This window comes from Motiliproteus coralliicola, from assembly GCF_003345655.1.
Classification (GTDB): Bacteria; Pseudomonadota; Gammaproteobacteria; order Pseudomonadales; family Balneatricaceae; genus Motiliproteus; species Motiliproteus coralliicola.
Genome location: NZ_QQOH01000001.1, coordinates 1,498,088 through 1,543,451 on the forward strand (window position 1 = coordinate 1,498,088; position 45,364 = coordinate 1,543,451).

Below are 45,364 nucleotides of genomic sequence, written 5' to 3' on the forward strand. Positions count from 1 at the left end.
TATATGCCGGATGTCATTGCCCATAAGGGTGCCAGCCTCAACAAAACCATGTCGCACCAGTGGCTGACCACCGAAGGGGTGTTCGGCGTGGCACTGGGAGTCTCGACCAGTTTCGTGTTCCTGTTCGTGCTGTTTGGTGCCCTGCTCGATAAGGCCGGCGCCGGCAACTACTTCATCAAGGTCGCCTTTTCACTGCTGGGTCATATGCGAGGCGGCCCGGCCAAAGCGGCGGTGGTCTCCTCTGGTCTGTCCGGGCTGATCTCCGGTTCATCGATCGCCAACGTGGTGACCACCGGCACCTTCACCATCCCGCTGATGAAACGGGTCGGTTTCCCCGGGACCAAGGCCGGCGCGGTCGAGGTTGCCGCCTCCACCAACGGGCAATTAACACCGCCCATCATGGGCGCGGCCGCGTTCCTGATGGTTGAATATGTGGGCATCTCCTACGTCGAGGTGATCACCCACGCGATCTTGCCGGCGCTGATTTCCTATATCGCGCTGATCTATATCGTTCATCTGGAAGCCCTCAAAGCCAATATGCAGGGGCTGCCCCGACGGACCAACCCAACCCTGGCGCAGAGCCTGTTGTCGTTTCTGACCACCTTCCTGGGCATCTGCATTATCGCCGCCGTAGTCTATTACGGCGTCGGCTGGACCAAGGATCTGTTCGGCGGTACCGCCACCCTGGTGTTGGGGCTGTTGATCTGCCTGGTGTATGTGTTGCTGGTGCGCTATTCGGCCCAATACCCGGAACTGCAGATGGATGACCCCAACGCCGAGGTCGTGGAGCTTCCCGAGGTCGGTCCGACAGTCAAATCCGGTCTCTACTACCTGCTGCCGATCTTCGTGCTGGTCTGGTGTTTGATGGTCGAGCGCTTCTCGCCGGGGCTGTCGGCCTTCTGGGCCACCCTGTTCATGATCGTGATCGTCATCACCCACCGCCCTCTGCTGGCGCTGTTCCGCCATCAGGGTGACCTCAAATGTGCGGTCTACCGCGGTTTGATGGAGCTATTCGACGGGCTGGCCAGCGGTGCCCGCAACATGATCGGTATCGGCGTAGCCACCGCTGCCGCCGGGATCGTGGTCGGCACCGTGACACTGACCGGTATCGGTTTGGTGATGACCGAGTTTGTCGAATTTATCTCCGGTGGTTCGGTGTTGCTGATGCTGTTCTTCACCGCCCTGATCAGCCTGATTCTCGGCATGGGGCTGCCCACCACCGCCAACTACATCGTCGTCTCGACCCTGATGGCGCCGGTGATCGTCAACCTGGGCGCCGCCCACGGTCTGATCGTTCCGCTGATCGCAGTACACCTGTTCGTGTTCTACTTCGGTATCCTGGCCGATGACACGCCGCCGGTAGGCTTGGCTGCCTTTGCGGCCGCCGCCATCGCCCGCTCCGATCCAATTCGCACCGGTATCCAGGGCTTCACTTACGATATCCGGACCGCGGTGCTGCCGTTCATGTTCATCTTCAACACCCAGTTGCTGTTGATCGGCATTGATTCAGTACTGTCGCTACTGTTGACCATTTTCAGCGCCATCATCGCCATGCTGGTCTTTGCCGCGGCGACCCAAGGCTTCTGGCTGGTAAAAACCCGCTGGTGGGAGACGATCGGACTGCTGCTGGTGGCGTTTTCGCTGTTCCGGCCCGGCTTCTGGTGGGACGAAGTCTACCCGCCGCTGGTGGAAGCCCCGGCCGCTGAGATCAATCAACGCGCCGAACAGATCGCTCCGGACGGTAACCTACGGATGCGGGTCAGCGGTATCAACCTGGATGGCGATGAAGTCTCCAAGATCGTGCTGTTGCCGCTGGGTGAGAGTGGCGATGGTGAAACCCGCTTGACCAACGCAGGACTGATGCTGCGACAGGATGATGACCGCACGGTGGTCGACATGGTCGCTTTCGGTAGCCCGGCCCAGGAGCTTGGTATTGATTTTGACTGGGAGATCCAGCAGCTGCTGATCGATGCCGAACGGCCACCCAAAGAGCTGGTCTTTATCCCGGCACTGGTACTGCTGGGTGCCCTGTGGATCGGCCAACGACGGCGGCGGGAGCAGCAGTCGCAAGCAGCCACAGCAACCTGAACAGGTGCCCGTCGCGATGACTAGGAGAGCCCGGCATGTCCAAAGATATCCTGATACCGATTGATGCCCAGAAGCCAGAACTGGCGGACAAGGCCCTGAAGATCGCCATCTCACAGGCCCGCGAGAGCGGCGGTGAGCTGCATGTCATGACCGTCGTACCCGGATTCAATATGCCGATGGTGGCGGCCTACTTTCCCGCCGATGCGATGGAAAACGCCCTCAACGCGGTGGAGAAAAAACTGCACCAGTATATCGACAGCCATGTTCCCCAAGATCTGCCCAGCTGTCTGCATGTCAAAAACGGTAACCCCTACAAACAGATCGTTAAGATGGCCAAACAGATCAATGCCTCGATGATCGTCATTCCCAGCCGCAAGCACAGTTCGGTCGACGAAGCGCTGATCGGTTCGGTTGCCGGCAAGGTGGTCGAGCGGGCCAGCTGCTCGGTACTGGTGATCCGCGACTAAGGGGCAACAATTCCATTTCTGTCACCTTGGTCCTGGCACCCCGGACATAAGCCGCCCCCGGCTCCAACAGGGGGACGGCTTGCTGTTAACAACCGCTGTCGCATCCTGCGACAGCGGTGCGCTCAGCCACCCCCGCCCTGCGGTTCAGGCTCCAGTTGCGAAGCCGCAGCAACAGTTTGCGAACAGTTGCCGCTTTCCGGTGGCTGAATCTCGGCCGCAGGACTGGCAGTCGGATTCAGTTCAACCACACGACCGTCTTCCAGCTTGAGGCCGATATCTTCCAACAGGCGGGGTTCGAGGCGGCTCAGCTGCTGGTAGCTGAGGCTATCGGTGGCGCGCCGATCGAGTTGGTTCAGGGCTCGCTTAACAAAACTAAACAGGATCATCGTATTGCTCCTAAAGTCAGGAGGCAACGGACCTATCGGGTATCAACAAAGGGAGTTTGTGCATGGCCGCGATAGGATCCGCGGCCAGAAGGTTTTATCTACTCAGCACACGGACAGGCAGGGGCAAACGTCCAAATCGAATTGGAGGCGTTTTTTCGTGAATGCCAAGTTGCGGTTAAACGAAACATGGGATCAATTGCTGCCTGTCGTGAATAGGAATGCCCTTGAATAGGGCCGAATCATTAAACGTCAGCCGGCTGGCGTTGGTCAACCCTTAAACAGGCTTAAACCCAGCAGCACGGCTAAAATCGAAGCACAGAGCTGATCGATACGACCTTAAGACCTGCCCGAATCGATCACTTCGTGGGGCCAGCGCAGCTCTACCACCACCCGATCCTGTCGATTGAAGATCGCCACCTCAGCCTGCTGGGCATGGGCAATCAATTTAACCACGTAAAGTCCCAACCCCAGATGGCTGCCGCTCGTCTGGCGCCTTTCGCTACAAAACAGCTCGAACAACTGCGCCGCTTGCTGATCATCGATAGGCGTTGCTCGATTGCTGATCTGCAACATCAACCCCTGCGGATCAAGGCTTAATTGCAGCCGGATAGGGGCTGCTTCCAGATTGAAATCGAGTGCATTGTCGACCAACTTGTCCAGTAGTTGCTCAAGCCGATACTCGTTGGCCCGCAGCATCACATCGGTTTGCGGTAATTCCAGTTCAAACGGCTGCTGTGGGAAGTCGATCCGGCAACGCTCGACATAACGTTGCAGCAACGTTGTCAGCGCAACCGACGATACAGCCTCCGCGTTCAACGCATCCTCCAGACTGACCGCCTCGGTAATGCTCTGGATGGTCTGTTCCAGCTTGCTGACGCCCCGCCGAGCGCTGGCCACCAAGCGCTGTTGGCGCGCATCCAAAGGTTGATCGATCTCGGTCTCAAGCAGCTCCAGTGAGGTGCTGATGGTGTTGAGGGGGTTACTCAGCTCATGCCGCAACGTGCGTGGCATGCGCTCCAGAAACTGGGTATAACCCTGTAGCCGCTGCAACAGCACCTGACCATCGCGGGACAACTCTCCGAGTTCATCGCTGGCCAAACCATCGCTGAAGGGCTCTACCGACTGCAACCGCCCCTGATCATCAAAACGCCGCTTAAGCTCGCTACCCAGGCGTTTAATTCGAATCGCCAACCTTGATGCAAACCACAACAGCCCGACAATAACCGCCAGCAACACCGCCAGGGTCTGCCACCCCAGATCAAACAGCGACTGACGCTGGACCAGCGCCATTCGATCACTGGCGATCTGGACTACCAGCCTTGGCCCCTCCGGCAACTGCGGATAAACCGGCACCTGCACCGCGGCCCAGCCGCCACTTATGGAAGCCTCTCGCCCGCTGTCGATAAATTGTTGCAGGCGCTGCAACGACAGCGGCCCCAAGCCTTCGGTGGTCGCCAAAGGCTGGCTATCGGAGTCCAGCAACACCAGTTGCTGGTCGCTCTGGGAGTAGTTACCCAACAACTGCTGCAGTTCGGGAACCAGAGGCTGCAGGCGTAGTGGATAGGAGCGAACCGGCCCTGAGCTGCCATCGAAGTCATGGGCCTGGATCAATAGCTCAGGTGAAGATTGCAGCAGAGACACGGGCATTTTCAGTTCGAGCTGGTAACGGCCGGCGCGCTCCCACCAGACCGCTTCGATCGGGGTCGAACGATGCCGCAGTCGGCGCTTTGGAATACGGGCCCGAAACAGCCCCGGACCTTCGGCCATCAGCCTAAATCGCTGACCGTCAGCCAAGACCAAATCCAGATAGTCGTAGCGGGCGGGCTCACTGAAATCGATCCCGGCTCGGGCGTAGTAACGGCTGCCGTCATCCACCTCGATCGCCAGATAGAGCTGCTGTCGATACTGTGCCGCTCGAAGTTGTAGCCCCTCGTGCCGGACATGGGCCAGATGCTCGGGCCAGTCGCTGAAAAAGCCATCCAGGGTTAACGCCTGCCGTAAGCCGTATACCGGAATTGCCGATACCATTGTGTCGGTATCGGTGTCGCCGGTTGTGGCCGAACTACCGTCGCCGCTTTCGACCGCCACTCGACTCGGATCAGCAGACCACCAGTCCTCGGTCTCAGCTCGGTTGACGATATTGGCTGCCGCCGCCTCGGCCACCAAGCGCGCAGCCTGGATCTGGCTCTGGTCGACCACCTGGTTGATCGCGTCGAAATAACGCAGCCCCAGCCAGGGAACCAACCCCAGCAACGGCAGCATCAGCAGCAGTTTTTTGCGCAGCGTCAGACGCATGGTCAGCTGCCTCCCTCGCTCTCCTGCCAGCGGTAGCCCAGCCCATAGACACTGACCAGCCGATCAAAATCCGGATCAACGGCTTTGAATTTATTCCTCAGGTGGCGAATATGGGTACTGAGGGTGTTGTTGGTGACCACCGTCTGACGGGTCTTTTGAGCCAGCGCATCGAAGCTGACGACCGCCCCCTCGGCGTTGACCAGGGCTTCGACAATCAGCAGTTCGGTGACAGTCAGATTCAAGGGTAATCCTCGCCACATCGCTCGAGCACCGCTGATATCCAGTGCCAACTCCGATTCCAACTCATCCTGACCCGCCGAACGATCCGAGACGACCTCGGAGAGTTTACGGGCTCGTTTCAGGATCGCGGCCACCTTCTCCCGCAACAGCATCAGAGAAACCGGTTTGGTCAAATAATCCCAGGCTCCCAAACGCAGGCCGAAGATCTGATCGATCTCGTCGCTGCGAGAGGTAATGAACAGCACCGGTAGATCCGGGTACCGTCCCAATAACCATTGGCACAATTCAAACCCGGCATCGGGGTTGCTACCCAGGTGGATATCGAGCAGAGCGATATCCGGTTCGGCATCCAGTTGCTCGCGTACCTGCTGATCACTGTCAAATGCCCGCACCTGATAGTGGGACGAGCACAGAGCATCGGAGTAATTCTGTAACTGGTCGGGATCATCCTCGACGATCAGGATCTGGTGGTGCATCGATAATCCAGCTCGGGTTAAATGGCGATAACTTTATCCGACTCCGGGAATCATGAAAAATCCCAGGCAGACAAGCACTTTGACATAACTGGGCCGGAGCAGCCACCGCTACTCCGACCCGTCTTTCCACGCCTGTCACCCCATTCGGGATAGATCAGAGTGCCAAGATCCTTGGTCACAAGCCGCTTGTGCTTACCGGCGACTGACAACCGCCTCTTGCTGATCAAATTCGAACCGCACATCAACCCGTCGGTCCTCCGGTGCGTAGATTTTGTCGGTCTGGGCCTGGGTTGAGCCCAGCGCAGTCTGATCGATCAACTCGGCGGCGGTACCGCCTCCCACCAACGCCTGGCTGACCCGTTGATTACGCTGCTTGGCCAGTTGCCGGTTGTAGTCGGATAGCCCGGCACGATCGGTATGGCCTTCAAGATCGATCCGCATTCCCGGAACCTGTAGCGGTCCCTGGCTAATGGACTGCAGCATCGGCTGGTATTTGTTTTTCAGGCTGCTGCTGTTGTGATCAAAGTAGACCGATAGCCGCAGCCCGCTGACCCACTGCTGCAGGGCTTCATGCTGCTGGCCCAGGCCGGCCAACTGCTGCTCGGCGTGCTCAATCTGAGCCCGCTTTTCCGCCAGTTGTCGCTCCGCCTGTTGCAGCTGGCTCTGCGCTTCAACCAGCCGCTGTTCCGCCTGCTGGGATTGATTTTCGCTGTACGCCAACTGACGCTGCTGCACCTCGTCCTGGCCGATCATGGCGCCGAATGTACCGCCCAGAATCGCGCCAATCGGTCCGCCAACCACCGCACCAGCGACGGCACCGGCACCAAAACCGAGGTGCTGTGGGGTTTTATCCGTCGGCGCTACCGTTTCGGCCGCCTGCAGCGAAGCGCTAGCCAGCGTTATCGTCAGCGCCATAGCGCCGAAGCTAGCGGACTTGAGTGAAGTCTTCGAATAGTGTGATGCAAGTTTCATCCTGTCTCTCCTGGCCCTCGGGCCTGTCATGGCAAAGCTTGGTATTCAGAGGGACGTGGCCTTGGTTCGGCGCTCCCCTCATCGAGGTCGTGGAGCTATTGAACCGCAACGGCGGATGCCAAGATGGGAGCCGGGACGGACAAACCATGGAGAAAAAATGGAGCGCTGATGCGCCCTTAGATGCTCATAAGCAGGAAGACAAACCAGCAGCAAGCTATTAAGAGGTCAAGATCGGCGCCGCAACGAAAAACGCCGTGCTAGGCACGGCGTTTGATCAACACAGGTGTTGCTGGAAGGGTTTACTGGTAAACCCGGTCCTCGAACAGGTTCAGCGGGTTTTCAAGCTGGTCATCACCTTTGAAGAAGGGTGTTTTATCTTGAAGCATCAACCCCTTGGCGCTGAACCAACGCTCAATCTCCTCCATCGCATCTTCCGACTGCGCCCTTTGCATATAGGCGCTGACGATGCGGTAGAAATAAACCCCAAACATCGCGGCGGCCGCACCAAGGAAGAAATCCGAAGACATGGAGAACAGCAGCGCCAGTACGGCGATCATCCAGACGCGGCTGGCTTTGGCCTGCTTAAGCTCCTGATTAGCGCTATTGCCCTGGTCGTAGTGCTCTTCGAAACGGCGGTAATGCTGCTGGAAGTCACTCTTGAGATTGGCAGCAAGATGGCTTTGCATAATTTAACTATCCCCTAACACTTATAACTATTCTTATCCGGCCCACCTGCAGGCGACCGGTTCTGGTCACACGGAGCTGTTCAGCTGTTGCTGGGGCAGCCCTGCCCCGGGCTGGCGCCATTAAAAACAGCACCATCCGCTTGATCTGATTTCCGACTGGGTCAGTATAGTTTGTCAGAGCGACGTTGCCCTTAGCTATTGGCTATAGGGATAAGTACGACGCTCGGTTTCCAGTTTAATTCCAACGACTTTATCGGTATCAAACAGGTTCCCGAAATGATCGTGACGCGGTTTCACCGACGTCAGGCCAGGCTCTTACTGACAATTTCGTAGCTGTCCTTGGACAGCTCTCCGGCCATGATCCTCTCCAGCTGGGCGCGCATCAGCGCCTGACGGCGACTGTCGTAACGTTTCCAGCGTGTCAGCGGAGTCAGTAACCTTGAAGCAATCTGCGGATTCAATTTATCCAGCGCGATCACCTGATCCGCCAGGAACCGGTAACCTTCTCCATCGGCCCGATGGAACTGCACGGCATTCTGACCACAGAAGGCGCCGATGAGTGCCCGAACCCGATTTGGGTTGGTCAAATCAAACAGCGGTTGGGCCATCAACGCCTTAACCTGGGTCAAACTATCGTCCCGCGGCGAAGTTGCCTGGACACTGAGCCACTGGTTGACCACCAGCGGATCCTGCTGCCACTGCTGATAAAACTCTGACAGCGCCTGCTGCCGTTCGGACTCAAAGCCCGAGTGGGCGATCAACGACAACGCGGCTAGCTGATCGGTCATATTGTCGGCACTGGCAAACTGATGTTGGGCCAGCACTAGAATACGCGGCTGTTCCAACGTCATCAGGTAGGACAAGGCCGCATTCTGCAGGCTGCGACGGGCAATTGCGTCGGCGTTGAGTTGGTAGTCCCCTTCGCTACGATTGTGACGGTAGGCATCCATCAGCAACCCTTGCAGCGCCTGGGCCAACTCCCGCTTGACGAACTCGCGCACCAGATGGATCGCTTCCGGGTCGATCACCTCAGCCAGCTCCGCCAGATAGGCTTCGCTGGGGAGAAGCAACAGTTTGGCCACCATCGCCGGGTCCAGACTACGATCGGACAGCACCTTGGTGTAGGCCTCGACCAACGAGCGATCCAGCACCAATTCACGGCCTTGCTGGTAATCGGAGATCAGCCCCTGCATCAGGTCAACCGCCAGTCGCTGCCCCGCATCCCAACGGTTAAAACCGTCGGAGTCATGGGCCATCAGGAACACCAGTTGTTCGGCACTGTAGGGGTAGCGCAGTTTGACCGGCGCCGAGAAACCGCGCAGCAGCGACGGCAGAGGCTGACTGTCGATCCCTTCGAAGACAAACTCCTGCTCGGCCTCGGTCAGGTGCAAGATCTTTGTGGTCTGGCCGTCCCCCAGATCCAGGTCGTTGCCCTGCTCGTCCAGCAGTCCCACCGCCAGCGGGATGTGGAAGGGTTGCTTAGAGTCACTTTCAGGCGTGGCCGGACAGTGTTGGCGAACCTTGAGCCGATATCGACGCTGCTCGGCATCGTAGTCATCGCTGACCTCCACCACCGGGGTACCAGCCTGGGAATACCAGCGTCGGAACTGCCCCAGATCGATACCGGAGGCATCCTCCATCGCCTGGATGAAGTCATCGGTGGTGACCGCCTGGCCGTCATGGCGCTCGAAATACAGATCCGATCCCTTCCGGAACTGCTCTGCGCCCAGCAGGGTATGAATCATCCGCACCACCTCGGCGCCCTTCTCGTAGACCGTCAGGGTGTAGAAATTGGAGATCTCGATATAGCTGGCAGGCCGTACCGGGTGCGCCATCGGGCCGGCATCCTCGGCAAACTGGGCGGTGCGAAGCAGTGACACATCTTCGATCCGCTTTACCGTGCGCGACCCCATGTCGGCGGAGAACTCGGCATCGCGGAAGACCGTGAAGCCCTCCTTCAGGCTGAGCTGGAACCAGTCGCGGCAGGTGACCCGGTTACCGGACCAGTTATGGAAGTATTCGTGCCCGACGATCCCTTCGATCCGCTGGAATCCGGCATCGGTGGTGGTGGCTGGATTGGCCAGTACGCAGGAGGAGTTGAAGATGTTCAGCCCCTTATTCTCCATCGCCCCCATATTGAAATGGTCGACGGCGACGATCATAAAGATATCCAGGTCGTACTCGCGGCCATAGACCTGTTCGTCCCAGGCCATGGATCGCTTCAGCGACGCTAACGCATGGTCGCACTTGTCTAGATTCTGCGGTTCCACGAACAGCCGCAACGCCACCTCCCGGCCGCTCTGGGTGGTAAAGCTGTCGTCGACCTGCTCCAACTTGCCGGCCACCAGCGCAAACAGATAGGCCGGTTTCTTGAACGGATCGTCCCAACGACACCAGTGCCGACCATCCTCCTGCTCGCCCTGCTCCACCGGGTTGCCGTTGGAAAGCAGCACCGGGTAGTCCTGGCGATTGGCAACGATGGTGGTGGTAAACACCGACATCACATCGGGACGATCGAGGTAGAAGGTGATTTTGCGGAAGCCCTCAGCCTCACACTGGGTACAGAACATGCCGTTGGACTTGTACAGACCTTCCAGCGAGGTGTTCTCCTGCGGCTTGATCAGGGTGACACACTCGAGCACAAAGTTGTCCGGCAGTTGCGCAATGGTCAGGGACTCGTCATCACGCTGGTAATCGCTTACGGACAGGTCCTTGCCATCCAGTTGCAAGCGACGCAGCACCAGCGACGTATCGCCATGCAGTTGCAACGCCGCATCACCTTCGTCACTGTCCGGGTTACGGCGCATGCTGAGGCGGGATTTGACCAGCGTGGCCTTTTCACCGAGCTCAAAATGCAGTTCGGTTCGATCGATCAGAAACGGCGGGACTCGATAATCTTTTAGATGGATGGCTCTGGGATTGTCCTTGCTCATGCGCTCTTAACTCGGCTCTGGAAAATGGTAGCGGGCATCAAGGGGCCGGGATCCGGCCCTCCCTAAACAGATATAGTGTAGGTATAGCTCAGGCGTAGAAGTCGACCTGATAGGCGCCAAACTTACGAATATTGATCACCCCGGTATCGAGGATCAGATACTGGCCTTTTATCCCCTGAAGTACGCCTTCGACCACGGCTTGCTTGTCAAAGTTCAGCGAACTGACCTTGCTCGGATACTGACTGACCGGATAGCACAGCTCGATCGGTTCAGCCTCCGTCAGCGGTATGACCGCCGCCTCGCCATACTGCTGCTGCAACTCGGCAATCCCCTCGGCACAGACGCTGAACAGCCGCTCTCGCTCGGCTACCAAGTCCAGGTTCTCGACCTGCCCCTTGAGCATCGCCCGCCAGTTGGTGCGGTCGGCCACGTGATTCTTGTAGAGGATCTCCACCAGCCCGGATCGGTAACGGCTGTCGACCCGGTAGATCGGCAATGCCTGGATCGCGCCCTGGTCGATCCAGCGGGTCGGCACCTGGCTGGCGCGGGTGATCCCGACCTTCAAGCCTGAGGAGTTGGCCAGGTAGACCACATGCTCGGTCATGCAGTTTCGCTGTCCCCAATCGGCATCGCGGCAGGTACCGGCGTCGAAGTGGCACTTCTCCGGACTGACGATACAGCTATCGCACTGGGGTAGCTTTTTGAAACAGGGATAACAGTAACCCTGATTGAAACTCTTGCGTGTGGCCCGGCCGCAATGCTGGCAGTGGATCTCACCGTGGTAGACCAACCGGATCGGTCTGCCAATCAATGGATTCAACGCAAATTCCTGCTGATCCAGCGGCAACCAGTAGTGACAGGGAGACTGAGAGTCGGCTCCCAGTGCGGTTCGCATCTTAGCCAGATGGCCACTGCCCTGCAGCGACAGTTCGGTGGGAAACAACTCCATCATCAGTTCTGCAGAATCTTGACGATTTCCTCGGTACTCTGGCTGGGGCTATGATTCGAGCCGTCGGACTTCTTGCGGGAAATGTAGCCCACCCGCTCCTCCTCCGGCACATGTTGTTCGTCGTAAGCGATCACCGCCTGCATGCAGGCCTCTCGCTCCTCATCCGTCAGGCGCCGACCGTCGGCCCACTTACCCAGCTCAACCGCGGTCTTCATGGTGGCATGGATTTCGGGGGTCATCGATTGCAACAGTTCTTCAAAGGTCATAGCAGCTACCTGTGATCAGTTAACGGATTGGAAACGGGCTGCCGATCATACCATATTCACCCATCGTCGCTGCCACGATGACGCCGTCATTAACCCCATCTATACTCTGCACGCGGCGCTGAAGACTGCGACGCCGATTGATCCAGCAGTCCCTGTTTTACCCATCCATTGGAGCCCCCATGAACGACAACGATCGTATCCAGCTTGAAGCCGCCGCGTTCCGCGGCCTGGTCGCCCACCTGCAAGAGCGCAAAGATGTCCAGAATATCGACCTGATGAACCTGGCCGGTTTCTGTCGCAACTGCCTGTCAAAATGGCTGCTGGCCGCCGCCGAAGAGCGAGGCGTGGAGCTGAGCAAGGACGAGGCACTGGAGCAGGTATATGGTATGAGCTATGCCGACTGGAAGGCCAACCATCAGGCCCCGGCCAGCCAGGAGCAACTGCAGCAGTTCGAAAGCACCAAACCGCTGCACGCCAAAATCAGCGGTCACCGCTAACTCAGGCAGCAACCGCTCTGCTCAACCCATGCGCTATTGAAAAGCTTCGACCCGTTCGTTGATGTGCGGATGGGTCTGAAGGTACTGCTGCAAACCCTGTCCGTCGCCCTCTTCCCGCCCCCCCTGCTTGGCCAACCGTTTCATCAGATCGGCAAAGCGGTACGGTGGAATCTGGTGGCGTTGGAGATAGTCCAACGCAAACTGATCCGACTCGCGCTCGTGTTCTCGGGAATAGGCCAGTTCGGCGAACAGAATCGGCACCCCCAACACCAGATCGGCGGTACCGCTGACATCGCCGGTAATCATCGCCAACACAAACAGAAACATCGAGTTCTGGATAATCCTCCTCAGGCCATGCCGGTGAGCCACATGGCCGATCTCATGGGCCAGAATCGCAACCAGTTCATCGTCATGCTCCGACAGATTCACCAGCCCGTCGGTGAAAATGATCGTACCATCGGGCAGCGCGAAAGCGTTGGCACCGATCGCCTCACTGTGACGGAAGATCACCTTGAGCCCCAGGTCGGCATACTCCGTCAGCGCCGGCTCGAAGTGTGTCAGCAACTGCTGCTGCCGTTGATCGTCCAGCTGACTCGGCTCCAACCAGACCTTCTCGAACACCGCCAGGGTTTGCTCAGAGGCCTGATTCAATAACGATTGCGGCAGGGCTTTGGCCAGCTGCTGAGAAAGATAGGGCACCCCGTAATTGACCGTGCCCCACACACTGGCCACCACCAGCACCAGGGTCAGGGCGACAAAGCGCCAGTTCGCCTCCAGTCGATGGACCATCCCCTGGGCCAGGCCCGGACGAAACCGGGCCACCCATTGATCCACCCCATCGTTTGCCAGGGTTTCGACCCGCTGTCCACCGGGAAGATCCAGATAGCGCGGGCTGTTGGCCAGCCGGCTACTGATCCTGACTTCTGACTGCTCCAACCGAATCAGTACCCGAGCACTCTGCTGCTCGCCGATCACCACCTGCCCATCGGCGTAGAGCGCTAATTGGATTCGGGTACGGGTGGAGCCGTTACCGTCAAAGTAATCCCCATCAAGCCGCAGCAGTGGGTCGGAAGTCACACGCCAAACTCCACATCGAACACTTCACCCAACTCCTCACCCAGGGCCGAGATCTCCTGCTCCTGGGCAGCGACAAAGTGATCGAGATCCTGCTCAGCCCAGAGCTCCAGATGCTCGGCCTTGTAGTAGGCCAGTCGTACCAGCGCCCAAGGCAGGTAGAGCCCGAGGGTGCATAGGGTCAGCACACCGTTGATCAGGGTCAGACGGAAGAACGAGCCATCCTGCCAGCTGCTGGAGAAACTCACCCCGGCATCGGCAATCTCGGTTTGGTTGAACAGCAGGTTGTTGGTGCGGACCGCGACAAAGACGTACAGATAGAAATAGGCCACCGCGATCACGAATGGCGGTAACCCGGGTAGCACAACGGTAAGTCCGAACATCAGTGCAACGCCAACCAGAATGATCAACATCGCCTTGGCATAGATCAGATAAAACGCCTTGCCACAGGGTTTAAGAGTAAAGCGACTGGTTCCGAAGCGGGTATTGTTGATAACAAACTGCATCTGCTTGTACAGCGCTAACGGCATCAGCAATCCGAAGGTAAGAAAACCGACCAGCGGCCACAAAATAAAGGCCTTGGCAGCATCCAGCACCGATCCGTCAAACCCAAAGCGAATATTCCGCCAGGCGGTCATGCGCCGACTGAAACGTAACGATCGCACCACAATCCAGGGCAAGACGATCACAAACAGCAGGGCCATCGCCGCACCGATCATCGGATTAAACTCCGAAGCCAGCGAATAGATCACAAACACCGCTACCGCAATCAGCCGCCCCTTCAGAATCGTCAACGGTTTGGCCAGATAGGCGAAACGGCTCCCGGCCAGCTCGGTATGCCCGTGAAAATACTGTGCATTCCTGACCTTGGCCCAGGCACTGTAGATTCCCAACGTGGCTATCGTCAGCAGCAGGTTGACGATCCAGATGCGAAAATACTCACGGCCTTGACCGTGAAAACTGAGTGGGTACGGGGTTCCGTTAACGTGTTGCGTAGCCGTGGACTGGGCGTTATCCGAATCGCGATAAAAAGGATCGTACCCGTCATCATCGGCGGCAGAGGCGTTACCCAAGCCACTATCAACGACCGCAGCCTGGGGCGCTGATGTCGGCTCCGAGCCCGGAGCATCAGCTTGATTATCAGGCGTTGGCTGCACCGTTGCCTGCTCTGGTCCGGTGCCTGCGATCGAAGCCGTTGCTGCGCTGTGGTTCAGCTCCCGGCCAGTCCCATCATCGACTACCGGGGCCTGTCGACGTCGAAAAGCCACCACACCGATCTGGGCAAGACGAGCCAGGTAGCGGTTGACGCCATCCTCATCGAGGTTTTTCTTGATCACCCGATTGCCCTGGCCAAATAGCCGCTCGGCAACCCTGTCATCGATGGAAAATAGCTGGGCAAAATCGCGCTGAACCTGCGCTGGATCGAAGCCATCAACCACATCACCGCTGATGACCACACTGTAACTTGAGTCGGACATATCCTGTTCCTTGTTGTTCTAATCCATGAACTTCGGATCGATTATGCCTTAAGCACGCTTGAGCACAACAGTACTGGCAGTATCATCACTCCTGCCGGTAGGGGTAACTCAACCATTGATCCGTACCGGCATCAAAGGCGTCGCTAGTCGATGGCAGTCGCGAAACCGCTCGGGACAGCGGCGACTGGGTATCACGCATCAACCGTCGGAGCACCTTGCCTACCTGGCTCTTGGGCAGTTCCGTGCGAAACTCAACCTGTGACGGCACCTTGTAGCCGCTGAGGCGTTCACGGCAATACCCGCGAATCTGCTGAACACTCAACAGCGGGTTACTGGCGACCACAAACAACTTCACCTGCTCTCCGCTGACCGGATCGGGTATGCCGATCACGACACAGTCTTCAACGTCCGGGTGCGCACGCACCACCATCTCCACTTCGTTGGGATACACGCTGAAGCCGGACACATTGATCATGTCTTTCTTGCGATCGATCACCGTCAGGTAGCCCTGAGAATCCAGCCTGACAATATCCCCGGTGTGAAGCCAGCCTTGGGGGTCCAGTACCGCCTCGGTTTCGTCGGGCTGCTGCCAGTAGCCCCGCATCACTTGTGGGCCCCGTACGCAAAGCTCACCACAACCGCTGACCGGAACGTCCATACCCTCTTCATCGACCAGCCGAATCTCGGTCCCGAGTATCGGTACCCCGATACTGCCCATTTTGATCGCATTGGGTGGGTTCACGCTGACGATCGGCGAGGTCTCGGTCAAACCGTAACCTTCGAGTAACTTGGCACCGGTCAGGTTCTGCCACTGCTCGGCCACGTCTGGATTTAGCGGCATCCCCCCGGACAGTGTCCACTTCAGATCGGGCCAGCTGAGCTTATCGAAGCCCGGTTCACGGATCAGTTCGGCAAACAGGGTATTGAGACCGATAAACAGGGTCGGCCGACAACGGCGCAGCTGGCGGACAAAATCTCCCAGATCCCGCGGATTGGTGATCAACACCACTTCGGCACCGATCTCGATCATCAGCAGGCAGCTGACGGTCAGCGAGTAGATATGGTAGAGCGGCAATGGTGCGATCAGCACTTCGTGACCGGGCTCGGTCTCCTGGTCAAGCAGGCTGCGTACCTGAATCAGGTTGGCGAGCAGGTTGCGATGACTGAGGCAGGCACCCTTCGGCCGGCCCGTGGTGCCGCCGGTATACTGCAACAGCGCCAGATCATCTAACTGCCGCGGCGGTGCGTTATAGGGCTGTCGGCTACCCCGGTGCATCGCCTCAACATAATCGATCGCGTCGGGCAATTGGTACTCCGGCACCATCTTCTTCAGATAGCGTACCGACACATTGACCAGCGCTCGCTTCCAAGTCGGCAGCGCATCCCCCAGCTCGGTCACGATCAGGCAGTCGATATCGGTCTGATCAAGGATCCCCTCGAGCTTGTCGGCCGCATTGGCCAGCACCACCAAACCACGAGCACCGGAATCACGCAGTTGATGCGCCAGCTCAACCGGACAGTTCAGCGGATTGAGGTTGACCACCACCAAGCCGGCACGCAGCGCGCCAAGTAACACCACCGGATACTGCATCAGGTTCGGTAATTCGATGGCGAAGCGGTCACCCGGCTCGAGTGAGGTACAGTTCTGCAGGTACGCAGCGAAGTCACGGGCCTGCTGATCCAGCTGACGGTAAGTAATCGTGGTGCCCAGATTGCTGAACGCCGGGCGGTCGGGAAAGCGTCGGCTGCTACGTTCGAGCAGGTCGACCAGGCTGTTCATCCCCTGAAAATCGAGTTCATCGCGAGCCGCACCGAAATCTCCGACTCGCTGCTGGCCAGGTAGTTCGCGCTCTTCGCGCTGGTCCTTGCGTTGCTTAGCCTGCACATCCACTCCATCAAACTATAGTCGCATAGTTATACTAAGGTTGTACTCGCGATCTATACGCAGGTCAAGCGTTACTGAAGCAACGACAAGCGATGGAATTTGAAGCTGTTTTTTTGGTAATGCTAGTCTCAGACTGAGCTTATTGGAGTGCTATTGAGTGGCAATCCTTCGACAAAGACCTGCATCTCCCCCGTTTCCATCCGGTGCCAGGTTTCATTGTCGGTCAGAGGCTCGGTGGCGATGACCGTGACCACATCGTTGGGCTGGGTCTCTTTGCAGAAGTCCACCACCAGATCATCGTCCTTCAACGAAGCCTCACCGAACGGAGCCCGACGGGTAATCCAGGTCAGCTTGGTGGTGCAGTAGGCGAACAGATGGTGCGAGTCGGTCAACAGCATGTTGTAGACACCCAGCTCGCGCAGTTGATCACAGAGTTGCTGGATGGTAGCGCTGAGTTCTTCAATCGCTGGCGGGCTGTCGTAGCGATCGCGCAACTTGCCCAGTAGCCAGCACATGGCGTACTCGCTATCGGTGGTACCAACCGGACGATAGAACCCCAACGGCCAATCGAAGACTTTTTTATCCAGCTGGCCATTATGGGCAAACGTCCAGTGCTGGCCCCAGAGCTCCCGGCTGAACGGATGGGTATTCTCGAGGCTGATCTTACCGACATTAGCCTGACGGATATGGCTGATCACCACATGGCTTTTGATCGGATGCTCGCGAACCAGTTGGGCGATACGCGAGCAGGAGCTGGGTTCCGGATCATGGAAGCTGCGAACCCCTTTACCCTCATAAAACGCGATACCCCAACCATCACGGTGCGGTCCGGTCTGGCCGCCTCGCTGCATCAAACCGGCAAAACTGAAACAGATATCGGTGGGGACATTGGCGCTCATGCCGAGCAGTTCGCACATAGCAACTCCTGATCTTCAAGTGAATTGCTATCAGATTACTGCAATCGAAGAGCCAGCTGAAGTTTGTTGTAGACTTATTGATAGACTCCCGATCATCCTCAACCGACCCCGTACTGCCCATGGACTATCTGATCCCCGCCATAGAGTTAGCCGTGATTGGTCTGATTTTGCTGGCCCTGTTGCTGCCGTCGCGCAAAAAGAAACCAACGCCCAGCGCCGACAAGGACAGCTCCCAGGATGGCTGAAGCCCCTCACCCCCTATGTAAGGGCCGCACAGCCACTGTTGGGTTGATACTGATAGCAACGATCTCGGCCTGCAGTAGCGAGGTACGGCTACCCCAAGGGGTATCGATATCCTCACCGGTCGGCAACTATCAAACTCAGGAAGCCACATCGGCCGGGCACCACTGTGACCTAGGGTCCGATGTCGAGGAGCAACCGAACTCGCAGGATTGCCCATCGAAAGAGATGGCGAATCCACGCCCCGCATCCTCAGAAGATCCGCAATAGGATCGCAGCCAGATAACCGAGCACAAATTCGTATAAGCGCCGCCATAGCGGTCTGGCCAACCAGGACCGCAGGCTGATCTGGTGACTGAATTCAAAATCCCTTCTCAGCTGCTGCTGCAACTGACGACACAGCTGTGGATCGATCACCTCCTGGTTGGCTTCCAGATTCCAACGCAGGTTCCAGTGATCCAGATTACAGGAGCCGATCGAAACCCAGTCGTCACTCAAACAGACTTTGGAATGGTTAAAGCTGGCTCGGTATTCATAGATCTTCACCCCCGCCCGTAACAGTCGCTGGTAGTATCGCCGCGAGGCATAGAAGATCCCCGGATGGTCGGACAGGTCACCGGGCAGCAGCAGCCTGACATCCACGCCCCGCCTGGCCGCACGGCGCAACGCCCTGCGGATCGACCAGGACGGCAGAAAGTAGGCCGTCACCAGCCAGAGCCGTTGTTCGGACTCGTTGATTCGACGGCGGAAGTTGATTTTGATCTCCTGCTGCTGGGGGCCCTCGCAGGTTGAAACCTTCATCAAGCCACCGCGCTCTGCGATGAATTCCGAGCTGGCAGAATGGACGCTTGAACCGTCCCGTCCGGCGTCCGCGAGGCCATAACCAGCGTTGGAGAACCTGAAAGGCGTAAACGTCAGTTGCTGGGCCCGACACCAGCGCCAGACCCGGGCAAACAGCTGCTCCCAATCGGTCACCACCGGGCCTTCAATCCGCAGCATCAGTTCATGCCAGCCCGCCCCCTGCGGGGCCGGTAGAAACTCATCACAAAGGCCGGTACCGCCGACAAAGGCCACCCGACCGTCAACCGCCAATAGCTTGCGATGGTCGCGGGCAAAGTTACGGTTCCATTTATCGACCCGAAGCCGGTTGTAGAACGCCAGCTCGACCCCGGCATCCCGTAACCGCTGTCGGTCGCTGGCCACCAATCCACGGCTGCCGAAATCATCCAGCAGGAACCACACCCTCAGGCCGCGCTGTCGCGCCCTGACCAGACTGTCGATCAGCTCGTCCATCACCCGTCCCGAGCTGACCAGATAGAACTCCAACAGGATTCGTTCCTGGGCCTGGTCGATCGACTCCACCATGGCGGGGAAGTAGCGAGCCCCTCCCACCAGCAGCCGGCTGTGGTTGCCATCACGCCACGGCCAAGGCTGACGACGGTACAGACCGGTTTGATTCAGTTGGCGAACAAGTGATCCTTTCATCGGCAGTTAAGCCTGCTAAGCGATGAGATGGGTTAATCAGTGCCATCCTGGTGCTGTCCAGCAGACACCGGTCAGTGCTGATAGTCACCATAAAGTTTGGCGTACAAGCCATCACTTTCAAGCAGTTGCTGATGACTTCCGCTTTCACAGATGGTGCCGTCTTCGAATACATAGACATGATCGGCCTGCTTCACCGCGCTGAGGCGGTGGGCCACGATCAGGGTCGTGCGCCCCGCCAGGAAGGTCTCCATCGCCCGGTGAAGCGCAAATTCGGTTTCGGCATCCAGTGCCGAGGTGGCTTCGTCCAGAATGACCACCTTGGGATCGGTCAGTACCATACGGGCGATCGCCAACCGCTGCCGCTGACCGCCGGAAAGCCGGATCCCCTGCCGTCCCACCAGGGTATCCAGCCCCTGGTCCATCTGCGCGACAAAGTCTTTCAGCTGTGCGACTTCCAGCGCATGCCAGAGTCGCTCTTCGTCGTGACGCTGCCCCATCTCCAGATTGGCACGAACCGTGCCGTTGAACAGCGCCGGCTGCTGCAGCACCGTGGCCACATGCTGGCGTACCTTGGCCAGCCCGATCTGCTCCACCGGCACCCCATCGAACCGGATCTGGCCGGCATTGGCCGGATAAAGCCCCAGCAACACCTGCACCAGGGTCGATTTACCGCCACCGCTGGCCCCCACCAGGGCAATCTTTTCACCGGGACGGATCGACAGGCTGATACCGTTGAGCACATCAACCCCGGACTGATAGGCAAAGTGCACATCTTCCAGTTCGATCGCGACGGTCGGCTTACCGACAAAGGGATCCTGCAGGCTGGGATATTGTGGTTCTTCGTGCAGCGCCAGCAGACGGTTGATCCGTCCCAGGGCAGCGTCGGCAGCGTAATAGCTGTACTGCATCCGCAACAGTTCCTGCACCGGCCCCATCATGAACCAAAGGTAACCGAATACCGCGATCATCTGGCCGATACTCAGACTCGACAGCACCACCATCATCATCGCCACGGCCCGAAACAGGTCGAAGCCGACCAGGAACACCACAAAGCTGAGTCGATTGGCCGCGTCCGAGCGCCACTCGAAGGTGCAGGAGTGCTGGCGTACCTGATCGGCGCTATCCACCAGTCTTGCCAGGTAGTGGCGCTCGCGGTTGCCGGCCCGGATCTGCTGGATCGCGTCCAGGGTTTCGGTCAGGGTTTCCTGAAAGATCTCATAGGCGCTGTTCTCGCGCCGCTTGAGCCGTTTCACCTGCCGACCGATCCGCATCGTGACCCAGATCACCAGCGGATTCATAAACAGGATGAACAGCGCCAGCTGCCAGTGCAGCCATAACAGCACCCCCGCCGTACCGATGATGCTGAGACTGGCCACCAGCAATTTGCTGACCGACTCGCCGACAAAGCGGTCGATGGTATCCAGATCGGTGACAAAGTGGGAACTGACCGCGCCGCTGCCGAGGGTCTCGTATTCGGCCATCGAAATCCGCTGCAGTCGGGTCAGCATCCCTTTGCGCATTCGGAAAATGATGTCTTTGGAGATGATAGTGAACTGGCGCCCCTGCCAGACATTGAACACCAGCGCCATAATCCGCAGCACCACCGTCAGCGCCAGTACCGCAAAGATATACAGGGCCGGCGCACGCCAATCGGTCGGGAAAAGCGAATCGATGGCAGCCACCATCGCGCCCGGCTGCTGCAGTAACACTTCATCGACCAGCAACGGCATCAGCAACGGCAGCGGAACCGCGGCCAGTGCGGCGGCGATAGCAACCAGATTGGCCAGCACCAGCTCGCGTTTATGCTGGCGGGCCACTTCGAGGATAAACCCCCAGTCGTACCCGTCAGACGGGACCTTGTACCTGGAGGTGGGTTTAGACGCTGAATCAGGCGCTGGAATCGGCTTCAATCATCGGTCTCCAATAGGCGATCTCCACGATGGCCCGCCGACTGGGCGTAACGACGAGGCCCGGGAATAGAGTCGCCTGTTAGTTTTTTGGACTACCGGCACAACGGGCCGAGTCAGGGACCTCGCCGCCTTTGGCCTGCCACTCTTCGGCACTGAAGGCGTGAATCACCAGGGCATGAACCGGCCCATCGAGTTCGTCGCGCAGCAGACCGTAAACCATCTGATGGCGCGCCACCGGGCGTTTGCCGACAAAGTCGTCCGAGACCAGCGTCAATTTGAAATGACTGTCGGTGGCCGGACCACTGTGCATGTGGCTTTCGTTGGCAATGGCCAGATGGATCAGGTCCAGACCTGCACGGAGTTTCTGTTCGATCGTCGACTGCATAGATACCTCTTAAGCTAACCCGCCGGTCGCGACGCCTGCAATCAGCGCACCCGGCTACTCCAAGCATAGCCGACCGGACAAAGCGCTGATTGTAGGCAGATAACCACGGCGAGAACAGCCGGATCAGGTTATTCCTCGGTCTTTGCGGAATTCTGAGGCTGCCGCTCCAAGCGGTTGAAATGACGATGGATACGCCGGGTCGCAGCCCAGATCACCAACATCACCAGCGGTATCGACGCCAGGGTAGCCATCTCGGCATTGATCGGTACCCCCAGCTTATCCAGCAGTTCAAAGCCCAACTTCAGGATGCTGATCAGGTAGTAGCTGATCGCCACCACCGACAGCCCTTCGACGGTCTGCTGCATCAGCAACTGAATCTTGCCGCGCCTATCCAACGAGCTCATCAGCCCTTGATTCTGCTCCTCCAGGGTCAACTGTACCCGGGTGCGGAGCAAGCGGCTGGCACGGTCGATTCGGGTCGACAGGTCATCCAGCATCCGGCCGGTAGATTCGCAAGTACGCACCGCCGGGGTCAGTCGACGTACCAGAAATTCATTCAGGGTCAGATGACCGGCAACCTCCCGATCCAGCTCTCGGAGCACCTCCAGCCGCTGTTCCACCACCTGGTGATAGGCCTTGGTGGCTGAGAAGCGGTAGTTGCTGCGGGCGCGAAACCCCTCCACCTTGGCCGCCATCGATGATAGCCGATCCAGCAACTCCCGCTCGCCCTCCGGGCTGTCCAGATCGGCGATCTCGCACATTACCGCTTCGAGCTGATCATCCAGTGACTCCAGCTGCGGCTGAATCTCCCTCGCCAACGGCAACCCCAGGGAGGCCATCAAACGGTAGGTTTCCAGCTCGATAAAGCGCTGCGCCATACGTCCCAGCTGAGACTCACTCAGACCACGGTTATACAAAATAAAGCGCCCGAAGCCGTCGCTGTGAAGTCGGAAGGTCGTCCACACCGAGGCTTTACCATTGGCCGGCTGCGAACCGACCAAACGCAGATTCTCGAAATAGCCGGCCACCTGCTCAACCGGCGGTTCCGGTTTGGTAGTAACATCTTCAATCAGCATATGGAAGGCCGCCACCACCGTGCCCGGCAGCTGCGCCAGCCAATCCGGTGGCAGCAGGTCAACGGCGTTGTGGGCGAACGGCATCCCCTGCAGTTCTCCCTTGCGGATAAAGGTGTAGCCGGAAAACTCGGTATGTCGCTCCCAACGCAACTCGAATAAGCCGAAATCCTGATGGTAGCAGGGCATATTGGCGGTGGGTGCGGTCACCTGATAACGGTCGCAAAGTGCGGTCAGTAGCTCCAGCTCGCGCTGCTGATCCTTGCCGCCATGCTTGATCGCAATATGGGTCAGCTGCGACGGCGATGGCAGAATCCGATAGGGTCGACTGTGCAGCTCGTTATAGAGCCCTTCGCGCAACGGATGGGGCTGTAACGGCCCCTGCCCCAACTTAAATGACGGCGCTGTCTCAACGGTTTCAAGCCGCTGAGTCGCCGGTGGCGTGTTTGACATGAATATATCCCCAAAAAATGTTGTGCAGGCATATATAGCATCCGACGAAAGTCTTAGAAACTACCTATCACGGTCATTTTATGTAACCAACCCGGCACTTTGGCACTATTACCCGGTGGACAAATAGGCTTCTGCCTAATTGCCCATCGCCTATCAAAAATCGGCACAGTTGCGCGGAACTACTTGTTTTTAACAGGCTCGCATTGGCTTTCAGCCAATGATTGATACAAGGATGTATCAATGTATTAACCCGGCGGGCTAATAATCGGGTTACCTCATCAGGGGTATCAAACGGGCAAGAATCTCGACGCCATCACTGGCCGAAGTTACAGCGAAGCCAGCATCAATGGCTCTGCGGCGGCATCAAACGCCAAACTCAGCGGCTTCAGTTCGAACCACTCCTGCAACAGCTGCTGACTCAGGGGCTCGGGCCAATGACGGCCCAGCTCATCCCAGGCGCCCAGCTCGTTTTCCAGCAGTGATTGCCAGCTGTGTTGCAACTGCTCGGCCAGTAGTTGATCGGCGTCCAGCTCATCCGATTCGGCCTCATCGAGCAGATAGACCCGTCCTTCAACCTCGAGCGCGGCCAGACTGAGCGGCTGCTCCAACTCGCTGATCTCTGATGGCAGGGCATTGACCCAGTCCAGGTAGGGTTGACGAGGCAGTACCAGCAGGGCCGAACGATTAAGCAGTTTCATCTGTAATTCCAAGCCGTAACGATAAAAAGCTGATTATAACCGGCCACGGCAGTATGCTAAGGGGCTTAATCGCAGGTTCCTTAGCCTTGAAGATCACTCATAAACCTTGAAGATCAACCCTACGCCGATCACCGTGCATGAATATTCGCGTTCTTGACAGTCTGCAGACCCGCCAGCAGTGGATCGAATTCTGCCGCCGCGAGCAGCCCTACTGTTTTGTGCGTCAACCCGATGTACTGGTGGATTTTCAGAGCAATCACCTGCAGCTCACTCTGCTGAACCGCCAGGTCCGCCATGGCCAGCAAGCGCTCAAATACAGCGTCGGCTCCAGAACCAGCGTTGCGCCGGCGTGGCAATTTATCAAAGCCTGCCAGTTCGATCTGTGCCGGATGGTCGAACTGCTGCAACAGCAGGATTTTGACGGCAATGCTCGCGACAATGCGGCCTTGGGGATCATTCGCAATATCACAATCCGGCAGTTCTTTGCCAAAGAGCGCAGTGTCATTTCACCCGCTTTTCTAGGGCCACTGAGCCCGTTAAGCACCCCGCCCGAGTTCTGGGATCTTCACAGCGCCTGCCGATTACTGGCTAACCGACAGTATGATGATCTGCGTTGCGACAGCCGCAGCCATCCAAGTCCTGCGCCCGATCCGCGCGCCTTGCTGCTGGCACTGATCGAAAATCCTGAAAACTGGCAGTTGCAACAACGTCATAATCGCCTGTATATCTTCCGTGATCAGAAGCACCTGTATAGTCTGATACCTGATATCGCTGTGGATACCGAGATCCCCGACAGAGCCCTCGGTTATTCGCCAACCCCCAACAACGCGATGGAGCTCAGCCCGTGAGTCAAACCCAAAGCCCCGACAGCAGTAACAGTTCAAGTCCCTGGTATCAACAGATGAGCCAGGTGGTCGAGCAGCTCGGCGCGGATGGTTTTTTCGCGGCATTGTTCGAGGCGCTGTCGTCCCAGCTACCGCTGGATCACCCCCAGGTTTGGCTGTTCCGCGCCAACAAACTACCGGCGCTGCTCTATCACGCCATCGCCCGGGGAGACCGGGAAATCCAGATCGACGGTTACATCGCCGGCGCCTATCGCCAGGACCCGTTCTATCGTGAAGGGCGCCGTGGCGCTGACGGCCTGTTCCGGATCACCGAGATCGGTGCCAACCAGTTCAAACAGAGCGAGCGCTACGCCGGTTACTTCTCACAGATGAACGTCTGCGACGAAGTGGGCTACCTCTACGAACTTGGCGAAGGAACCTTTATCAACCTGACCCTGCAACGGCGCCAGCACAGCGAGCGATTCAGCGACGAAGAGCTGAATTTCCTGCACCGCGCCGAACCGCTGATACGAGCATTGACGGAAAAACACTGGAACCTGTACCGCGATCAGCTCAGCAACCAGAACGAACTCGAGGACAGCATCGAACGGGCGATCCGACTGTTCGGTTCCTCGGTGCTGACCGAGCGCGAACACCAGACCCTGCAGCTGATGCTACGTGGCTACAGCTCCCAATCTGCCGCCGAGCGGCTGGAGATCTCGATCGAGACCCTGCGTCGCCATCGCAAGCATATCTACCAGAAACTCGATATCGGCTCCCAGGCCGAACTGTTTTCGCTGTTTATCAACTGCCTGCCCTACCTGCCCCCGGAGGAGGACGGCGACCCCCTGGTGCCCTATCAATCCCCCCAGTCCAGCGATCCCTAAGGAAACGGGATGGACTCCCCCTCCATCCCATTTCCCTAACGTCTGGCACCATCGACTGACCCGTTTAGGGCATACGCAGCACCGAGCCGCAGCGATAGGCTATGGATGCTACCCACGATTCCGATCGTGCGCGGCAACCGGCACCAACGCCTATTTACAGCGGAGAAAAGAACATGGGGCAACCCGATCCGAGCCTGGGCTGGCAGCAAGCACAACAGTTCCTCAGCGATAACCCTGACCTGGAGCTGATCGAAGTCCTGTTGACCGATCTCAACGGCACCCAACGGGGCAAGTGGATCGAACCTCACAAGCTCGACAAATTATTCCAGTGGGATTTCAAGATGCCGCTGAGTGCGGTGATGCCGGACATCTGGGGCCGCGACATCGAGCCGCTGTGCGATCGTACCGGCGATGCCGACGGCCTGATCAAGCCGGTGGTCTCGACCCTGAAGCGCGAACCCTGGCTGGCCCGCCCCACCGCCCAGATGATGATGTCGATGGTGCAACAGCGAGGCTCACCCTGGGGTTGTGATCCCCGGGTCGTACTGGAGCAGGTCCTGGCACGCTATCAAGAACGAGGCTGGACCCCGGTGATGGCACCGGAGCTGGAATTCTACCTGTTCCAGAGCCAGCGCGGCGAACAGGGCCAACCGCTGCTGCCCGGTACCAGCCTGCACGGCGACTGCCAGATCGGCGGTCAGGTCTACAGCACCGAGATGCTGCAGGATAGCGCCGAGCTGCTACACGAGATCCGCCAGTCCTGTAACGAGATGGGATTGCCGCTGGACGGCCTGGTTAAGGAGTTGTCGGCCGGGCAGTTTGAACTCAATATGTTCCACCAACAGAATCCGCTGAAGGTGGCCGATGATGTGCAGACCCTCAAGCGTTTGATCAAAGGGGTCGCCCGCAAGCACGACCGCACCGCCTCCTTTATCGCCAAACCGGCCGCCGAATTGGCCGGCAACGGCATGCATGTCCATGTCAGCCTGCTGGATGCCGACGGCAATAACCTGTTTGACGATGGAACCGACCAGGGCAGCGACCTGCTTCGTCATGCGGTGGCCGGTCTGGCCCAGACGCTGCCGGATTCAATCCTGCTGCTGGCCCCTCACCTGAACTCATACCGCCGAATGGGCGGCGTCCACACCCCCAAGGTTGCATCCTGGGGCTACGAAAACCGCAATGCCAGCCTGCGAATCCCCAATGGCGCCGCGGCGGCGCGCCGGATCGAGTACCGCCTCGCCGGAGCAGACAGCAATATCTACCTGCTGCTGGCCACCATGTTGGCCGGGGTACTCTACGGCATCGACAACCAACTGCAGCCGGAAGCCCCCTCACAGGATTTCGAAAGCAGCCAAAACAGTAAGATCAATCTGCCAACCAACTGGTACAGCGCATTGGAGCAGTTCGAGCGCTCGGAATTTATGCGTGAATACCTCGGCCGCGATTTCACCGAGGCCTATGCCATCATCAAGCAGCGAGAACAGGAGGAGTTCCGCCAGCATATCTCCAAACTGGAGTACGAAACCTACCTGGCGCTGGTCTGAGCCCGACTCTGACCCGGTAGATTACTGCCGATAATCAACAGCAGCGCCGGGATCTGCATCAGGATGCCGTACAGCAGCACCGCCGCCGACATCTGCGGCTGCTGCAGCACCGCACCGGTCACCAGCAGCGCGGTGCCGGCATTCTGGATTCCCACCTCGATCGCCAGCGTACGACCCGCCGCCGCATCGGCGTCCACCAGCCTCGCCAGCTGGTAACCGAGCAACATCGCCAGGGTCGCGATCAGCAGTATCAGCGGAGCCAGCAAGCTCAGGTAGGATTCCAGCCTGTCCCAGTTGCTCCAACTGATCAACCCGATCACCGCCAGCATAAACACCAGCGCCAGCGCCTTGACCAGCGGCTGCACCGCGAGTGCGAAGGCGCTGAAGCGGCGCCGCAGCAACATCCCCAGCAACACCGGTAGCAAAGCCATCAAAACCAGTTTCAGCATCGTCGGTAGTACAGGAAACGGCTGATCCAGCGCCCCGGCCTGCCAGAACTCCAACGCCACCGCGGTACCCACGGGCAGGCTCAGCGGTACGATCAGACTGCTCAGGCCGGTCAGGCTGACCGATAGCGCCAGATCACCCCGGCACAGGTGGCTGATCAGATTCGAGGTGGCACCACCGGGGGCCAGCGCTACGATCATCAACCCCACCGCCAGCTCGGTCGGCAGTGACCACAACTGCAGCAGTACGAACACCAGCAGCGGCAACAGCAACAGCTGCCCAACCAGACCGGCCAGCAGCAGCTTAGGGCGTTCCAGCAAACGCCGAAAATCGGACAGAGTCAGGCCCAGGCCCAACCCCAGCATCAGGCAGAACAGCGCTGCCGGTAACAGAATTTGCGATAACATCATGGGACGGCAATATAAAAGCTACCTAATGTAAAAGCTACTAAGGAACCTACGAATAAGTCCTTGCTAGCTTCTGGCTTTCAGCTTGGTTCGCAATCCAGGCGTAGCTTTGAAGCAATGTCTAGACCTTGCGAAAAGCTACAACGCAGAGTGCGGGCCAAGCTGAATGCCCCCCCCTTAATCAAAAGCGGGGCAAGGCCTGAAGCACACAATTTCGTCGTTGCAACCTTTGCTAAGGACTAAGGCCATTAGCTGCCGCTTGCGCCTAGAACTTGCGCACTTCAGGCGCTTGCAGAAGCCGCAGGGACTTGTTCGAAGGTTCCCTACCTTCTCCCAATCACCAGTGAGGAGGCAACGGTCTACACTCAAGGCTTAAGCCACCGGAGTCAAAGAATGCGAACCACCAACCAACAACGATCCACCCGACTGAAATCAAGCTGGCATTATCTGCTCGTTCCCTGCCTGTTGATACTGTCCCAGCCGAGCCAGGCATTTGAACTGAGCCTGATGCCGGGTTACAGCGGTGGCGGTGAGTTCGAGCAGAGCGGCAGCGGTGACCCCGTCGACATCGACGATTCGGCCAATTTCAGCGTCATTGCCAGCTTCGAGTCAGAACCCAACAAAGCCTACGAATTGCTCTACAGCCAACAAAACAGCACCCTGCATGACACTTCCGGCAATGACTTGAGTGATATCCGGGTCCACTACCTGCAGCTTGGTGGTCACTATTTTTTCCAAGGGCGCGAGTCGCTATCCCCGTTTGTATCCGGCGGCATCGGGCTTAGCCTATTCGAACCCAAGTCCGGCAGCGATCAACTATTACGCCCGTCGATGAGCCTGGCTATCGGCTTCAACTGGCAGTTCAGCCAGCAACTGAGCTGGCGAACCGAACTGCGCGGTTACGGCACTCTGGTCAACGATCGCACCCAGATCGCCTGCGGAACCGGATGCAATATCCGGGTTGAGGGAGACCTGCTGACCCAGTGGCAGTTATCCACCGGTCTGAGCCTTCGCTTCTGACAGCTCCTTAGCCCAACAACTCAGGTGGGCGAAGTTGCCTGTATTCTGGCTGAAATCGCCATTGGTCACGCACCCTGCGGCTGGCAAGATCCAGTGAGCCTATTCACCTAGCGGACAAATAAGTTTCCATCATATTTGTCCGTCGCCCATGAAAAAACCGGCGCCGTTATGCGAAACGGCTTGTTTTTATTAGGCTCGCATTGGCCTACGACCAATGTTGATGCATCCCTGCATCAATCTTTTAACCCGGTGGGTTAATAAGATAACAACAACGCCGACACCGGAGGTCCAGCATGAGCTCTGCCGACAACAGCCACATCGAATGCCCCAACTTCGAAACCCTTTCCCTTAGCCTCGCAGACGGTATCGCCACCGTCAGCCTGAACAATCCAGACAAGGCCAACGCCATGAACGCCGCCATGTGGCGCGAACTGCAGCAATGTTTCGAGTGGATCGATTCAGAGCCCGGTGCCCGCGTAGCCATCCTAGCCGGTGAAGGCAGACACTTCTGTGCCGGTATCGATATCACCGCCATGGCCGATTTTATTCCCCGCCACACCAAGGATCAGCAACGGATCAACGAACAGCTACGGCTAAATATCAAGCGCCTACAGGGCAACCTGACCGCCATTGAGCGTTGCCGCAAGCCGGTACTGGCGGCGATCCAGGGCGCTTGTATCGGAGGGGGCGTGGATATGATCTGCTGCGCCGATATGCGCTACGCCAGCCGCGACGCCTATTTCACCATCAAGGAGATCGACCTGGCTCTGACCGCCGATGTCGGCACCCTGCAACGCCTGCCCCACCTGATCGGCCGCGGCCAAGCCAACGAACTGGCTCTGACCGGTCGTCGCTGCGAGGCGGACGAGGCACAGCAATTGGGGCTGGTTAATCGGGTCTACGATGATTCAGCCCAGATGTTGGATGAGGTTGGTAAGCTGGCCGCCGATATCGCCGCCAAATCGCCGCTGGCAATTCGCGGCACCAAGGAGATGCTGCTCTACAGTCGTGATCACAGCGTCGAAGATGGGCTCAATTATGTCGCCACCTGGAACTCGGCGATGCTGCACCAGCAGGAGATGTTCAAGGCCGCCATGAGCAAAGCTCAAACGCCGGAGTTTGAGGATTAAGGCTTAAGACGGGATTGCCTAGAGGGCTTGGGGAGTGGACCGGAGCCATCGGTTCGATGGCTCCAGTACGGAGTAAAACCCTGGATTAACCCTGGGTTTGCTCGGCTTCCGCCGGCTTGGTCTGTTGCTGCTGCAACTTCTCCTGCTGCTCTTCCCAACGCCCCAGCGCATCGTAGTAGTGATCCCAGATACAAGGGCAGCAACCGCCACCACAGCATTCGTGACCTTTGGGGCGGACCGGTTTCTCGAGCAGTTCGGGCATGGTTTCTCCGTGTTCAATCGCGCAACGTCATTAAAATGATAGATCGCATTTTACCCGATCAATCCCGTCAACCATAGCGCCCGGGGCCAATCCCCATTATCAAGCTGGACAATATCGACCTTGCTCTCCACTATTAGCGCCCTAACGGCATGCCAGCCGTAATGCGGAGGAGCGATGCAGCTTACAAGACGTGCCAAAGGCCTGCTGATTACCCTGACCGGCGTCAGCCTGTTGATTCCGGATGCTCTGTCAATCCGATTGGCGGGACTGGATTCGTGGAATGTGGTGTTCTGGCGTAGCCTGCTCGGTGGTCTGGTGGTAATGCTGGTGGTGCTGGTGACCCGTCGCCATGAAGGCCCTCTGAAGGCACTACGCCTCAGCCGCCTGGGTCTGCTGCTTGTTGCGCTGATCTGCACCGCCAATATTGGTTTCGTGATGGCGATGCATCACACCAAAGCCGCCAATGTCCTGATTGTCCTGGCGCTTTCGCCGATGTTTTCAGCCCTGTTCGATCGCCTGCTGTTCCAGCTCAGACTGGCGACCCGTACCTGGCTAGCGATCCTCAGCTGTCTGATCGGTGTGACTATTCTGGTTATCGATGGATTGGGGGGCGGCACCCACCTGGGCAACCTGATCGCTCTGGGCACCGCAATGTTGATGGGGCTGGAGTTTTCATTGATGGGTCAGGTTCAACAACGACAGATCTGGCCGGCTCTGTCGCTGGCCTATCTGCTCAGCGCCGCGATTGCGGCGTTGATGGTGAGCTCGATCACGCTCGAAGGCGCCAATATTCCGATAGTCATGGCCATGGGACTGCTGATCGTACCCTTCTCCTTTATGCTGATCTGCCTGGGCCCGGGTTATATCCCCGCGCCGGAAGTGGCGATCATGTTGCTGCTGGAAACCGTAATGGGGCCGTTGTTGGTCTGGTGGGTGCTGGGAGAAGATCCGGGCCGTTATGCCCTGCTGGGTGGCGCCATCGTGGTCACCACCTTGATCTGTCACGCCATCACCGACTTGATGCAGGACCGGCGCGAGCGCCGGGCCGCGCTCAAGAAAGGCTCAGCCGGTTAGGGAACCAAGTTGAAAGCCAGAAACTAGCAAGGACTTATTCGCAGGTTCCTTAGCAACAATTCCTACCAAAGTAATATCAGCGTGCAGATAACCAGCGCTGGGTTTGCTCCACACAGAGCCCATCCAAAGCCAGTTGGCTCAACTGCTGCCAGATGGTGGCGTCACGGGCCTTATCGAGCGCCAGCTCCAGCTGTCGATAAGCACTGCGACCATCGGCTCGGCGGTACTCGATATAGGCAAACCAGCACTTCCAACGCGCCCCGGCCCGGTTGCGCCTTTTGCCAAGGGCCCACCAGACGTATACCGACGTGCCGCTTTGGTGCTGAAGCAGACGGTCATCCGGACGGGATACCGAAGGTTGTTCATCCAAGTCGCCGAGATCGGGACCTTGATCGACAATACATTCAGACATGACTAGCTCTCACTATTAAATGAGAACTGACGTATTCAATGATGGGAAACGCTAGGACACCTGTTTGGTTGTCGGTTTCGACCACATCGCCGACTCTTATCGGAGTCGGTAACCACCTTGCCCAGGTTGGCAGGTTGGCGAGGACGTCAGCCCTTCTCTTGATGTTGGGTACAAATTACCCAGCAAATCTACCCGCTTTTTCGCGAATCAGCAAGGCCTTCAGCAGCACTCGGGCATCACTTTGCTCTATCACTGGGAAGCTGCGCCGATCTTAGCTTCAGCAGGCGTCCGCTCTTCAGGCTTTTCCCTGCCAAGCAGCCTTATCCAGGCCCGCCAACACCAGCTCTTGGTAGTTCGTGCTAGCGCTAAATAACCAAACCCTGATCTTTCAAACGATCGTATAAATTTATCTTTTAAATCAAAGACCAAGTATTTCATTATTTTTCAATTACTTACACCAACAAAGCCACGACCACCTTTGCTTATGATAAGCAGTATCAGTCGCATTTGCATTTGATAGTGATTTACATTCATTTGCGTTTTCTTTACATTGCGCAGCCAAATTCACCCAACCTTGAAACGGATAAGAACGATGAAAAAAACCTTGGCCCTTTGCGGCGTCGCTTCGATGGCGCTCGTCTCCCCTATGGCACAGGCGGTGATCGACACGCTGGAATCAGCCCACACTGAAACAGAAATCAGCATAGATGGCGCCCGTGACAAAGCCTGGGACAACGCCAAGCCGATCAACATCGTCGTTGACGAACTACCCTACAAGCCGAACAACGGCTACGAGGGCATGAAGGAAGCCGAGATCGAGATGCGCTCGCTCCATGACGGTGAATACGTTTACTTTCTACTGCGCTGGGAAGACCCAACCCTGAGCCTCGAACGCTACCCCTGGGTCAAGCAGGAAGACGGCAGTTGGAAACGACTGGTCAACAAAGACAGCACCGGCCACGAGAACACCTTCTACGAAGACAAGATGTCGATCTTCTGGAATATCAAGTCCAAGGGTTTCAAGAAAAAAGGCTGTGACAAGTCCTGCCATATGCCCGAGGACGATGGTCTGCTCGATGGCGTCAAGGATACCTCCGCCGGCCGCCACTACACCTCGGAAGCCGGTGAAACCATCGACATGTGGCACTGGAAAGCGGCCCGAACCAACGCCAACTTCCAGATGGATGACCAGTACGTCGACCATGCTCGCCAGGAGAGTAAAGAGTGGGGCCGCCACAGTGACGACAAGACCGGCGGCGGTTACTACTACAACCTGGAGAAGGGTCGCGACACCCCGGTTTGGATGAACAAAACGCCGAGCGCCGAAGATCTCTACTGGGTTCGCGAAGCGCTGAAGGTGCCGTTTGAAGACAAAGGCTTCAAACCGGGTGACATTATCGGTGGCCATGTGACCGGACCATTCGAAGGCCCCCGTGCTGATATCCAAGCCCGTGGCGAATGGCAAGATGGCGCCTGGATCGTCGAGATCAAGCGCAAGCTGGTCACCAATCACGAAAACAGCAACACCCAGGATATCCAGTTCAACGACCTGGACAAGGATTACTACTTCGGTGTGACCGTGTTTGATAACGCCCAGATCAACCATATCCACCACACCAAGTCCTACAAGATGGTGTTCGGCAACTAATCATTGTAGCGGTATCAAGCCCCCGTACCGACAGCCGTTTGGCGGGGGCGATTTCTCAATCGCTGATTTTCTTCGAGGTACTTTTTCGAGGGCAAAGGGATGAATCAATCGCCCAGCACCCAGATCGCCGATTCCAACTCGGCAGTCTCCAGCACCGGCCGCTGGTTATCGGGCCGACGCCTGTGGTTCAAGAATATTCCCTGGCTGTGCCTGATACTTGGCCTGGCCGTTTATCAATTCTGGATCGGCTTCAAGTACGACTCCAACGACACCACCAATATCTACCTGCAGTTATCCCGGGCCAGCTCCTATGTACTGTTGCTGGTGCTGGTCGTACTCTGGCTTCCGGTGATGCGCAATGGCCTCTCGGTATTGCGTCGCAGCTGGATCGGCGAGTGGCTGCCGATAGAGAATGCAAACGACCTGCACCGCTGGTTGGGCCATATCTGCATCCTCTTTTCGCTGGTTCACGGCAGTCAGTACCTGCTGTATCTGAACACCCTCAATGAACCCTTCATGGAGGTGCTCTTTGCCGAACAACCGGACTTGGTTCGCTCGATGCAAACCACCATGTACGAGTTTGTCAGTGAGGACGAATCGATCGATGTGATGGCCCAGTGGATTGCCGATGGCGCCAGCCAGCAAGGATACGAGGAGCATATCCGTCCGATCATGAAGGAGGACTGCACCAAGTGTCACAGTACCACCTCGACCCAAACCTACGCCATCCAATGGATGCCGCTGACCAAGTATGGCGATGTGGTGTCGCTGACCAGCGCCGGCGTTGAATCGCGTCAGTTTCGCATCAATGTCAGCGGTCTGTTGATGCTGGTCCTGTTCATTGTCGTCTGGGTCAGCTCGCTGGCCTGGATGCGGCATCGCTTCCACCACCATTTCCAGCAGCTGCATCTACTCGGTTATCTACTCGGGCTACTGGCGCTGCTGCATATCCCCAGCCTCGAATGGATCGTTGCCCCGGTGGTGGTATTGGCCATCGAGCTGCTGCTGTCCAAGCGGGTCAAAACCTACCGCGGCCACCCTGCCCGTCTGAGTGCCATCTCAGACGATCTGCTGCGGCTGGAGATCCGTCGCCCCGAAGCGATGCAGATCCGTGCCGGTCATTTTGTCGATCTACGCATTCCGGGACTGTTCGATATTGATCCGACCGATGATGATCCGACCGCTAAAGAACTGCGCCGTAAAAGTACCGTGCTCTGTCGCGAGTGGCATCCGTTTTCACTAACCGGTAGCCGCAACGCCCCCGACAAGCTGGTATTGAAGATCCGTGCCATGGGAGACTGGACCAACGCACTGCGGGATAAGCTGAAAAATCACGACGAGTATCAGCTCGATGTTGATATCCGAGGCCCCTACGCCAGCCCGATCAGCCACGCAGTCACTCACTCAAAACGGCGCAAGGATTGGGTGATGGTGGCCGGTGGCATCGGCATCACCCCGTTCCTCAGCCTGCTACGCGAACTGAAGCAGCAACCGGACGAACCCTACCACCTGCATCTGGTTTGGGTACTGCGCGAGCCGGCGCTGATGCTGTGGATACGGCCACTACTGCAGCGACTGTGCGAGCACAGCAACGTGCGCTGTCACTGGCACTTCTACTTCACCGGTGAAGGGATGTTGTCCGAAACCGAAAAAGATCAGCTGCAGCAGATCGGCGAACTGCAGATACAGCGCTCGCGCCCCGATTGGCCCGCTCTGTTTGAACAGATCGCCGCGACCGGCATCCGCCCGAGCTGCTATGTCTGCGGCCCGGACGCAATGGCCAAGCAGGTCAAGAAAGCCTGCCGTAAGCAGGGCTGGGTGCTGCACAAGGAGGAGTTCTAAACTCGCTTCAGCTTAGAAACCGGCACAAAAAAGGCCAACCCGAGGGTTGGCCTTTTTTATCGCGGGGAGCTGACAATGATCGTTACACCGGCTCAGGTTCTGCCTGCTCACCCACCTTGGCCAGCGCCGCTTCACGGGCCGCCCGGTAGGGGTTATCCGAATCCAGCAACTGCTTGCCCTTCGGAGTCGGGAACTCCACGTCCAGATCCACCACTGCGCCGGCACGGCAGACGTTGATTACCGTATCCATGGTGGCGGCCATCAGCGAGTACTTATCGTCCGGTGCCGCGATCAGGGTCTGCAGGCCCAGGTCGCCCATAAAGCCGAGGCTGGTCTGGGTGTTCTCGGCATCAAGCTTGTTGAAGGCTTCGTCGAACATCGACAGGCTGATGCCGCCCAACGGCTTGCCGTCCATCGCCTGCTTAATCCGGTAGGTGGCGCCCATACCGGCTGCGATCGCAACGTAGAACGGCACCTGGTGCTCACCACCGGAACCGGTCTTGATCCGCTGACTCAGGTTGGTCTTGATATTGCCGTCCAGATCCTTGATCACCAGTTCGAAGTTATAGAAGTTGCGGTAGTCCTGCAGGATCGAGCTTTCGCCTTCGTCCTTCAGTACGGCATGAATCTTCTCCAGTGCTTCGCGATGCGGATTGTCCTCGGCCAGGGTGGTGTCAAACAGTCCGCCGGCGTTGGCCTGGTCGAGCCGAGAGTAGGTCTCGACCAGCTTCAGGATCTCTTTGAGTTCCGGGTTCGGATTCATCGTGAAGCTGTACATCTCGGCGTGGAACGGACGCCGCTTGAGATGGTTGTTCAGCTCTTTAATCAGTTCTTTGATCTTGTCGATCTGATCGTTCAGATGGGCAACGAAGTCGGACCGGAACGCGGTCTCGGCTTCGATCCGGGCCCGTTCGGACTTCTTGGTGTAGTGGGCCAGCTCGGTATCGTTGAGCGCCGTCACGGTGGCGGCAACGAAGGCCTCGAGTTCATCGTGGCTGGAGTCCGGGCTGATATTGTCCAACTCCTGGTGAGACGCGCCACTGCCGTGATACTTGGCCTTATACTGGGCTACCGCATCGCGTACCGAGTTCTTTTTCTTCTCGACCAGAGTCAGCTCGTTCTGCGCCTTGCGGGCCGCATCGAAGGTGATCCGCTCCAGCTCGCCGTTGCAGGATTCCTCCAGGTAATCGCGCTTCTCCTGGGCCGAATCGGCGTTGAACTCGGCCCGCTCCTCACATTTGCTGCGATTGTGAGCGTGCTCTTCCAACTCGCTGTCGAGCACCTCAAGACTGGCCTCGCGCTTGATCAGCGTGGTACGTAGCTTCTTCAGCTGCTCCAACACATTCTGATGTTCGGTCTGGGTAGTCTTCTGCGACTCGACCAGCTCGGTCAGCTTGTTCTGCAGCCCGGAGTCATCCTGGTTGCGCAGGTCCTGGATCGCCTGACGGTAGCCGCTCAGTTCGGCATCGACCATCTCACGCTGGTTGGCCAGCGAGTAGGTGCTCTCCTGCACCCCGGTCAACGAGGCGGTCAGACGAATCAGCGAATCTTTCAGCGTGTCCAGGCTACGGTGCTGCTGCTCCTGTTGGCTGAACTTACGCTGCAGCTGCTCGAAATCCTGGTCCTGGCGCTGCAATTGCTGCTCGCGCTGGCGGATCCCCATCATCGGCGCCTGTTCGTGAATCGCAGTAGTCGAGCCCTCAGTCTGCAGCATGCAGTCCGGGGTGATCGCCCGCTCCTGGCGCAGCAGTTCGGCTTCGGTCTCGACCGCCATCACCCCGCCCAGGGTGCGGTTGATATAGGCCAGCGCGTGTTTGTTCTCGCAGTCGACGTATTCGGCCAACGAGCCCTTCTTGGCCCGGTCGAGCCATCGTTCCGAGGTGGTGGTATTGACGATCCGGCAACCTTTCAGGTGACGGGCCCGGCGACGATAAAGCGTGATCGCATCCTTGACCCGATTCGGATCGACGATCAGCGCCTCACGGCGATTACCGAGGAAACTCTCGATCGCGGTACGCCAGTGGTCATCGTTGATTTCTGTCAGTTCGCATAGTGGCGTGGATTCAATACCGTACTCTTCCAGCAGTCGCATCAGTTCACGGGTGTTGCGCTTGAGCGGCGCATGGCCCTGCTTGAGCTGTTCGATCGCGCCCTGCTGGCCCTTGAGTTGGTCACGCATGGCGTTGAGCTCGATCACCGAGCCTTCAAAGCGACGCGACACCTCCAGCCGAACCCCATCGATCTGCTTCTTCAGCTGTTCCAGGCAGTTATCCACCGCCATCGGCTGCTGCGGCCAGCTGCCTTCGAGCAGATTTTCCCCTTCACGCCAAAGCTCAACCGCCTCTTTGACCACTTCGACAAAGTTGTCCGGCAGGCTGTTCTCGTGCTTGGCGAAATTGACGGTGGAGCGCAGCAGACTGTAGATCTCCTGAATCTTGTCGCTGACGACACTCAGCTCGTGCTGCTTGGCATCGATCTTGAGCTCTAGCTCCTTGATCCGCCCGGCCGAGTCGGTGTTGTTCAGCTCGGCCCGGGTATCGGCCAGTGCCTGCATCAAGCCGTTCAGCTCTTTCTCGAGTCGATCGGATTCGATCTCCAGCGCTTCGGCTTTCTCCTGCTCGGTTTCCAGTTTCTCTTCGACCGATTCCTTCTTCAGGTCGGCCGCTTCAAAACGGGACTCGTGAACCACCCACTCGTACTCAACCGCGTTGCGGGCGTTACGCTTCACTCCGCCGCACAGCTCCTGAACTTTGGTCAGTTCATCGATCCGGGCCGAAACCTCCTTGGTCTTCTGCTCCATCGCCCGGTACTCTTCGAGCGATTTGCGGAAGTCGCCGACCTGAACCAGTTTCTGGTCCAGCACGTACTCGCGCACGAAGCGGGTCGGACTGTCGATCGGGGTGAACTTGATCGCGTTGCGGAAGTTCTTCAGGAACTTGTCTTCATCGACCGGCAGATTGCTGTCGTAGCTGAGCAGCGCCATCATCTCTTTGAGGAAACGACTGGTGCGTTTCTCCAATGTCATGGTCGGGCAGCGCTGGCGCAGATGATCGCGAACATCGGTCCAGGCCCGCGGAATCCGGCCACCGTTGGCCTGGGTGGTGAAATCGTCCAGTGTCACCGAGGTATGGGGCAGGATAAAGCGGCCTTCGACCTCTTCGTCCGGACTCGCCAACGAGGCGCTGATCGCCAGGCCGACGGTATCGATCTGACCGGAATCTTCGTCTTTGAACTCCAACGCCAGGTAGGTGATCGAGTCTTCGCGGGCCAGTTTGCCCTTGCCACCGGTGCTGGTGTCGTCCAGAAAACCCAGGCAGTAGGTGCGCAGGCTACGCTCGGACTTCTGTCCGGCGCTGGCGTTGAAGCTCAGGTAACGCTTGTTACCGCCGACCATGACGGTCTGGATCGCATCCAGCAGCGACGACTTGCCCGAACCATTGGGGCCAACGATAGCGACATTGCCGCGAATCGGGATTTCGACCGCCCCGAGCACGTACCAGTTAACCAGGACAATTTTATTCAGCAGCTTCATTGGGCGGTCTCCGGCTCGGCCTCGGTCTTCGGTTCGATCTGTTGTTCAGTTGAGGCTGGGCTATCGGTTTCAGCTTCAGTTTTGGGTGCGGTTTCCGCATCCTGCTCGGCCAGTTCCCGCTCTTCGATCGCCTGCTCTTCGCTGGCATCGACGCCATCGGCCAGCTCTTCCAGCTGACGCACCCAGTCTTCAACCACCACCTGGCGGATCGACGGATTGATCATCAACGGAATATTCTTCGGATCGGTCTCGGCCGGCTTACCACGCTCGATAATGCCATGACGGCTGAACAGACCAAGGATCTCTTTGAAACGGGTTTCGTTGGGGATCTCTTTGGCGGTCAGGTTTTCGTAAAGCTGCAGCAGATCATCGGAACTGATAAAGGCCTTACCGCCTTCAACGTCGAAGTTCTCCAGCTTCTGCTCATACTGCTGGCGCAGACAGAGCAGGAACAGCGACTCGTCCAGACGCAAACGCAGATAACGCTCTTCCCCGCGGGGGATCAGGCCGATGTAGGACTCGTCCGGCTGATGGGTCAGTGACCAGCCGATCGCCTCAAACAGGTTGGTGAAGTAACCGATATGGTCGGCAATCAGGAAATAGTGCGGCCGGTGCGCCGGTTTGTCGGCATACAGGAACTGGTTCACCAGTAGCTTGTTGGCGGCCTGGATGAAATCCTCGGCATCGACCTGCTCGACCCGGTTCAAAATTTTGCTCAAATCACCCAGCATTCGCTACGTCCTTCTGGTTGGTCTTATCACGGTGGAGACTAAAGCCCCGGCATTCGACCATCTCGGCCACCGCGGTGTAATCATCATCAAATTCGATCCGGTACTTGCCGTACAGGTTCTTGCCTTTCTTGCCCAGTGAGGCCATGTGGCGCACATAACTGAAGGCGATATAATCCTCGATCGTGTCGATCGTAAACTGCTCGGCACGCAGGCTGTCAGCACCGTCGAGCTGGCGCTCGATATAGGCCTCCAGCTTACTACCGTTGATCTGGCGCCGCTCTTTGTATTCCTTGAAGCGATGGCGTTGCTCCAGCACTTCCGGATCGATCACCTGCTGCTGGATAATCTTCAGCGACGGCGGGGTACGTCGGCGCGGTGCGCTGCGGATCGAACGCGGCGACAGGAAAGCGTAGCTCTCCAGCGTGTCGACCAGCGGAATCTCAGCCTCGTCCTGCTCGGACAGCTTGGCGATCAGACGCGACAACCGCGAGCTCATGCCCGGGGTGGTCTTGTCCATATAACGGACCGTATCGGAAACCCGCTTCTCAAGACGGAAACGGAAATCATCGATCGCGGCCAGGCGCTCATCGACCGACTCGAAGATCCGGATAATCCGCGAAATATGCTGATCCACCTTGGCCTCGGCTTCGGCGTTGGTCAGCTCCAAGACCTCCTGGTAGTGATCGATCAGCTGATTGCGTTTGAGCTCATCGAACTGCAGATCCTTGAGCATCGACAACAGCTGGCGCCGGAAACGGAACGGGTTGTTGTGGGTCTTCAGGGTCTTATAGTCGGAGACCAGAATCGCCTCGACGAACTGCTCAAAGAAGCCGCGCACGATGTCCTGGGGATTGGTGCTGGCGGCAAAGCTCTGGCGCAGCTCGCGCAGGCCCAGCAGCATATCTGTCAGGTGGGCGCTGAACTCGGCCGCGGTGCGGGCCGCTTCCTGCAGAGTCAGGCCCCGGCCGGTGGGATCGGAAATCGCTGCTTCAACCGAGCTGAGCACATTCAGCACGGCGCCACCGTAGCTCTTCTTCTGGAAGGTCGCCACGTCGATCAGGGTGCGCAGCACATGGCTGACCGACGGTGCCATTAATACATAGGTACGGTAGAGCTGTTGCTCTTCATCGAGCCAGCCGGTTTTGACCAGTCGACGGTAGATCCGGTTGGTGTAGTCGGCGCTGGTCTTGGGTATCGAAGCCGCTTGAGCAGCCGCCACCGGCTCCCCTTCATCCTCATCGGCTTCCGGCGCCCACTGGCGGATACCGTGTTTGATCACCGCTTCTTCGATGGTCGAACGCACCAGATCCTTGGGGATAAAGGGATCGATCAGATCCTCGTCGAAAAACAGATCGGCCAGTTCAATCAAAACGGTTTGATAGATCTGGCGATTCTGCCCCGACAACGGCAGAAATAACTCGTCAGGCAGCTTGTTGAAAAGCATGAAGGGTCCTAATTGCTTTCGAAAGGGCAAGCTGAAAAGCCGCACCAAAGCACCGGATTCTAACCCACTCCTTCAGCAGCGTTAAGTCCGTTTGCCTGCCCTCGGACAAGGATTGGGGATTCTTTCGATCAGGCGTTTTTGATCATCGGTTTGGCGGCCTCGGCACCAAGCCGAAACTCCTTTAATGAGCAGTCCAATTCCAGGTCCGAACGCAGCGCTACTAGGCGTCGGGCTTGTTCGACCTGAGCCCAGCGCCCCTCCAGTTTATTGCGATAGCGGGTCGGCAGCTGTTCCAGCGCTGCAAACAGGGCTTCTAGGTCTTGCCATTGTGACAATAGCTGCGCCGCACCTTTGGCACCGATCCCATCGACACCACGGATCCGGTTGGTATTGTCACCGCAGAGGGCCAGGTAATCGCACAGCTGACCGGGCTGGACCTGAAACCGCTGCTGGATAAAATCCCTGTCGATCTTCTGCTTGGCAAAATGATCCCACAACACCAGTCCCTGCGGATCACTGGCCAACAACTGAGCGAAACCTTTATCGGTCGATACCAGCACCACTTCACCGCCGGCCTGCAAGGTCTTCGCCGCCAGGGTCGTCAAGACATCATCGGCTTCGTAATGGGGATAGGTCAGACTGGTCAGCCCCTTGTAGCGAAACAGTTGCTGAAAGCGATCCAGGTTGTCCCTTAGGCTGTCCGGCATCGGCTTGCGCCCGGCCTTGTAGTCCGGGTAAGCCAGATGACGCCAGCTTTTTTGCCAACCATCAAAAGCACAGACGCCGTGGGTTGGCTCGAAACGGCTCAGCAAACGCCCCACGATCTGCCCCGACGTTGTCAGCGCCGCTTCGATGGCGTCATCCCCTTCACCGGGCACAGCCGCATGGACCCGACGAATCAGGTTCATTGCATCGATAAGCAGTAGTTTGATCGCCATTGTTCACCGTTCCAGCACTTTGATTGAGCGATTATCCGTACCCGATCGAAGCGGCGCAACCGAAGGAGTCAGAGCATTGAAAAGACATCGGAACAAGGCCCTTGACCGTACCGCTAAAGGTCGATAATATCCGCGCCCACGGTTTGAGTGATTCCCTGATAGCTCAGTTGGTAGAGCAGTAGACTGTTAATCTATTGGTCGCTGGTTCGAGTCCAGCTCAGGGAGCCAACCACCAACGATTCAAACCGGTTTTAGATCCGTTCCCCGATAGCTCAGTTGGTAGAGCAGTAGACTGTTAATCTATTGGTCGCTGGTTCGAGTCCAGCTCGGGGAGCCATCTAAATTACCTTCCTCTCGGTAGTTCCTTCAGCTTTTCCGTTCGTCCTTCAGCCCATCAGCCATTAAACTAAAGCTTATGTTGTAGGCCATTGATGCTTGGCGGAAAGAAGCCCACACTTCCCCCTACACCTAGATTGAGAGTTATAGCGAAAGCCGTAGTCTCGCCCTGTTTAACCCCAACTAGGCCTTAGAACTACCGATCATGGCTGATATTTCTGTTTTCTCAGCTCAAAACTCACCCGCAAAGCTGCTCAAACTGCTGCTGATCGTCGCTCTGTTTTTTTCTATCACCATTCTAGGGCTATCCAGCTACGCCATCACTGCGATCTACAGCAAGCAAGTCCTGCAAGATACCGAAACGAACGCGATCAAAACCTCTCTATCGGTCCTCGCGCTTGAAAAGGATAATTTCCTCCACCCCGATGCTGATGGCAATGAGCAGTTGCAGATTTATCCTGAGGATTTTCAAGCATTGGACGCCAAGATGCGGGCGCTATTTGCTCCCCTGGATATCGTGAAAATTAAAATTTTCTCGACCCAAGGAGAGGTACTTTACAGTACAGACCATTCAATCATCGGCAAAAAAGACAAAGAAAATCTAAGGCTTAAGGCGGCGCTAGCCGGAGGGACTGACTCTAAATTAAAGAGTAAAGATGAGTTCACGGACCTGCAGGGAGAAAAGCGTTTCGCAGTCGATGTCGTAGAGAGTTATGTGCCGATTCATAACAGCTTGGGCATGATCGTCGGGGCTTTCGAGATCTATCAGGACATCACCGCCAGTAACAGCCGTAGTCATCAAGGCGCCATGAATCTACTGATTTCACTGGCCTTGATACTCGTTGTGGCATTCGGTCTCAGCTTCCTAGTGGTCAAGATTGCCGCCAAAGAGTTAACCAAGATTCAACACAAACTACATGATATGGCGACCTTGGATTCGCTGACCGGGCTATATAACCGTGCGATGATTCTGGAGGCTCTGGAGCACGAGTCAATTCCCGAACAAAGAGCAGTGGAGGAAGCGACACATAGCACGTTTAGCCTGGTAATGATCGATATCGATCATTTCAAATCGGTCAATGATGTCTATGGTCATCTCGTTGGAGACAGGGTGATAGTCAAGGTCGCAAATTCGATCAGTAAGGCGCTACGTGACGGTGATCGGATAGGTCGTTACGGCGGCGAGGAATTTCTGCTGCTACTGCCGGCAACAGACCTTAACGGCGCCTGTAGCTTGGCAGAAAGGATTCGACAACGCGTTGAAGAGACACTGATTGAAATCGACCAACACGAACTTTCCATCACAATTAGTCTTGGTGTTGCGACGAGCAACGCTACCGAATCAACTTATAAGTCGGTTCTACAGAGGGCAGACGATGCGCTTTACGCCGCGAAACAAGAAGGGCGTAACCGAGTTAACTATCGTGAGTTTGAGCAACAAGCCTTTCAATTCGACGCGGAACAATAAGTCGAACCCTTAACCCTGCTTAATCCAATCGCTCCGCTCAGTAAAACACAGGCGGAGCAATGCCGATAACCGGCTGATGGGCGAACAACAGAGCCAAATACAGTACGGCCCCCAACAGCACCCGCCACCAGCCGATCCCACCCCAGTCGATCGTCAATGGTGAGGCAAATGGGACATTGACAGTATTCTTCAGCATCCGCTCCCACTCGTCGGCACTATAGCGGCGCCGTTTGACCCGCTCCATGGTAAAGGTCCCTGCAAGGCTAAGCAGAAGCATCAAGCCAAACAGCAGCAATCCGGCAACATCACCATTAACCGGAATATGAGAGCCGGACCACAGTACCAAGCCCCACATCACCGGATGACGGCTGACAGTAACGATACCTGGCCGTGCTAAATCAAAGCCCTGCGCGCCTGCACCCAACGAAAACGGATTCTTAGAACTCAACCCTGCCACGATCAAAAAACTGGCGATCGGCATCAACACGACCGGTAACCAAGCCGCCCAAATCGACCAGGGCCACAGCTGCACGAAAGGCGCCTGAGCGAAAGCATGACCAAGCCAACCGATAATCAGCAACGACAGAATGCTGTAGGCAATTAAAAAGCCCACCCGCCCCAAACACTGCTCCAGCGGCTGGCGGAACTTGGGCCGCATCGGAATCATATGGCTAAGGATAAAGACCACGATCGCGCTAAGAAGAGCTGCCACTGGAACCTCGTTATAGATTGTCGATAGCTGAATTGTACTGGGACAGCAATTATCGGCAATTGATTCAGGTTATCGAGCTAGAAAGTGGAGGATTGGTCAAAGGCCTAACTGCCGAGTGAGGCAGTTCACAAAGACATAGTGGAGAAGGTGCTTGGCGATGGAAGTCCTGCGGCGGGTACGCCACAGTCGCCTCTACGGGCCAAAGCTTTGCTTTGTCTTTATCCGCAGAGGCCCTACTCCACATGGGTTGTGCTGCCGCAAGCGGCGTTTATTTACCTTCCCCCATGCGAGTGTAAAAGTCCACATAACTAATACGAAAAAACCCCTAGCACAGCGTGCTAGGGGTTTCTCGTATTAGGCGCTTGGCGATGGAAGTCCCCGGGGCCGGTAGGCCCGGGGCGTAAAACCGGGTCGAAGCAGTGCTTCGCCGGATCCGGTTTTACCCTACTCTCGAGTAGGTCACTAAACAGCAGATATAAAAAAACCCGGTTCGCAGGAACCGGGTTTCTTTATATTAGGCGCTTGGCGATGACCTACTCTCACATGGGGAAGCCCCACACTACCATCGGCGCTGATTCGTTTCACTGCTGAGTTCGGGATGGGGTCAGGTGGTTCCAAATCGCTATGGTCGCCAAGCAAAAAAGGTCAGTGAATCCGCCCGCCATGGATGGCGGAAGTGCAGAAAATGCAGGAGCAATTTTCTGCGAACTTAATTGAAGTCTCTTGAATCAGTTCAACGTGTCGATCGTTTATATCTAGCTTGTTTCGTATCAGTGCCAACCTAACACCGCTTTGGCGTTATATGGTCAAGCCGCACGAGCAATTAGTACTGGTTAGCTCAACGCCTCAC

At 57.4% G+C, this 45,364-nt stretch carries 38 protein-coding genes, 2 tRNA genes, 1 rRNA gene and 1 riboswitch (1 of these 42 only partly in view); of the genes, 15 read left to right on the plus strand and 26 right to left on the minus strand.

All coding sequences use genetic code 11. The features are described 5' to 3' along the window. Together DV711_RS06705 and DV711_RS06710 are read left to right on the plus strand one after the other, a co-directional pair. A protein-coding gene (locus tag DV711_RS06705; protein ID WP_114694831.1) for a TRAP transporter permease crosses the window boundary here: on the plus strand, positions 1-2,088 show its 3' portion. Its footprint begins 501 nt before the window's first position; 2,088 of the gene's 2,589 nt are visible here — the last part of the coding sequence; the start codon falls outside the window, past its left edge; its stop codon occupies positions 2,086-2,088. Between the two features lie 35 nt (positions 2,089-2,123). Further along, the gene (locus DV711_RS06710) at positions 2,124-2,555 is read left to right on the plus strand and encodes a universal stress protein (RefSeq protein WP_114694832.1); all 432 of its coding nucleotides are present in this window, start codon (positions 2,124-2,126) and stop codon (positions 2,553-2,555) included. A gap of 122 nt (positions 2,556-2,677) precedes the next feature. On the opposite strand, the gene DV711_RS06715 is transcribed toward DV711_RS06710, so the two are convergent. The 8 genes from DV711_RS06715 to DV711_RS06750 all read right to left on the minus strand — a co-directional run bounded on the left by DV711_RS06715 (position 2,678) and on the right by DV711_RS06750 (position 11,758). Further along, positions 2,678-2,941: a hypothetical protein gene (locus DV711_RS06715; RefSeq protein ID WP_114694833.1), complete on the minus strand. Its 264-nt coding sequence runs from the start codon at positions 2,939-2,941 to the stop codon at positions 2,678-2,680. A gap of 336 nt (positions 2,942-3,277) precedes the next feature. Next, positions 3,278-5,236, minus strand: coding sequence for an ATP-binding protein (locus tag DV711_RS06720; protein ID WP_114694834.1), 1,959 nt, complete (start codon positions 5,234-5,236; stop codon positions 3,278-3,280). A 2-nt stretch (positions 5,237-5,238) separates the two neighbouring features. After that, positions 5,239-5,952 carry a response regulator transcription factor gene (locus tag DV711_RS06725; RefSeq protein WP_114694835.1) on the minus strand — a complete coding sequence of 238 codons (714 nt, stop codon included), beginning with the start codon at positions 5,950-5,952 and terminating at the stop codon, positions 5,239-5,241. A 192-nt stretch (positions 5,953-6,144) separates the two neighbouring features. Further along, complete coding sequence (locus DV711_RS06730) at positions 6,145-6,924, minus strand: OmpA family protein (protein WP_165840017.1); 780 nt, start codon at positions 6,922-6,924, stop codon at positions 6,145-6,147. A gap of 299 nt (positions 6,925-7,223) precedes the next feature. Then, positions 7,224-7,610 carry a hypothetical protein gene (locus tag DV711_RS06735; protein ID WP_114694837.1) on the minus strand — a complete coding sequence of 129 codons (387 nt, stop codon included), beginning with the start codon at positions 7,608-7,610 and terminating at the stop codon, positions 7,224-7,226. A gap of 302 nt (positions 7,611-7,912) precedes the next feature. After that, a complete protein-coding gene (gene pepN / locus DV711_RS06740) occupies positions 7,913-10,543 on the minus strand; it encodes an aminopeptidase N (protein ID WP_114694838.1) in 2,631 nt (876 codons plus the stop codon). Positions 10,544-10,631: 88 nt separating this feature from the next. Beyond that, a complete protein-coding gene (locus tag DV711_RS06745) occupies positions 10,632-11,495 on the minus strand; it encodes a DUF2797 domain-containing protein (protein ID WP_207802546.1) in 864 nt (287 codons plus the stop codon). Continuing rightward, positions 11,495-11,758, minus strand: a complete 264-nt coding sequence (locus tag DV711_RS06750) for a YeaC family protein (protein WP_114694839.1) — start codon at positions 11,756-11,758, stop codon at positions 11,495-11,497. The genes DV711_RS06745 and DV711_RS06750 overlap by 1 nt, the downstream gene beginning before the upstream one ends. A gap of 179 nt (positions 11,759-11,937) precedes the next feature. Between DV711_RS06750 and DV711_RS06755 the strand changes: the two genes are divergently transcribed. Then, positions 11,938-12,255, plus strand: a complete 318-nt coding sequence (locus DV711_RS06755) for a DUF1244 domain-containing protein (RefSeq protein ID WP_114694840.1) — start codon at positions 11,938-11,940, stop codon at positions 12,253-12,255. A 33-nt stretch (positions 12,256-12,288) separates the two neighbouring features. Here the strand turns inward: DV711_RS06755 and DV711_RS06760 are convergent, their stop codons facing one another. From DV711_RS06760 to DV711_RS06775, 4 genes are all read right to left on the minus strand, one after another. Further along, complete coding sequence (locus tag DV711_RS06760; protein WP_114694841.1) at positions 12,289-13,332, minus strand: M48 family metallopeptidase; 1,044 nt, start codon at positions 13,330-13,332, stop codon at positions 12,289-12,291. Next, complete coding sequence (locus DV711_RS06765; protein WP_114694842.1) at positions 13,329-14,807, minus strand: YjgN family protein; 1,479 nt, start codon at positions 14,805-14,807, stop codon at positions 13,329-13,331. Before DV711_RS06765 ends, DV711_RS06760 begins: the two co-directional genes overlap by 4 nt. 85 nt (positions 14,808-14,892) lie before the next feature. Next, positions 14,893-16,692 (minus strand): AMP-binding protein, encoded by a 1,800-nt coding sequence (locus tag DV711_RS06770; RefSeq protein ID WP_114694843.1) that lies wholly within the window; start codon positions 16,690-16,692, stop codon positions 14,893-14,895. 128 nt (positions 16,693-16,820) lie between these two features. Continuing rightward, positions 16,821-17,609 carry a class II glutamine amidotransferase gene (locus tag DV711_RS06775; protein WP_114694844.1) on the minus strand — a complete coding sequence of 263 codons (789 nt, stop codon included), beginning with the start codon at positions 17,607-17,609 and terminating at the stop codon, positions 16,821-16,823. Positions 17,610-17,728: 119 nt separating this feature from the next. On the opposite strand from DV711_RS06775, the gene DV711_RS19675 reads away from it, so the two are divergent. Continuing rightward, the gene (locus tag DV711_RS19675) at positions 17,729-17,854 is read left to right on the plus strand and encodes a hypothetical protein (RefSeq protein WP_279386509.1); all 126 of its coding nucleotides are present in this window, start codon (positions 17,729-17,731) and stop codon (positions 17,852-17,854) included. Positions 17,855-18,101: 247 nt separating this feature from the next. On the opposite strand, the gene DV711_RS06780 is transcribed toward DV711_RS19675, so the two are convergent. The 5 genes from DV711_RS06780 to DV711_RS06800 form a co-directional block, all read right to left on the minus strand. Further along, positions 18,102-19,334: a phospholipase D-like domain-containing protein gene (locus DV711_RS06780; RefSeq protein ID WP_114694845.1), complete on the minus strand. Its 1,233-nt coding sequence runs from the start codon at positions 19,332-19,334 to the stop codon at positions 18,102-18,104. A 71-nt stretch (positions 19,335-19,405) separates the two neighbouring features. Beyond that, positions 19,406-21,244 carry an ABC transporter ATP-binding protein gene (locus DV711_RS06785; protein WP_341537585.1) on the minus strand — a complete coding sequence of 613 codons (1,839 nt, stop codon included), beginning with the start codon at positions 21,242-21,244 and terminating at the stop codon, positions 19,406-19,408. A 79-nt stretch (positions 21,245-21,323) separates the two neighbouring features. After that, positions 21,324-21,629 (minus strand): BolA family protein, encoded by a 306-nt coding sequence (locus DV711_RS06790; RefSeq protein ID WP_114694846.1) that lies wholly within the window; start codon positions 21,627-21,629, stop codon positions 21,324-21,326. 128 nt (positions 21,630-21,757) lie between these two features. After that, positions 21,758-23,155 (minus strand): DUF3422 family protein, encoded by a 1,398-nt coding sequence (locus tag DV711_RS06795; protein WP_114694847.1) that lies wholly within the window; start codon positions 23,153-23,155, stop codon positions 21,758-21,760. Between the two features lie 326 nt (positions 23,156-23,481). Then, entirely contained in the window at positions 23,482-23,853 is a 372-nt protein-coding gene (locus DV711_RS06800) for a hypothetical protein (RefSeq protein WP_114694848.1), read from the minus strand. Between the two features lie 137 nt (positions 23,854-23,990). Here DV711_RS06800 and DV711_RS06805 point away from each other — a divergent pair, with 137 nt between their 5' ends. The 3 genes from DV711_RS06805 (at position 23,991) to DV711_RS06815 (ending at position 27,111) form a co-directional block, all read left to right on the plus strand. Then, a complete protein-coding gene (locus DV711_RS06805; protein ID WP_114694849.1) occupies positions 23,991-24,701 on the plus strand; it encodes a hypothetical protein in 711 nt (236 codons plus the stop codon). Continuing rightward, on the plus strand, positions 24,698-25,564 hold the full coding sequence (locus DV711_RS06810) for a response regulator transcription factor (protein ID WP_114694850.1): 867 nt from the start codon (positions 24,698-24,700) through the stop codon (positions 25,562-25,564). Before DV711_RS06805 ends, DV711_RS06810 begins: the two co-directional genes overlap by 4 nt. Before the next feature lie 173 nt (positions 25,565-25,737). Next, positions 25,738-27,111: a glutamine synthetase family protein gene (locus DV711_RS06815; RefSeq protein ID WP_114694851.1), complete on the plus strand. Its 1,374-nt coding sequence runs from the start codon at positions 25,738-25,740 to the stop codon at positions 27,109-27,111. On the opposite strand, the gene DV711_RS06820 is transcribed toward DV711_RS06815, so the two are convergent. Further along, on the minus strand, positions 27,093-27,968 hold the full coding sequence (locus DV711_RS06820; protein WP_114694852.1) for a bile acid:sodium symporter family protein: 876 nt from the start codon (positions 27,966-27,968) through the stop codon (positions 27,093-27,095). The two genes, DV711_RS06815 and DV711_RS06820, sit on opposite strands and share 19 nt — an antisense overlap. Before the next feature lie 390 nt (positions 27,969-28,358). Here DV711_RS06820 and DV711_RS06825 point away from each other — a divergent pair, with 390 nt between their 5' ends. Both DV711_RS06825 and DV711_RS06830 read left to right on the plus strand, forming a co-directional pair. Continuing rightward, on the plus strand, positions 28,359-28,985 hold the full coding sequence (locus DV711_RS06825) for a porin family protein (RefSeq protein ID WP_114694853.1): 627 nt from the start codon (positions 28,359-28,361) through the stop codon (positions 28,983-28,985). Between the two features lie 293 nt (positions 28,986-29,278). Continuing rightward, positions 29,279-30,115, plus strand: a complete 837-nt coding sequence (locus tag DV711_RS06830; RefSeq protein ID WP_114694854.1) for a crotonase/enoyl-CoA hydratase family protein — start codon at positions 29,279-29,281, stop codon at positions 30,113-30,115. An 85-nt stretch (positions 30,116-30,200) separates the two neighbouring features. Here DV711_RS06830 and DV711_RS06835 read toward each other — a convergent pair whose 3' ends face one another. After that, positions 30,201-30,377 carry an oxidoreductase-like domain-containing protein gene (locus tag DV711_RS06835; protein ID WP_114694855.1) on the minus strand — a complete coding sequence of 59 codons (177 nt, stop codon included), beginning with the start codon at positions 30,375-30,377 and terminating at the stop codon, positions 30,201-30,203. Positions 30,378-30,551: 174 nt separating this feature from the next. Here DV711_RS06835 and DV711_RS06840 point away from each other — a divergent pair, with 174 nt between their 5' ends. Then, positions 30,552-31,451 carry a DMT family transporter gene (locus DV711_RS06840; RefSeq protein WP_114694856.1) on the plus strand — a complete coding sequence of 300 codons (900 nt, stop codon included), beginning with the start codon at positions 30,552-30,554 and terminating at the stop codon, positions 31,449-31,451. 76 nt (positions 31,452-31,527) lie between these two features. Here the strand turns inward: DV711_RS06840 and DV711_RS06845 are convergent, their stop codons facing one another. Beyond that, entirely contained in the window at positions 31,528-31,863 is a 336-nt protein-coding gene (locus DV711_RS06845) for a hypothetical protein (protein ID WP_114694857.1), read from the minus strand. A 54-nt stretch (positions 31,864-31,917) separates the two neighbouring features. After that, positions 31,918-32,033, minus strand: a riboswitch (SAM-I-IV-variant riboswitch). A 422-nt stretch (positions 32,034-32,455) separates the two neighbouring features. Between DV711_RS06845 and DV711_RS06850 the strand changes: the two genes are divergently transcribed. Further along, on the plus strand, positions 32,456-33,511 hold the full coding sequence (locus DV711_RS06850) for an ethylbenzene dehydrogenase-related protein (RefSeq protein WP_114694858.1): 1,056 nt from the start codon (positions 32,456-32,458) through the stop codon (positions 33,509-33,511). 99 nt (positions 33,512-33,610) lie between these two features. Then, a complete protein-coding gene (locus DV711_RS06855) occupies positions 33,611-35,353 on the plus strand; it encodes a ferredoxin reductase domain-containing protein (RefSeq protein WP_114694859.1) in 1,743 nt (580 codons plus the stop codon). Positions 35,354-35,435: 82 nt separating this feature from the next. Here the strand turns inward: DV711_RS06855 and DV711_RS06860 are convergent, their stop codons facing one another. The 4 genes from DV711_RS06860 to xni all read right to left on the minus strand — a co-directional run bounded on the left by DV711_RS06860 (position 35,436) and on the right by xni (position 41,998). Further along, positions 35,436-38,885 (minus strand): SbcC/MukB-like Walker B domain-containing protein, encoded by a 3,450-nt coding sequence (locus tag DV711_RS06860; protein ID WP_114694860.1) that lies wholly within the window; start codon positions 38,883-38,885, stop codon positions 35,436-35,438. Then, on the minus strand, positions 38,882-39,616 hold the full coding sequence (locus DV711_RS06865) for a DUF4194 domain-containing protein (protein WP_114694861.1): 735 nt from the start codon (positions 39,614-39,616) through the stop codon (positions 38,882-38,884). Before DV711_RS06865 ends, DV711_RS06860 begins: the two co-directional genes overlap by 4 nt. Next, positions 39,606-41,060, minus strand: a complete 1,455-nt coding sequence (locus DV711_RS06870) for a Wadjet anti-phage system protein JetA family protein (protein WP_114694862.1) — start codon at positions 41,058-41,060, stop codon at positions 39,606-39,608. Before DV711_RS06870 ends, DV711_RS06865 begins: the two co-directional genes overlap by 11 nt. Before the next feature lie 128 nt (positions 41,061-41,188). Beyond that, on the minus strand, positions 41,189-41,998 hold the full coding sequence (xni, locus tag DV711_RS06875; RefSeq protein WP_114694863.1) for a flap endonuclease Xni: 810 nt from the start codon (positions 41,996-41,998) through the stop codon (positions 41,189-41,191). A gap of 152 nt (positions 41,999-42,150) precedes the next feature. On the opposite strand from xni, the gene DV711_RS06880 reads away from it, so the two are divergent. The 3 genes from DV711_RS06880 to DV711_RS06890 all read left to right on the plus strand — a co-directional run bounded on the left by DV711_RS06880 (position 42,151) and on the right by DV711_RS06890 (position 43,802). Continuing rightward, positions 42,151-42,226 (plus strand) — tRNA-Asn (locus tag DV711_RS06880). Positions 42,227-42,259: 33 nt separating this feature from the next. Next, positions 42,260-42,335, plus strand: a tRNA-Asn gene (locus DV711_RS06885). 204 nt (positions 42,336-42,539) lie between these two features. Beyond that, entirely contained in the window at positions 42,540-43,802 is a 1,263-nt protein-coding gene (locus tag DV711_RS06890) for a GGDEF domain-containing protein (protein WP_114694864.1), read from the plus strand. A 37-nt stretch (positions 43,803-43,839) separates the two neighbouring features. Here the strand turns inward: DV711_RS06890 and DV711_RS06895 are convergent, their stop codons facing one another. Further along, complete coding sequence (locus DV711_RS06895) at positions 43,840-44,514, minus strand: NnrU family protein (protein ID WP_114694865.1); 675 nt, start codon at positions 44,512-44,514, stop codon at positions 43,840-43,842. A 520-nt stretch (positions 44,515-45,034) separates the two neighbouring features. Further along, positions 45,035-45,150: ribosomal RNA gene (rrf, locus tag DV711_RS06900) — 5S ribosomal RNA — on the minus strand. Positions 45,151-45,364 lie beyond the last annotated feature (214 nt).

Bases quoted from the DNA above. Each gene is read 5' to 3' on its own strand.
- DV711_RS06710 (WP_114694832.1), top strand. From the start codon at position 2,124: ATGTCCAAAGATATCCTGATACCGATTGATGCCCAGAAGCCAGAACTG.
- DV711_RS06715 (WP_114694833.1), bottom strand. From the start codon at position 2,941: ATGATCCTGTTTAGTTTTGTTAAGCGAGCCCTGAACCAACTCGATCGG.
- DV711_RS06720 (WP_114694834.1), bottom strand. From the start codon at position 5,236: ATGCGTCTGACGCTGCGCAAAAAACTGCTGCTGATGCTGCCGTTGCTG.
- DV711_RS06725 (WP_114694835.1), bottom strand. From the start codon at position 5,952: ATGCACCACCAGATCCTGATCGTCGAGGATGATCCCGACCAGTTACAG.
- DV711_RS06730 (WP_165840017.1), bottom strand. From the start codon at position 6,924: ATGAAACTTGCATCACACTATTCGAAGACTTCACTCAAGTCCGCTAGC.
- DV711_RS06735 (WP_114694837.1), bottom strand. From the start codon at position 7,610: ATGCAAAGCCATCTTGCTGCCAATCTCAAGAGTGACTTCCAGCAGCAT.
- pepN (WP_114694838.1), bottom strand. From the start codon at position 10,543: ATGAGCAAGGACAATCCCAGAGCCATCCATCTAAAAGATTATCGAGTC.
- DV711_RS06745 (WP_207802546.1), bottom strand. From the start codon at position 11,495: ATGATGGAGTTGTTTCCCACCGAACTGTCGCTGCAGGGCAGTGGCCAT.
- DV711_RS06750 (WP_114694839.1), bottom strand. From the start codon at position 11,758: ATGACCTTTGAAGAACTGTTGCAATCGATGACCCCCGAAATCCATGCC.
- DV711_RS06755 (WP_114694840.1), top strand. From the start codon at position 11,938: ATGAACGACAACGATCGTATCCAGCTTGAAGCCGCCGCGTTCCGCGGC.
- DV711_RS06765 (WP_114694842.1), bottom strand. From the start codon at position 14,807: ATGTCCGACTCAAGTTACAGTGTGGTCATCAGCGGTGATGTGGTTGAT.
- DV711_RS06775 (WP_114694844.1), bottom strand. From the start codon at position 17,609: ATGTGCGAACTGCTCGGCATGAGCGCCAATGTCCCCACCGATATCTGT.
- DV711_RS19675 (WP_279386509.1), top strand. From the start codon at position 17,729: ATGGACTATCTGATCCCCGCCATAGAGTTAGCCGTGATTGGTCTGATT.
- DV711_RS06780 (WP_114694845.1), bottom strand. From the start codon at position 19,334: ATGAAAGGATCACTTGTTCGCCAACTGAATCAAACCGGTCTGTACCGT.
- DV711_RS06790 (WP_114694846.1), bottom strand. From the start codon at position 21,629: ATGCAGTCGACGATCGAACAGAAACTCCGTGCAGGTCTGGACCTGATC.
- DV711_RS06795 (WP_114694847.1), bottom strand. From the start codon at position 23,155: ATGTCAAACACGCCACCGGCGACTCAGCGGCTTGAAACCGTTGAGACA.
- DV711_RS06800 (WP_114694848.1), bottom strand. From the start codon at position 23,853: ATGAAACTGCTTAATCGTTCGGCCCTGCTGGTACTGCCTCGTCAACCC.
- DV711_RS06805 (WP_114694849.1), top strand. From the start codon at position 23,991: ATGAATATTCGCGTTCTTGACAGTCTGCAGACCCGCCAGCAGTGGATC.
- DV711_RS06815 (WP_114694851.1), top strand. From the start codon at position 25,738: ATGGGGCAACCCGATCCGAGCCTGGGCTGGCAGCAAGCACAACAGTTC.
- DV711_RS06820 (WP_114694852.1), bottom strand. From the start codon at position 27,968: ATGATGTTATCGCAAATTCTGTTACCGGCAGCGCTGTTCTGCCTGATG.
- DV711_RS06825 (WP_114694853.1), top strand. From the start codon at position 28,359: ATGCGAACCACCAACCAACAACGATCCACCCGACTGAAATCAAGCTGG.
- DV711_RS06830 (WP_114694854.1), top strand. From the start codon at position 29,279: ATGAGCTCTGCCGACAACAGCCACATCGAATGCCCCAACTTCGAAACC.
- DV711_RS06835 (WP_114694855.1), bottom strand. From the start codon at position 30,377: ATGCCCGAACTGCTCGAGAAACCGGTCCGCCCCAAAGGTCACGAATGC.
- DV711_RS06840 (WP_114694856.1), top strand. From the start codon at position 30,552: ATGCAGCTTACAAGACGTGCCAAAGGCCTGCTGATTACCCTGACCGGC.
- DV711_RS06845 (WP_114694857.1), bottom strand. From the start codon at position 31,863: ATGTCTGAATGTATTGTCGATCAAGGTCCCGATCTCGGCGACTTGGAT.
- DV711_RS06850 (WP_114694858.1), top strand. From the start codon at position 32,456: ATGAAAAAAACCTTGGCCCTTTGCGGCGTCGCTTCGATGGCGCTCGTC.
- DV711_RS06855 (WP_114694859.1), top strand. From the start codon at position 33,611: ATGAATCAATCGCCCAGCACCCAGATCGCCGATTCCAACTCGGCAGTC.
- DV711_RS06860 (WP_114694860.1), bottom strand. From the start codon at position 38,885: ATGAAGCTGCTGAATAAAATTGTCCTGGTTAACTGGTACGTGCTCGGG.
- DV711_RS06865 (WP_114694861.1), bottom strand. From the start codon at position 39,616: ATGCTGGGTGATTTGAGCAAAATTTTGAACCGGGTCGAGCAGGTCGAT.
- DV711_RS06870 (WP_114694862.1), bottom strand. From the start codon at position 41,060: ATGCTTTTCAACAAGCTGCCTGACGAGTTATTTCTGCCGTTGTCGGGG.
- xni (WP_114694863.1), bottom strand. From the start codon at position 41,998: ATGGCGATCAAACTACTGCTTATCGATGCAATGAACCTGATTCGTCGG.
- DV711_RS06890 (WP_114694864.1), top strand. From the start codon at position 42,540: ATGGCTGATATTTCTGTTTTCTCAGCTCAAAACTCACCCGCAAAGCTG.